Source organism: Streptomyces sp. NPDC008079 (assembly GCF_042957385.1).
Taxonomy (GTDB): Bacteria; Actinomycetota; Actinomycetes; order Streptomycetales; family Streptomycetaceae; genus Actinacidiphila.
Genome location: NZ_JBIBIC010000001.1, coordinates 1,545,882 through 1,602,967, shown reverse-complemented (window position 1 = coordinate 1,602,967; position 57,086 = coordinate 1,545,882). Strand labels below are relative to the sequence as shown.

Annotated in this window: 50 protein-coding genes, 1 tRNA gene and 1 riboswitch; of the genes, 19 read left to right on the top strand and 32 right to left on the bottom strand. The window is 70.9% G+C overall.

What is annotated here, in order from left to right; translation table 11 throughout:
* Positions 1-107: 107 nt before the first annotated feature.
* The 3 genes from ACFZAM_RS07080 to ACFZAM_RS07070 all read left to right on the top strand — a co-directional run bounded on the left by ACFZAM_RS07080 (position 108) and on the right by ACFZAM_RS07070 (position 4,635).
* Positions 108-1,832: a phospholipid carrier-dependent glycosyltransferase gene (locus ACFZAM_RS07080; RefSeq protein WP_391043451.1), complete on the top strand. Its 1,725-nt coding sequence runs from the start codon at positions 108-110 to the stop codon at positions 1,830-1,832.
* Positions 1,833-2,064: 232 nt separating this feature from the next.
* Entirely contained in the window at positions 2,065-3,699 is a 1,635-nt protein-coding gene (locus ACFZAM_RS07075; RefSeq protein WP_355337948.1) for a penicillin-binding transpeptidase domain-containing protein, read from the top strand.
* 90 nt (positions 3,700-3,789) lie between these two features.
* Positions 3,790-4,635, top strand: a complete 846-nt coding sequence (locus ACFZAM_RS07070; protein WP_355337945.1) for a DMT family transporter — start codon at positions 3,790-3,792, stop codon at positions 4,633-4,635.
* Positions 4,636-4,638: 3 nt separating this feature from the next.
* Here the strand turns inward: ACFZAM_RS07070 and ACFZAM_RS07065 are convergent, their stop codons facing one another.
* The 6 genes from ACFZAM_RS07065 to ACFZAM_RS07040 all read right to left on the bottom strand — a co-directional run bounded on the left by ACFZAM_RS07065 (position 4,639) and on the right by ACFZAM_RS07040 (position 12,839).
* Positions 4,639-5,571, bottom strand: coding sequence for an RNA polymerase sigma-70 factor (locus tag ACFZAM_RS07065; RefSeq protein ID WP_391043447.1), 933 nt, complete (start codon positions 5,569-5,571; stop codon positions 4,639-4,641).
* Between the two features lie 4 nt (positions 5,572-5,575).
* Complete coding sequence (locus ACFZAM_RS07060) at positions 5,576-6,565, bottom strand: NAD-dependent epimerase/dehydratase family protein (RefSeq protein ID WP_391043444.1); 990 nt, start codon at positions 6,563-6,565, stop codon at positions 5,576-5,578.
* A 158-nt stretch (positions 6,566-6,723) separates the two neighbouring features.
* Complete coding sequence (locus tag ACFZAM_RS07055; protein ID WP_391043442.1) at positions 6,724-7,569, bottom strand: SDR family oxidoreductase; 846 nt, start codon at positions 7,567-7,569, stop codon at positions 6,724-6,726.
* A gap of 4 nt (positions 7,570-7,573) precedes the next feature.
* Positions 7,574-8,758 (bottom strand): serine hydrolase, encoded by a 1,185-nt coding sequence (locus ACFZAM_RS07050; RefSeq protein ID WP_391043439.1) that lies wholly within the window; start codon positions 8,756-8,758, stop codon positions 7,574-7,576.
* A gap of 294 nt (positions 8,759-9,052) precedes the next feature.
* Positions 9,053-10,849: a glycoside hydrolase family 6 protein gene (locus ACFZAM_RS07045; protein ID WP_355337930.1), complete on the bottom strand. Its 1,797-nt coding sequence runs from the start codon at positions 10,847-10,849 to the stop codon at positions 9,053-9,055.
* A gap of 298 nt (positions 10,850-11,147) precedes the next feature.
* Positions 11,148-12,839: an FAD-binding dehydrogenase gene (locus tag ACFZAM_RS07040; protein ID WP_391043436.1), complete on the bottom strand. Its 1,692-nt coding sequence runs from the start codon at positions 12,837-12,839 to the stop codon at positions 11,148-11,150.
* Between the two features lie 183 nt (positions 12,840-13,022).
* Between ACFZAM_RS07040 and gltX the strand changes: the two genes are divergently transcribed.
* Complete coding sequence (gene gltX / locus ACFZAM_RS07035; RefSeq protein WP_391043596.1) at positions 13,023-14,408, top strand: glutamate--tRNA ligase; 1,386 nt, start codon at positions 13,023-13,025, stop codon at positions 14,406-14,408.
* 87 nt (positions 14,409-14,495) lie between these two features.
* Positions 14,496-15,164 carry a hypothetical protein gene (locus ACFZAM_RS07030; protein WP_355337924.1) on the top strand — a complete coding sequence of 223 codons (669 nt, stop codon included), beginning with the start codon at positions 14,496-14,498 and terminating at the stop codon, positions 15,162-15,164.
* A gap of 128 nt (positions 15,165-15,292) precedes the next feature.
* On the opposite strand, the gene ACFZAM_RS07025 is transcribed toward ACFZAM_RS07030, so the two are convergent.
* Both ACFZAM_RS07025 and ACFZAM_RS07020 read right to left on the bottom strand, forming a co-directional pair.
* The gene (locus tag ACFZAM_RS07025; RefSeq protein ID WP_391043434.1) at positions 15,293-15,754 is read right to left on the bottom strand and encodes an ATP-binding protein; all 462 of its coding nucleotides are present in this window, start codon (positions 15,752-15,754) and stop codon (positions 15,293-15,295) included.
* Positions 15,755-15,920: 166 nt separating this feature from the next.
* Positions 15,921-16,646: a GntR family transcriptional regulator gene (locus ACFZAM_RS07020; RefSeq protein ID WP_391043432.1), complete on the bottom strand. Its 726-nt coding sequence runs from the start codon at positions 16,644-16,646 to the stop codon at positions 15,921-15,923.
* Positions 16,647-16,703: 57 nt separating this feature from the next.
* On the opposite strand from ACFZAM_RS07020, the gene ACFZAM_RS07015 reads away from it, so the two are divergent.
* Positions 16,704-17,522: a methyltransferase domain-containing protein gene (locus tag ACFZAM_RS07015; RefSeq protein WP_391043429.1), complete on the top strand. Its 819-nt coding sequence runs from the start codon at positions 16,704-16,706 to the stop codon at positions 17,520-17,522.
* Between the two features lie 134 nt (positions 17,523-17,656).
* Positions 17,657-21,505, top strand: a complete 3,849-nt coding sequence (locus tag ACFZAM_RS07010; protein WP_391043425.1) for a S41 family peptidase — start codon at positions 17,657-17,659, stop codon at positions 21,503-21,505.
* A 126-nt stretch (positions 21,506-21,631) separates the two neighbouring features.
* On the opposite strand, the gene ACFZAM_RS07005 is transcribed toward ACFZAM_RS07010, so the two are convergent.
* From ACFZAM_RS07005 to ACFZAM_RS06990, 4 genes are all read right to left on the bottom strand, one after another.
* The gene (locus ACFZAM_RS07005) at positions 21,632-21,868 is read right to left on the bottom strand and encodes a hypothetical protein (protein ID WP_355337909.1); all 237 of its coding nucleotides are present in this window, start codon (positions 21,866-21,868) and stop codon (positions 21,632-21,634) included.
* Between the two features lie 123 nt (positions 21,869-21,991).
* A complete protein-coding gene (locus tag ACFZAM_RS07000; RefSeq protein WP_391043422.1) occupies positions 21,992-22,912 on the bottom strand; it encodes a short-chain dehydrogenase/reductase in 921 nt (306 codons plus the stop codon).
* Entirely contained in the window at positions 22,909-24,033 is a 1,125-nt protein-coding gene (locus tag ACFZAM_RS06995) for an alpha/beta fold hydrolase (RefSeq protein ID WP_391043419.1), read from the bottom strand. Before ACFZAM_RS06995 ends, ACFZAM_RS07000 begins: the two co-directional genes overlap by 4 nt.
* On the bottom strand, positions 24,030-25,532 hold the full coding sequence (locus ACFZAM_RS06990; RefSeq protein ID WP_391043417.1) for an NAD(P)-binding domain-containing protein: 1,503 nt from the start codon (positions 25,530-25,532) through the stop codon (positions 24,030-24,032). The genes ACFZAM_RS06995 and ACFZAM_RS06990 overlap by 4 nt, the downstream gene beginning before the upstream one ends.
* A 461-nt stretch (positions 25,533-25,993) precedes the next feature.
* On the opposite strand from ACFZAM_RS06990, the gene ACFZAM_RS06985 reads away from it, so the two are divergent.
* The 5 genes from ACFZAM_RS06985 to ACFZAM_RS06965 all read left to right on the top strand — a co-directional run bounded on the left by ACFZAM_RS06985 (position 25,994) and on the right by ACFZAM_RS06965 (position 29,895).
* Positions 25,994-26,872, top strand: a complete 879-nt coding sequence (locus ACFZAM_RS06985) for a MerR family transcriptional regulator (protein WP_391043594.1) — start codon at positions 25,994-25,996, stop codon at positions 26,870-26,872.
* 182 nt (positions 26,873-27,054) lie between these two features.
* Positions 27,055-27,264 (top strand): DUF2630 family protein, encoded by a 210-nt coding sequence (locus ACFZAM_RS06980; RefSeq protein ID WP_391043593.1) that lies wholly within the window; start codon positions 27,055-27,057, stop codon positions 27,262-27,264.
* A complete protein-coding gene (locus tag ACFZAM_RS06975; RefSeq protein ID WP_355337894.1) occupies positions 27,261-27,590 on the top strand; it encodes a GNAT family N-acetyltransferase in 330 nt (109 codons plus the stop codon). Before ACFZAM_RS06980 ends, ACFZAM_RS06975 begins: the two co-directional genes overlap by 4 nt.
* 149 nt (positions 27,591-27,739) lie before the next feature.
* Positions 27,740-29,371: an AlkA N-terminal domain-containing protein gene (locus ACFZAM_RS06970; protein ID WP_391043413.1), complete on the top strand. Its 1,632-nt coding sequence runs from the start codon at positions 27,740-27,742 to the stop codon at positions 29,369-29,371.
* Positions 29,368-29,895: a methylated-DNA--[protein]-cysteine S-methyltransferase gene (locus ACFZAM_RS06965; RefSeq protein WP_391043410.1), complete on the top strand. Its 528-nt coding sequence runs from the start codon at positions 29,368-29,370 to the stop codon at positions 29,893-29,895. The genes ACFZAM_RS06970 and ACFZAM_RS06965 overlap by 4 nt, the downstream gene beginning before the upstream one ends.
* Before the next feature lie 43 nt (positions 29,896-29,938).
* Here ACFZAM_RS06965 and ACFZAM_RS06960 read toward each other — a convergent pair whose 3' ends face one another.
* The 4 genes from ACFZAM_RS06960 to ribA form a co-directional block, all read right to left on the bottom strand.
* The gene (locus ACFZAM_RS06960; RefSeq protein WP_391043407.1) at positions 29,939-32,773 is read right to left on the bottom strand and encodes a YfhO family protein; all 2,835 of its coding nucleotides are present in this window, start codon (positions 32,771-32,773) and stop codon (positions 29,939-29,941) included.
* Between the two features lie 210 nt (positions 32,774-32,983).
* Positions 32,984-35,218 (bottom strand): MMPL family transporter, encoded by a 2,235-nt coding sequence (locus ACFZAM_RS06955; protein ID WP_355337882.1) that lies wholly within the window; start codon positions 35,216-35,218, stop codon positions 32,984-32,986.
* 182 nt (positions 35,219-35,400) lie between these two features.
* Positions 35,401-35,997, bottom strand: a complete 597-nt coding sequence (locus tag ACFZAM_RS06950) for a TetR/AcrR family transcriptional regulator (protein WP_188282412.1) — start codon at positions 35,995-35,997, stop codon at positions 35,401-35,403.
* A gap of 182 nt (positions 35,998-36,179) precedes the next feature.
* A complete protein-coding gene (gene ribA / locus ACFZAM_RS06945; RefSeq protein WP_355337878.1) occupies positions 36,180-36,860 on the bottom strand; it encodes a GTP cyclohydrolase II in 681 nt (226 codons plus the stop codon).
* Between the two features lie 598 nt (positions 36,861-37,458).
* Here ribA and ACFZAM_RS06940 point away from each other — a divergent pair.
* Positions 37,459-37,701, top strand: coding sequence for an AEC family transporter (locus tag ACFZAM_RS06940; protein WP_391043592.1), 243 nt, complete (start codon positions 37,459-37,461; stop codon positions 37,699-37,701).
* On the opposite strand, the gene ACFZAM_RS06935 is transcribed toward ACFZAM_RS06940, so the two are convergent.
* The 7 genes from ACFZAM_RS06935 to ACFZAM_RS06905 all read right to left on the bottom strand — a co-directional run bounded on the left by ACFZAM_RS06935 (position 37,686) and on the right by ACFZAM_RS06905 (position 42,403).
* Positions 37,686-38,315, bottom strand: coding sequence for a dihydrofolate reductase family protein (locus ACFZAM_RS06935; protein WP_391043403.1), 630 nt, complete (start codon positions 38,313-38,315; stop codon positions 37,686-37,688). The genes ACFZAM_RS06940 and ACFZAM_RS06935 overlap by 16 nt on opposite strands.
* Positions 38,316-38,423: 108 nt before the next feature.
* Positions 38,424-39,254, bottom strand: coding sequence for a tetrahydrofolate dehydrogenase/cyclohydrolase catalytic domain-containing protein (locus ACFZAM_RS06930; protein WP_391043590.1), 831 nt, complete (start codon positions 39,252-39,254; stop codon positions 38,424-38,426).
* A 49-nt stretch (positions 39,255-39,303) separates the two neighbouring features.
* Positions 39,304-39,390: riboswitch (ZMP/ZTP riboswitch) on the bottom strand.
* Positions 39,391-39,686: 296 nt separating this feature from the next.
* Positions 39,687-40,364, bottom strand: coding sequence for a DUF4253 domain-containing protein (locus ACFZAM_RS06925; protein ID WP_391043401.1), 678 nt, complete (start codon positions 40,362-40,364; stop codon positions 39,687-39,689).
* A 98-nt stretch (positions 40,365-40,462) separates the two neighbouring features.
* On the bottom strand, positions 40,463-40,867 hold the full coding sequence (locus ACFZAM_RS06920; protein ID WP_391043398.1) for a hypothetical protein: 405 nt from the start codon (positions 40,865-40,867) through the stop codon (positions 40,463-40,465).
* A gap of 41 nt (positions 40,868-40,908) precedes the next feature.
* Positions 40,909-41,334 carry a DUF4259 domain-containing protein gene (locus ACFZAM_RS06915; RefSeq protein WP_391043396.1) on the bottom strand — a complete coding sequence of 142 codons (426 nt, stop codon included), beginning with the start codon at positions 41,332-41,334 and terminating at the stop codon, positions 40,909-40,911.
* Between the two features lie 192 nt (positions 41,335-41,526).
* Positions 41,527-42,030 (bottom strand): hypothetical protein, encoded by a 504-nt coding sequence (locus ACFZAM_RS06910; protein ID WP_391043395.1) that lies wholly within the window; start codon positions 42,028-42,030, stop codon positions 41,527-41,529.
* Entirely contained in the window at positions 42,023-42,403 is a 381-nt protein-coding gene (locus tag ACFZAM_RS06905) for a hypothetical protein (RefSeq protein ID WP_391043393.1), read from the bottom strand. Before ACFZAM_RS06905 ends, ACFZAM_RS06910 begins: the two co-directional genes overlap by 8 nt.
* A 190-nt stretch (positions 42,404-42,593) precedes the next feature.
* On the opposite strand from ACFZAM_RS06905, the gene ACFZAM_RS06900 reads away from it, so the two are divergent.
* The 3 genes from ACFZAM_RS06900 to ACFZAM_RS06890 all read left to right on the top strand — a co-directional run bounded on the left by ACFZAM_RS06900 (position 42,594) and on the right by ACFZAM_RS06890 (position 44,651).
* A complete protein-coding gene (locus ACFZAM_RS06900) occupies positions 42,594-43,130 on the top strand; it encodes a hypothetical protein (RefSeq protein WP_391043390.1) in 537 nt (178 codons plus the stop codon).
* Positions 43,131-43,383: 253 nt separating this feature from the next.
* Positions 43,384-44,508, top strand: coding sequence for a hypothetical protein (locus ACFZAM_RS06895; RefSeq protein ID WP_391043388.1), 1,125 nt, complete (start codon positions 43,384-43,386; stop codon positions 44,506-44,508).
* On the top strand, positions 44,508-44,651 hold the full coding sequence (locus tag ACFZAM_RS06890) for a hypothetical protein (protein WP_391043386.1): 144 nt from the start codon (positions 44,508-44,510) through the stop codon (positions 44,649-44,651). Before ACFZAM_RS06895 ends, ACFZAM_RS06890 begins: the two co-directional genes overlap by 1 nt.
* 223 nt (positions 44,652-44,874) lie before the next feature.
* Here the strand turns inward: ACFZAM_RS06890 and ACFZAM_RS06885 are convergent, their stop codons facing one another.
* Complete coding sequence (locus tag ACFZAM_RS06885; RefSeq protein WP_391043383.1) at positions 44,875-45,774, bottom strand: hypothetical protein; 900 nt, start codon at positions 45,772-45,774, stop codon at positions 44,875-44,877.
* 82 nt (positions 45,775-45,856) lie between these two features.
* Here ACFZAM_RS06885 and ACFZAM_RS06880 point away from each other — a divergent pair, with 82 nt between their 5' ends.
* On the top strand, positions 45,857-46,276 hold the full coding sequence (locus ACFZAM_RS06880) for a hypothetical protein (protein WP_391043380.1): 420 nt from the start codon (positions 45,857-45,859) through the stop codon (positions 46,274-46,276).
* A gap of 230 nt (positions 46,277-46,506) precedes the next feature.
* On the opposite strand, the gene ACFZAM_RS06875 is transcribed toward ACFZAM_RS06880, so the two are convergent.
* The 7 genes from ACFZAM_RS06875 to galU all read right to left on the bottom strand — a co-directional run bounded on the left by ACFZAM_RS06875 (position 46,507) and on the right by galU (position 51,864).
* Positions 46,507-46,580, bottom strand: a tRNA-Ala gene (locus ACFZAM_RS06875).
* 87 nt (positions 46,581-46,667) lie between these two features.
* On the bottom strand, positions 46,668-47,732 hold the full coding sequence (glpR, locus tag ACFZAM_RS06870) for a gephyrin-like molybdotransferase receptor GlpR (protein WP_391043377.1): 1,065 nt from the start codon (positions 47,730-47,732) through the stop codon (positions 46,668-46,670).
* Between the two features lie 117 nt (positions 47,733-47,849).
* Positions 47,850-48,470 (bottom strand): GNAT family N-acetyltransferase, encoded by a 621-nt coding sequence (locus ACFZAM_RS06865; RefSeq protein WP_188279753.1) that lies wholly within the window; start codon positions 48,468-48,470, stop codon positions 47,850-47,852.
* Positions 48,467-49,015: a molybdenum cofactor synthesis domain-containing protein gene (locus ACFZAM_RS06860; protein ID WP_391043373.1), complete on the bottom strand. Its 549-nt coding sequence runs from the start codon at positions 49,013-49,015 to the stop codon at positions 48,467-48,469. Before ACFZAM_RS06860 ends, ACFZAM_RS06865 begins: the two co-directional genes overlap by 4 nt.
* Positions 49,012-49,494 carry a cyclic pyranopterin monophosphate synthase MoaC gene (gene moaC, locus ACFZAM_RS06855; RefSeq protein ID WP_355337867.1) on the bottom strand — a complete coding sequence of 161 codons (483 nt, stop codon included), beginning with the start codon at positions 49,492-49,494 and terminating at the stop codon, positions 49,012-49,014. The genes ACFZAM_RS06860 and moaC overlap by 4 nt, the downstream gene beginning before the upstream one ends.
* Positions 49,495-49,600: 106 nt before the next feature.
* Positions 49,601-50,953: a gephyrin-like molybdotransferase Glp gene (gene glp / locus ACFZAM_RS06850; protein WP_391043369.1), complete on the bottom strand. Its 1,353-nt coding sequence runs from the start codon at positions 50,951-50,953 to the stop codon at positions 49,601-49,603.
* Positions 50,950-51,864: a UTP--glucose-1-phosphate uridylyltransferase GalU gene (gene galU / locus ACFZAM_RS06845; RefSeq protein ID WP_355337861.1), complete on the bottom strand. Its 915-nt coding sequence runs from the start codon at positions 51,862-51,864 to the stop codon at positions 50,950-50,952. The genes glp and galU overlap by 4 nt, the downstream gene beginning before the upstream one ends.
* 82 nt (positions 51,865-51,946) lie before the next feature.
* On the opposite strand from galU, the gene ACFZAM_RS06840 reads away from it, so the two are divergent.
* Positions 51,947-52,540, top strand: coding sequence for a 5-formyltetrahydrofolate cyclo-ligase (locus ACFZAM_RS06840; protein ID WP_391043365.1), 594 nt, complete (start codon positions 51,947-51,949; stop codon positions 52,538-52,540).
* A gap of 53 nt (positions 52,541-52,593) precedes the next feature.
* Here ACFZAM_RS06840 and ACFZAM_RS06835 read toward each other — a convergent pair whose 3' ends face one another.
* Positions 52,594-55,308, bottom strand: a complete 2,715-nt coding sequence (locus ACFZAM_RS06835) for a penicillin acylase family protein (protein ID WP_391043362.1) — start codon at positions 55,306-55,308, stop codon at positions 52,594-52,596.
* Positions 55,309-55,465: 157 nt separating this feature from the next.
* On the opposite strand from ACFZAM_RS06835, the gene ACFZAM_RS06830 reads away from it, so the two are divergent.
* Entirely contained in the window at positions 55,466-56,995 is a 1,530-nt protein-coding gene (locus ACFZAM_RS06830; protein WP_391043588.1) for a potassium/proton antiporter, read from the top strand.
* Positions 56,996-57,086: the final 91 nt, after the last annotated feature.

The following is a 57,086-nucleotide window of genomic DNA, read 5'->3' as shown; positions in this document are numbered from 1 at the left end:
CCGGACACGGCCCGCGCACCCCTGGTTACCGGCCGGGATTGCGGACAAACCCGGGCGGTGAGCCCGGACCTCATCGCTTTCTCAGGGGGTTTCCCTACGATGGGCCGGTGACAAGTGAGACCGCGACGCAGGACCGGGCCGACGAGGGCTTTCGGGTGGAGGCGGAGTCGAGCGCGTGGGCGCGACGACTGCGCCGGTTCGGCTATGCGGAACGGACTCGGATCGACACCCGCGACCGCCTCGTACCGCCGTTCCCCGAGCCGGGCACCCGGATGTGGGAGGCGCTCGGCCTCGGCCCCGTCGCGGCCCACCGGGTGGCGAAGTGGAGCGGCTGGCTCGGCCCGCTGCTGGTCGCCGTCTTCGCCGGGGCGATCCGCTTCTGGCACCTGGGCAACCCGCGTGACGTCGTCTTCGACGAGACGTACTACGCCAAGGACGCCTGGTCGCTGCTGAAGCTCGGCTACGAGGGCACCTGGCCCGACGGCAAGGTCTCCAACCCGCAGATCCTGGCCCACCCCCAGGTGATCCCGCTCTCGGACGCGCCCGGCTATGTCGTGCACCCGCCGATGGGCAAGTGGGTGATCGCGGTCGGCGAGTGGATGTTCGGGCTCAACCCCTTCGGCTGGCGCTTCATGATGGCGCTGATCGGCACGCTGTCCGTGCTGATGCTGTGCCGGATAGGGCGACGGCTGTTCCGCTCCACGGCGCTCGGCTGCGTGGCGGGCACCCTGCTCGCGGTCGACGGACTGCACTTCGTGATGAGCCGGATCGCGCTGCTCGACCTCGTCATCTCCTTCTTCGCGCTCGCCGCGTTCGGCTGCCTGCTGATCGACCGCGACTGGTCGCGGGCCCGCCTCGCGCGCGCCCTGCCCGTCGACGAGAGCGGTTACGCGGGACCCGACCGGCAGGTCGGCGACCGGACGGGCATGGGCTGGCGGCCCTGGCGGATCGCCGCCGCCGTCTGCCTCGGCCTGGCCTGCGCCAGCAAGTGGAACGGCCTGTACTTCCTGGCGGTCTTCGGCATCATGACCGTCGTCTGGGACATCGGCTCACGCCGCCTGGCCGGCGCCCGCCGCCCGTACCTGGCCGTCCTGCGCAAGGACCTGGGCTGGGCCGCGCTGACGATCCTGCCGGTCGCCCTGGTGACGTATCTGCTCTCCTGGTCCGGCTGGTTCCTGTCCGACAACGCCTACGGACGGCACTGGGCGGACGCCCGCGGCGGCACCTGGTCGTGGATCCCGGCCCCGATCCGCAGCCTGTGGCACTACGAGGTGCAGGTCTACGACTTCAACGTCAATCTCCAGACCCCGCACCCCTACCAGTCCAACCCCTGGAGCTGGCTCGTACTCGGCCGCCCGGTCTCGTACTTCTTCCAGTCCCCCAAGAACGGCGAGGACGGCTGCCACGCGGCGGCCGGCTGCTCCCGCGAGATCATCGCGCTGGGCACGCCCCTGCTGTGGTGGTCCGCCTGCTTCGCCCTCATCTACCTCGTCTACCGCTGGGCGATGCGCCGCGACTGGCGCGCGGGCGCCATCCTGTGCGCGGCGGGCGCCGGTTACCTCCCCTGGTTCCTCTACCAGGACCGTACGATCTTCTTCTTCTACGCCGTCGCCTTCGTCCCCTACCTCTGCCTCGCGGTCGCCATGATGATCGGCGCCTTCCTCGGCCCACCGAGTGCGAGTGAGGGCAGACGTATGTGGGGCGCGGTCGGCGCGGGCACGCTTGTCCTATTGATCATCTGGAATTTCATCTACTTCTTCCCGATCTATACCGGTATGACGATTCCGTACAGCAGTTGGCAGGCCAGGATGTGGTTCGACTCCTGGGTCTGACCGGGGTCCGGGGCCGGGGCCCGAGCGCGGGGGCCGAGCGCCGAGCGCCGGGGGGCCGGACAGCGCTACGGGGCCGGGCTGAGTTTTCCTGGGACGGGTGAGGGTCCCGGGAGGGCTGTTTCCGTACGAACCCGTGCCCGGACTGAGACCTTCCTCCGCACAGGGGTCCCGTAGGGTGCTACAGCGCGCGTTCCTTGAACGCGTTCAAAGGGGAGGGGGAGGTCTCGTGCCCATGTCACGGGGTGTCAAGTCGGGGATCATCGGCACGGTGTTCGTCGGAATGCTCGTGGTCGCCGGGTACGGCGCCTACAACGTCTACGACTCGCTGGAGGGCGGCGGCGGGGGCGGCGGCAAGTCCGCGCGGCCCAAGCCGACGCCGGTCAACACCGCGCCGCCGAGCGCCGCCGAAGTCACCGACGTCGGGGACGACTTCCTGACCGCGTGGTCGTCGGGCGACATCACGCGGGCGGCGGCCCTGACCGACTCCGTGCGGACGACGACGGCCGCGCTCACCGCGTACAAGACGCAGGCCCATGTGACGTCCGTGCAGCTCACCCCCGGCACACCGGCGGCGACGACCACCACGACCATGCCGTTCACGGTGACCGCGCAGGTCACGTACGACGGCGTCACCACCCCCTGGAGCTACCGCTCGTCGCTGACCGTCGTGCGCGGCGCGAGCGGGAAGCCGGTCGTGCGGTGGAAGCCGTCCGTGATCAGCCCGGAGCTGGGCGACGGCGACCAGCTCGTCACCGGTCAGGCCAAGGTGCCCGAGGTCGATGTCGTGGACCGCAAGGGACGGGTGATGGACCCGGCCGACTATCCGTCGCTGAGCCGCATCATCCCCGACCTGCGCACGCGGTACGCGGACAAGCTGGGCGACGGCACCCCCGGCATCGAGACGTACGTCCAGAAGGCGGACGACTCGGCCGGCAAGACGCTGAACGTGCTCAAGAAGGGCAAGCCCGTACGGCTGGACACCACGCTCGACGCCACGATCCAGAAGGCGGCCGAGAAGGCGGTGGCGGGCAAGGACAAGTCCGGGGTGACCGCCGTCGACACCACGAACGGCGCCATCCTGGCGGTCGCCTACGGCCCGGCGTCCGGCACCGACTACGCGTTGCAGGACAAGGCCGCGCCCGGCTCGACGTTCAAGATCGTCACGGCGGCGGCACTGCTCCAGCGCGGTCTGACGCCGTCCTCGCCCGCGAAGTGCATCAATGGTGCGAACTACGGTTACGGCAAGGCGTACAAGAACGACGGCGGCATGAACAACCCCGGCGCCTCGCTGCAATGGGACTTCATGAAGTCCTGCAACACCGGCTTCATCCTCCAGGCGAAGACGCTCGGCGCGACCGGACTCGTGGACACGGCCGAGCAGTTCGGCCTGACGCAGGGGTGGAACATCGGCACCGTGTCCCAGGACCCGGTGGTGCCGGGCGGCACGGGGGACGAGCTGACGTCGGAGATGATCGGACAGGGCACTCTTCAGATGAGCCCGCTCATCATGGCGTCCGTCGCCGCGACCGCCAGCACCGGTGACTTCCACCAGCCGCGGATCGTCGCCAAGAGCCTCATCGAGGGACCCATCGCCACCGCCTCCGGCATCCCGTCGAAGACGACGCAGTATCTGCGGCAGATGATGCGCGCGACCATCACCAGCGGCACGGCCAGCGGTGTGATGAGCGGATTCGGCCCCAACTCCGGTGCCAAGACCGGCTCCGCCGAGACCGACACCTCCGCGGAGGCCAACGGCTGGTTCACCGCGTACGCGGGCCATGTCGCCGCCGCCGCCGTCGTCCACAGCGGCGGTCACGGCAACCAGTCCGCCGGCCCCATCGTGGCGGCCGTGCTGCGCGCCTCCTGACCCGCCGATGCGTCCGTCGCACCGCCCGAACCGCCCCAGCCGTCTGAGCGGTCCGCACCGTACGAGCAGCCCCGGCCGTTCGAGCCGCGGATGACGCCGCTGGTCGTCGCCGTCGTCCTCACCGCCGCGATCACGCACGCCGCGTGGAACGCCATCGCGCACGGCATCAAGGACCAGGTCCTCGCCTTCACCCTCGTGGGCGGCGGCGGGGCCCTGTGCGCCCTGGCCCTGCTGCCCTTCGCGGCGGTGCCGCACGCGGGCGCGTGGCCGTATCTGATCGCGTCGGTGGTCATCCACCTCGCCTACCAGTACCTGTTGATGCGGTCCTTCCAGCTCGGCGAGTTCGGGCAGGTCTATCCGATAGCCCGCGGCATCGCGCCGCTCGCCGTCACCGTGCTGGCGGCCGTCTTCGTCGCCGAGCGGCCGGGGCCCTGGCAGACCGCGGGCGTCATCACCTCCTGCGCCGGGCTCGGCGGCGTCGCCCTGTGGGGCCTGCGCGGCAAGCGCCCCAACTGGCCCGCGCTGACGGCAGCCGCCGGTACGGGACTGACCATCGCCGGGTACACGGTCGTGGACGGCGTCGGCGTGCGCGCCTCCGGCAGCTCGCTCGGCTACATCGCCTGGCTGCTGCTGTTCCAGGGCCTGGTGATCCCGGCCGTGGCATTCTCTGCGCGCCGCAGAGAATTGGCCGCGCAGCTAAGACCCGTCGCCCTGCGCGGCCTCCTCGGCGGCGCCCTGTCCATCACCGCCTACGGCCTCGTCCTGTGGGCCCAGACCCGCGCGCCGCTGGCCCCGGTCGCCGCCCTGCGCGAGTCCTCGATCATCGCGGGCGCCGCCATAGGCGCGCTGTTCTTCAAGGAGCACTTCGGCCGTCCCCGTATGGTCGCCGCCGTGGTGGTCGTGACCGGCATAGGTCTGATGCTGCACGCGAGTTGACGCTCACCCGGACAGGCCGCGCAGCTTGTCGGGGTTGACCTGGAAGCGCAGTTCGTGGATGCGGCCGCCGGCGGCGAGTTCGAAGGTGAGGGCGCCGGCGGGCGCGCCATGCAGGGTGAAAAGCACACCCGACCGGCCGTTGACGGCGGCCGGTGCGGCGGTGATCGCGGCCAGTTCGGGCTTTCCCAGGACGCCGAGGACCCACCGGGCCACATGGTCGGTGCCGCGCAGCGGGCGGGTGGCGGCCGTCACCTTGCCGCCGCCGTCGGACCATGCGGTCACGTCCGGGGCGAGCAGCGCCAGCACGGCGTTGAGGTCGCCGCCCGCGCAGGCCGCGAGGAACTTCTCGGTCACCGCCGCGCGGGTGGCGTCGTCGGCGTCGTAACGGGAGCGGCGCGCCTGGATGTGCGCGCGGGCGCGGTGCGCGGTCTGCCGTACGGTCGGCTCCGCGCGCTCCACGGCCGCGGCGATCTCCGCGTACTCGTAGCCGAAGACCTCGCGCAGCACGAACACCGCGCGCTCCAGCGGGCTGAGCGTCTCCAGGACGACGAGCATGGCCATGGACACCGAGTGCGCCGTGTCGGTGCGGTCGGCGGTGTCGGGCCCGGTCAGCAGCGGTTCCGGCAGCCACGGGCCGATGTACGTCTCACGGGTGGCGCGCGCCGAGGTGAGCCGGTTCAGGCAGAGCCGCGAGACCGTACGCACCAGGTAGGCGGTGGGGTGGCGGACGTCGGCGCGGTCGACGCGCGCCCACCGCAGCCAGGTGTCCTGGAGTACGTCCTCGGCGTCGGCGACGCTGCCCAGGAGGTGGTAGGCGGTGGAGAACAGCAGCCGCCGGTCGCGCAGGAAGGCGTCGTCCTCGCGCGCGCCGCCGAGGTCGCCCTGTGGGCGCTCGTACGTGCCGCCCGTGCGCCGTTCCCCCGTGTCGTCCGTCATCCGCTCAGGCTGGCAGCAGCGGCCCGGCCCCGGCAACCGGCCCGGCGGCGATCGCCCGCACGCCCTGCGCGCTGTCGCGGTACGACGGCCGCCAGCCCAGTTCTGCCGCCGCCTTCGCGCTGTCCAGTTTCAGCCGGGTCCCCATGATCGCGCGCATCAGCGGGGTGGCGCGCAGCACCCAGGCCGGTACGGTCAGCGGGCGCGCCACTCCGTACGCGTCCGCGACCGCGCGGATGTGGGTGGCGAAGCCGAGCGGCCGGTCGTCGGCGATGTTGTACGCCTGCCCCGGCCGCCCCGAGGTGACGGCGAGCGCGACCGCGCGGGCGGCGTCGCCGGCCGCCACCCACGACACCTGGCGGTGGGTGTCGTCGACGACCGGCATGGTGCGCTTGCGGAGCAGTGGCAGCATCAGGGTGTCGGTGACGCCGGCGCCGTAGAAGAGGCCGAAGCGCAGGGCGACGCCCTCGACGCCGTCCGCGCCCAGGACCAGCTCCTCGTTGACGCGCATGGCGGCGACGTGCCGCTCCAGGTGCTTGTCGTCGCTGTGCGGCCCGAAGGGTGTGCCCGCCTCGGTGACCGGACCCTCACCGTGGTCGCCGTACCCGTAGCCGAACATCATCGACTCCGTGACGCAGCGCCACGCGCCGGTCGTGCGGGCCGCCTCCAAGAGGTGCCGGGATCCGGCCGTACGCAGCGTATTGGTGCCGTCCATGTCCCGGTGCCTGGTCATGGACTTGCCGGACAGCTCGGTCGCCGCGTGCACGACGACGTCGAAGCGGAGCCCGTCGACCGCGCGCAGCAGCGCGTCACGGTCGAGGAGGTCGGCGCGGATGTCGTGGGACGCGCCCCTGCCGAGCTGTACCACCTGGTGCCCGGCGGCTGTCAACTCCTTCGCGGCGGAACGTCCCAGGACGCCGCTGCCGCCCGCCAGCAGAATCCGCAGGCCCCCGCCGCCCGTGCGCCGGTCGCTTCCCGTGTCCTTCGCAGCGTCCATGCCGTCCGTCCCTCGTCCCGTGCCGGGGCCGGACCCACACAGGCCGGCCGCCTCGTCGATGCCCATAGGACAAACGGCCCGGCGCCTGCGTGACAGAAGCGGAGGTGACCTGCGTCACTCTTTCCCGGCGGCGCCGACGGCGGCTCCCGCCGCGGCTCCTACGGCGCCTCGTCGTCGTCGGCGGTCCCGGCCGACAGCGCGTGGGTGAACCCCGGATTCGCGGAGAGGATGCCGCCTTCGACCGGCAGCGTGACACCGGTGATCCAGGACGCGTCGGCCGAGGCCAGGAAGGTGACGGCGGCGGCGATGTCGGCGGGTTCGCCGACGCGGCCGAGCGGGTACAGCCCCGCGGCGGTCTCCAGCATGGACTCGCGGCCCGCCCACGCGGGCGTGCGGATGGTGCCGGGCGCGACGAGGTTGACGCGGACGCCGCTGGCCGCCGCGTGCACGGCGAGCGTGCGGGTCAGGGAGATCAGTCCCGCCTTGGCCGCGCTGTAGGAGTGGTTGCCGAAGTACGACATGCCGTTGACCGAGCCGATGTTGACGATCGCGCCGCGCCCGCCGGTCGCGGCGGCCAGGTGCGGCAGCGCGGCGCGGGAACAGCGCATGGCGCCGGTCAGGGTGACGTCGAGGTCGCGCAGCCAGTTCTCGTCCGGCTCCTCGGTGAAGTCCTCGGAGTGATCGCTGCACGAATAGGCGTTGTTGACGAGGACGTCGAGGCCGCCGAAGGCCGCCACCGCGTGTCCGACCGCCGCGTCCACGGCCGTACGGTCGGCGACGTCGCACCCGACCGCCTCCGCCCGTCCGCCGTCCTCGCGGATCGAGGCGGCGGTGCGCTCGGCCGCTTCACCGTTGAGGTCCGCGAGGAGTACGGCGGCGCCTTCCGCGGCGAATCTGCGGGCCGTCGCCTCGCCGATGCCCCGCGCGCCGCCGGTCACCATGACGGTGTAGGTCGCGAATCGTTGCCCTGAATACGCCGCCGCAGCTGTCCCGTTACGCACCATCGGGTCAGCGTAGGCACTCCCGTACCGCCCTGACCAGGGCTTGGGCACGGGGATCCGCAGTGACGTTCTTCTGCATGCCGTTGGTGACGTAGCCGAAGCCGATTCCGCTCGCGGGGTCCGCGAAACCGAGGCAGCCGCCGCGGCCGGGATGCCCGAAGGAGCCGGGCGCCAGCAGCGGGGACGCCGGGCCGTGCAGCATGTATCCCAGGCCGAATCGAGTGTTGACGATCAATACTCGATCCGGCCCCTCGGACTCCACGGTCCGGGCGGCGGTGAGCGTGGCGGGCACGAACAGCCGCGGCCCGTCGGTCAGTTCCCCGATCAGGGCCGCGTAGAAGCGGGCCAGCGAGCGCGCGTCGGTGATGCCGTTGGCGGCGGGCAGCTCACCCGCGCGATAGGCGGGGTCGTTCTCGTCGGGCCGCGGCGAGATCGCCCCGAAGGCGCGCATGGTCAGCGACTCGGGGTCGGCGTACGCGTCCTGCACGGACCGCTTGGGCCGGGCCCGCAGCGCGCCGGAGACGGCCGGTTCCGGCGTGACGGTCTCGGCGGTCCCGCCCACCCGGTGCGCCTGCCCCGGCGGCAGCCCCACCCACAGGTCGAGGCCGAGCGGCCGGGCGATCTCCTCCGCGACGAAGCGGCCGACCGTCCGCCCCGACGCGCGCAGCACCAGCTCCGCGACCAGCCAGCCGTAGGTGTGCGCGTGGTACCCGTGCGCCGCGCCCGGCGGGAACTGCGGCTTCTGCGCGGCCACCGCGCGCGGCCCCGTCGTGCCGTCGAGCGCCTGCTCCGGCGTCAACGGCGTGTCCAGCGCGGGCACTCCTGCCCGGTGCGCCAGCACGTCCCTGACGGTCACCCGCTCCTTGCCGTGCGCCTTGAACTCCGACCAGTACGCGCCCACCGGCGCGTCCAGATCCAACTGACCGCGCTGGTGGAGCAGCAGCAGACAGGCCGCGACCACGCCCTTGGTGGCCGACCGGACGATCTGCACGGTGTCCTCGGCCCACGGCTTCCCCGAGGGCTCCCCGGCCGCCGCGGCACCGCCCCACAGGTCGACCACCTTGCGACCGTGCCTATAGAGCGCGAAAGCGGCGCCGACATCCCCCCGGCGGGTGAAATTCTGCGCGAAAGCGGTACGTACCGGCTCCCAGCCGTCCTCCGCCGTGCCGTGGACGTCCGTGAACGCGTCCATGAATGCCGCCTCCGCCTGCCGCTCCGCCGGTCCACCCGCTGCACCGAACTCTGCGGCACCCATGGTGCACGACGAAGATGCGCGTTCTGTAAACAGGCGGTGGGACGGGCCGTATACGCGGCCGAGCGCGGGCGGCGGCGGGGCGGCACCCGTTCCCCACGATCGGCGGCGGGGCGGCACCCATTCCCCGCGGCAGGAGCCGGAAAACCACCCGGCCCGCGGCGGGCCCGCGGCCCCGGCCGGAGAGTGTCCGGCCGGAGCGCGGGACCCGTCACGGGCCCGGTGGGGGGTCCGCTACGGGAGCGGCGGGTACGCGTTCTGCACGAGCTGGTGGAACTGCGCCGAGAACCAGGCACCCGCGAGCGGGGCGTTGGCCAGGGCACCGGTCGGGTTGTTGCCGTTGCGGGCGTTACCGGTGTAGGTCGGGTCGCACATCCGGTCGAAGCCCTTGCCCTGGTCGTTCGGGATCTGGGTGCTCGAACCGTCGGACTCACCCGGAGGCTTCACCCACACGTAGGCGTCGATACCGGCGGCGGGCGCCGCGGTCGGGCGCTCACCGATGCCGGCCCCGGACTGGTTGCACCAGTTGCCGGCGTGGATGCGGCGGTCGATACGGCCACCGTCGACGTAGGTGTCAACGGTCGTGGTCGCCCCGGGACCGGCGGGACGCGAGGCGCCGCCCCAGCCGTTGCGGGAGGTGTCGATCAGCATGCCGATGTTGGAGTTGAAGCCGTCCGACACCAGGAGGTTGCGCAGGGCCTGCGCGTAGCTCTGCTCATCGACGTATTGATTCCAGTCAACCCACTTGGACTGGCGAATGGTGGTGCCGTTCACGCTGTCCGTGACCTTGAAGTTCGGCTCCACGGTGGCGCTGTAGTTGGCCGTGTTGACGATGAAGCCCTGGACGTCGTTGACGGTGGCGCCACCGGTCTTCGCGGCCTTCAGGAACTCCTGCGCGGCGGGCGCCAGGTTGGTGTCCCAGCCGAGCCAGGCGTGGTGTCCGGCGTCGATGTAGTTGTACGTGTTGCCGATCGCGCCGAGCTTGGCGAGCGCGTAACCGACGCCGTTCTCGTAGTTGCCGTTGGCCTTCATCGTGGCGCAGGCGTCCGTCGAACCGGCGGTGCCGCCCGCGTTGGTGACCAGGTTGGGCAGCGAGTCGGGCTCGATGATGTTGACGATCCGCAGGCCCGCGTACTTCGGGTCCGACATGATCGCGGCGATCGGGTCGATGTACTCGGTCTTGTAGCGGCCGATCTCCGTCGCGCCCAGTTCGCCGTTGGAGGCGAGCGCGGCGCAGTCACGGCCGGGCAGGTCGTAGATGACCAGTTCGATGGTGAGCGGCTGGCCTGCGGCCTGCTGCACCGCCGCGTCCAGGTGGGCCTTGAGCCCCATGGCACCGTTGGTGCCCGCGATCGCCGCGATCCGGTCCAGCCACACCGCGGTGGACTGGTTGGCGATCTTCGATCCCCCGTCGGCCGCGGCCTTCGCGGACCAGTCCGGGTTCACGTAGCCCTTGGCGCCCGCGTACGGGTTGTCGACCCTGGTGCCGGGCGGCGGCGAGGTGGGCGGGGTGGTCGGCGGCGTCGTGGGGGGCGTCGTCGGCGGAGTGGTGGGGGGTGTGGTCGGGGGCGTCGTGGGGGGCGTCGTCGGCGGGGTCGTACCGGTGCCGCCGCCGCACACGACGCCGTTCAGGGTGAACGACGACGGCTTGGTGTTGGTGCCGCTGTACGAGCCGTTGAAGCCGAAGGTCGCCGTACCGCCGGTCGCCACAGCGCCGTTGTACGACAGGCTCGCCGCGGTCACGGCCGCGCCCGTCTGGCTCACGGTGGCGTTCCAGCCCTGGGTGACCTTCTGATTGCCGGGGAAGTTCCAGCCGAGTTGCCAACTCGTGATGGCCGGGCCGGTGTTGGTGATCGTCACCTGCGCGGTGAAGCCGGAATCCCACTGGCTCACGTCGTAGGCGACCGAGCAACCGGCGGTGGCCGCCGAGGCGGATGTCGTACTCATCGCGGCGACCACGCCGCCTGAGGCGACGACCATCAGGCCGGCCGCGAGCGCGGCGGTTCTGCGTCGGACTGTCGGGACTGCCATGTGCGAACAACCTCCATAGGGGGGATGGACCCCTCGAAACGACTTCGCGGGGTCATGGGAGGTGGTGCGGTGAAGCATGGTTCGGTTACACGCTCTTAACGTGGGAGCGCTCCCATAGTGGGCAGGCGGTCCGCTCCTGTCAATGCTTGGCGCTACGTCCATGGAGTTGGTCCCGGACGGGGGCCGGGCGCCAACACCTCTGAAACGCATGACGGTTGGCGGACCCGCCCGGACGGGCGGCCGGGCACCGGGCACGGAGGGAGCGCCGGGGGCGGAACCCCCGGCGCCCGCTCGCGCGTTATGCCGTCGCGGCCGCGGCGGCCCGCCCCGCCGCGCGCCCGGAGAAGATGCAGCCGCCGAGGAACGTCCCTTCCAGCGACCGGTATCCGTGCATCCCGCCGCCGCCGAATCCCGCGGCCTCGCCCGCCGCGTAGAGCCCGCTGAGCACCTCGCCGCGACCGGCCGCGCCGCCGTCCTCCGCGCCTTCCGACCCGCCGCGCAGGACGCGCCCTTCGAGGTCGGTCTCCAGGCCGCCGAGCGACTTCCGGGTCAGGATGTTGAGCCGCACGGCGATCAGCGGCCCCGCCTTCGGGTCGAGCAGCCGGTGCGGCGACGCGGTGCGAATGAGCTTGTCGCCGAGGTAGTTGCGGGCCCCGCGAATGGCGGTGACCTGCAAGTCCTTGGTGTAGGTGTTCGCGATTTCGCGGTCGCGCGCCTCGACTTCGCGCCGTACGACCGCCTCGTCGACCAGCCCCTCGCCCGTCACGGCGTTCATCCCCCGCACCAGGGCGCCGAGGTCCTTCTCCACCACGAAGTCGACGCCGTGCTGCTTGAACGCCTCGACCGGCCCCGGCGCCCCCGGCAGCGCGCGCTTGAGCACGTCGCGCACGCTCTTCCCGGTCAGGTCCGGATTCTGCTCGGAGCCCGACAGCGCGAATTCCTTCTCGATGATCTTCTGGGTGAGGACGAACCAGGTGTACTCGTGGCCCGTCCCCATGATGTGCTCCAGGGTGCCGAGCGTGTCGAAACCGGGGAAGTACGGGACCGGCAGCCGCTTGCCGGTGGCGTCCAGCCACAGCGACGAAGGGCCGGGCAGGATACGGATGCCGTGGCGGGCCCAGATCGGGTTCCAGTTCTCGATGCCCTCGGTGTAGTGCCACATCCGGTCACCATTGATCAACCTTCCGCCCGCCGCCTCTGTGATGCCGAGCATCAGGCCGTCCACGTGCGCGGGAACGCCGGAGAGCAGTTTGCCGGGCGGGGTGCCGAGCCGCTTGGGCCAGGCGGCCCGTACGAGATCGTGGTTGCCGCCGATGCCTCCGCTTGTGACGACCACGGCCTGCGCGCGCAGTTCGAACGCGCCCGCCGTCTCCCGCGAACTGGCCTCGCCGCGCGCCACGTCGCTGGCCACCAGGACCTCGCCGGTCACACCGTCCACGGTGTCGCCGGTACGGGTCAGGCCGGTCACCCGGTGCCGGAAGCGCAGTTCGACCCGCCCGCGCGCGACCTCGTCGCGCACCCGCTGCGCGAAGGGCGCGACGACGCCGGGCCCCGTGCCCCAGGTGATGTGGAAGCGCGGCACGGAGTTGCCGGGGCCGGTGGCCAGGAAGCCGCCGCGCTCGGCCCAGCCGACCACCGGGAAGAAGCGCATGCCGCGCTGGTGCAGCCAGGCCCGCTTCTCACCCGCGGCGAAGTGCACGTACGCCTCGGCCCAGCGGCGCGGCCAGTAGTCCTCGGGCCGGTCGAAGCCGGCCGTGCCGAGCCAGTCCTGGAGCGCGAGGTCGGGCGTGTCCTTGATCCGCATCCGGCGCTGCTCGGGCGAGTCGACGAAGAAGAGCCCGCCGAAGGACCAGAACGCCTGGCCCCCGAGGGACGCCTCGGGCTCCTGGTCGACCAGGATCACCTTCCGTCCGGCCTCCGCCAGCTCGACCGTGGCCACCAGACCGGCCAGCCCCGCGCCCACCACCACGACATCCGCGTCCAGCGCCATCCGACCGCTCCTTACTCGCCAGTAGTCAACGTAGTGACGAGCACGTTACGCGAGCGGCGGGCGCGGGTCAGCGGCATCGGGACCCCGCATAATCCGAGGCGCGGGGCGCCGACCCGGCTCGGTAGGATTCACGCCATGTCTGATGCCCCGCTCCGCGTCCGTTTCGCCCCCTCCCCGACCGGTATGTTCCACGTCGGCGGCGCCCGTTCCGCCCTCTACAACTGGGCGGTCGCCCGACAGTCGGGCGGCACCTTCGTCCTGCGCATCGAGGACACCGACGCGGCGCGCAACAAGCCCGAATGGATCGACGGCATCATCAGCGCGCTCGCCGCCATCGGCATCAGCGGCGCCGACCCCGCCTTCGAGGGCCCGTACTTCCAGTCGCACAACGCCGACCGGCACCGCGAGGCCGCCTCCCGGCTCCAGATCGAGGGGCGCGCGTACTACTGCGACTGCACGCGCGACATGCTCAAGGAGCGCACCGGCTCCGAACACCTCGGCTACGACGGCTTCTGCCGCGAGCGCGGGCTGGCGTACGAGCCGGGGCGGGCGATGCGCTTCCGCACGCCGGACGAGGGCGAGACGGTCGTGGTCGACCTGATCCGCGGCGAACCGGCCTTCCCCAACAGCTCCATCGAGGACTTCGTCATCGCCCGCGGCGACGGCTCCCCGGTCTTCCTGCTCGCCAACGTCGTGGACGACCTCGACGAGCGCGTCACGCAGGTCATCCGCGGCGAAGAGCACCTGTCCAACACGCCCAAGCAGCAGCTCCTCTGGGAGGCGCTGGGCGCCACCCCGCCCACCTGGGCGCACCTGCCGGTGATCGTCAACGAGAAGCGGCAGAAGCTCTCCAAGCGCCGCGACAAGGTCGCCCTCGAGGACTACCTCGCCGAGGGCTACCTGCCCGAGGCCATGGTCAACTACCTGATGCTGCTGGGCTGGGGCCCCGGCGACGACCGCGAGATCCTGCCCTACGAGGAGCTGGAGCGGCTCTTCCGCATCGAGGACGTCATCGGCTCCTCGGCCTTCTTCGACGTCAAGAAGCTCACCGCCTTCAACGGCGAGTACATCCGCGCCTTGTCCCCCGCCGCCTTCGTCAGCGCCTGCGCGCCGTGGCTGACCGCCCCGCACGCCACCTGGGACCCGCTGTCGTACGACGAGGCCGTCTTCGAGACCGTCGCGCCGCTCGCCCAGACCCGGATCGCCCTGCTGTCCGAGATCACGTCGTACGTCGACTTCCTCTTCCTCGACGAGCCGGTGCGCGACGACGCGTCGTGGTCCAAGGCGATGAAGGCGGGCGCGGCGGATCTTCTGCGCGACGCAGCCAATGAACTGGGCGCGCTTCCCGACTGGTCGGCCGAGCCCCTGAAGGCGGCCCTGGAGTCCATCGCCGCCGCCCACGGCCTCAAGCTCGGCAAGGCCCAGGCGCCCATCCGCGTCGCCGTCATGGGCCGCACCGTCGGGCTGCCGCTCTTCGAGTCGCTCGAAGCCCTCGGCCGCGAGCGCGCGCTGGCCCGCCTGGAGGCCGCCCGCGCCCGGCTGGAGTCGGAGACGCCCGCCGAGTCGTAAGACCCGCCACCCTGGCGCGGCGGGTCTTACACCGCCGCGCCGGACCCGGCATCGGGACCGGCCGCCGGACGGCGTACGGTCGCCGCCGTGACCGTTTACGACACCGCCCGACGGCTCCCCGCCATCCCCGTGCTCCGTGACCACTGCCGCGCGCTGGCCATGCTGGAGGCGATACTCAGCCCGTCGTGGGAGAGCCGCTTCTACTCCTTCGACGCGCACTGGTCGGACGTCGAGGAGATGGCCTCCATGAGCAACGGCTCGGGCGACGAGTACTCCATCGTCTTCTCCCCCCTCGGTGCCTACGTCCGCGGCTTCGCCCACGAGTCCCGGATGAGCCCCTACGTCGAGGACGGGCCGTGGCCCGGTGTCCTCGACGACGTGCCCGCCGTCTTCCGCCCCTGCGTCGAGGAGCCCGCCTTCAGCGACGAGGACGGCATGCCCGTCGTCACCGCCTGCCTCTGGCGGCAGGCCGCCGACACCGCGTGGCGGACCGGCGGCGCCATCGAGTTCCCCGACGCGCCCGACGGCGACCCCGACGGCGCCGGGCTCCTCTTCCCGCTGCTCACTGACCGCGACGCCGACGCCTACCGCGCCTTCGCCGAGGACTACTACGAGGTCCCGGTCGCCCCCGCTCCCGTCCACCACGTCCTCGCCCTGCGCCCGCTGACCGCCGAGGTCGTCACCACGCTCAACCCCGACCTCACGCTCCCCGAACTGGCCGACGACATCGCGGCCATCGGCTACCCGCGGCCGTAGCCGTAGCCGTAGCCCCACCACCTGACCACGTACGGCCGTCCGCGCCGCTCTCCGGGGCGGCGTGGGCCACGCCCGCGCGGTAGGCGATGACGACGAACTGCGCCCGGTCTCGACCAGGTCCCCCCGCATCACCCCTCCCCGCCCGCGGGCCCGGAAGCCACCCCCTTGAACCGCGCCCACACCACCTTCCCGAACGGCTCCCGCCCCTCGACCCCCCACCCGTCCGCGACCGCCGCGACGATCAACAGCCCCCGCCCCCGTACATCCGCCGCACCGGGCTCGCACACCCGCGGCCTCCGCTCCCCCTCCTCGTCACGACTGTCATGCACCTCCAGCCGTACGCACCCGTCCCCCACCACCACCCGCACCAAAAACCCGTGCCCCCGCCGCGTCCCGTGCGCCAACGCGTTCGACGCCAACTCCGATACGCACAACCGCACGTCGTCAACGACAGGCGACAACCCCCATGCCCTCAGAGCCCCTGCGGCGAATTCGCGCGCCAGCCCGACCGATTCGCGTTTCGCGTCGAAGAATCTCGATACGGCCGCGGGTAAGACTCCGGCCTTGAGCGCAGCGCTGTCATCAGTCACGAACGGTTCCCTTCGTGTAGCACAGCGAAGTCATACGCAGACGTGCCGCATGTGCGGCGATCCCGGCCTGGACCCCGCGCGGCACGCCAACGACGAACAAGGGGTGCGAGGAAATCGCCCCCCTTGAGATTGGACCGGTTGACCGGTCCAGTCAAGTGATTGTCAACTATCCGTGACTCATCGGGTAGTTGTCCGTCAGCTCCCACAGGTCGGAAGGAGTGACGCCCTCTTCTGCGACGAGAACCCGGCCGTCCTCGTCGTGCGCGACATGGAGCACGACCGCGACTGCGAGCGGTAGTTCACGTCGCAACTGCTCCGCCTCCGCTGACGTCGCCAGGCGCACTTTCGTGAGGTCGGTACCCCGCGCCGGTGAACGCCCGGTCTGGCGGGCCACGTAATGGGTCGTCCCTTCGGCGATCGGACCCGCCTGAGTCAGCTTCGGACAGGCCGCCGCGATGTCCGCCGGAAACCACGCCGTGACCAGCGACAGCGGAGCACCGTCGTCAAGCAGCACCAAGCGGTCACGCCGCAGAGCGGACACGCCCGCGGCAAGGTCCAAAATCCTTGCGACACGGTCGGGCGGCGTTTCGTGAACAGGCTTGCCCAACCGTCGGAAGGGGTGACCACCGGTCACGCGCGTGGCGTCTGCCCGGCGCCGACCGGCGGGACGCGCCAACGGCGTTGCGAGTACGTGGAATCCCTGCCCCTGGCGAGCCGCCACGAGGCCGTCTCCCCTCAGTACATCCATCGCCTTGATGACCGTCGCCCGCGACACGGACCACTGCTCGCACAGATCCCGCCCCGACGGCAGGACATCTCCCGAACCGAACTCACCGTCGGCGATCCGGGCCCGCAACGAATCCGCGATCTCTTCGTACTTGAGCTTGGGCATGGCGGGGCACTCCCGTTCGGTGGACAGGTTGACCGGTCAGGGTAGACCATCACAACCATGGCGACCGCACCCCATGTAGCGTCCGAGATCCTGGACTTCTACGGCTCGGTATTCGACGAGTCGACGCGTCTGACCTCCTCTGCCGACGGCGCGCTGGAGTTGGCGCGGACCCGGGAGATCCTGCGGCGTCATCTGCCGCCCGCGCCCGCCGCTGTGCTCGATGTCGGCGGCGGGGCCGGGGTGCATGCGAAGTGGCTGGTCGAGGACGGCTACCGGGTGCACTTGGTGGACCCGGTCGAACGGCATGTGGAGCACGCGAAGTCGGTCGGCTGCACCACGGAGTTGGGCGACGCGCGAGCGTTGAGCGCGGGGGCCGGGACGTACGACGCCGTCCTCCTGCTCGGACCGCTCTACCACCTGCTGGAGCGTGCCGACCGCGATCAGGCGCTAGCGGAAGCCCGGCGGGTGGTACGGCCTGGCGGCATGGTCGCCGCCGCCGCGATCGGACGGTACGCCTCGCTCTTCGAGCACACCGCGACGACGCTGCTGACGAAGGACCGCGTCCGGGACGCCGTCGGTGACATCCTGGCGACGGGCCGCCACGACCCCGGACGCAAGGGCTTCACAGCCGCTTACTTCCATACGGCGGCGGAGCTGGCGGATGAGCTGACCTGCGCGGGCGGCCTCACCGACGTGACCGTCCTCGGCGTCGAGGGCCCGGCCTGGGCACTGCTGAAGGCCACCGAGCAGCACACGGGCGAGTCTCTGACCGACTCACCGATGTTCGCCGCGGCGCTGACCGCCGCCCGGCTGGCGGAGCCCTACCCGGAGCTGCTGTCCGCCGCATCGCACCTGCTGGCGGTGGGGACCGCCTGACGTCGGCCGTCTGGCCAAGGTCTGTGGGACGGGGTCCCCCGGGGCTCCCGGGGCGGGGCGCATGGGCGGCGGACGGGGGCGAGGCGGGGGCGCAAGGTGGCGAAAAGTTGCCGGGGGTTTCCGGGGGCCGAACCATGGGAGGGGTGAGCGACGGCGCGTACCTCCGATTCCCGCATCTCCACGGCGACCTGCTCAGCTTCGCCGCCGAGGACGACATCTGGGTGGCCCCGCTGGGGGCGGCCGGGGGGTCGCCCGGGCGGGCGTGGCGGGTGACGGCGGACCGGACGCGGGTGGGGCCGCCGCGGCTGTCGCCCGACGGTTCGACCATCGCGTTCACGACCTGGCGGAGCCTGGACCCCGAGGTGTATCTGGTCCCGACGGACGGCGGGGAGTCGCGGCGGCTGACGTATTGGGGCAGCTCCGACACGCGGGTGTGCTCGTGGACGCCGGACGGCCAGGTGCTGGCGGTGTCGTCGCACGGGCAGCCGTTCGCGTACCACACGTGGGCGCACAGCGTGCCGGTGGACGGCGGGCCCGGCGGGCCGCTGCCGTGGGGGCCGGTGTCGGACATCGCGGTGTGCGACGAGAACGGGGAGCCGGGTGAGCGCCGCACCCTGCTGTTGACGGGGACGCCGCCGCACGAGCCGCACGCGTGGAAGCGGTACCGCGGCGGCGCGACGGGGCGGCTGTGGCTGCACGGCGAGCGGCTGGTTCCGGACATCGACGGTCACCTGGCGTCGCCGATGTTCGTGTCGGGCCGGATCGCCTTCCTCTCCGACCACGAGGGCATCGGCAATCTGTACTCGTGCCGCCCGGACGGTACGGATCTGCGGCGGCACACCGACCACGCCGAGTTCTACGCCCGCAGCGCCGCCACCGACGGCCGGCGGGTGGTGTACCAGTGCGCGGGCGAGCTGTGGCTGGTGGAGGACCTGGCGGCGCCCGACGCCCGGCCGCGCCGCCTGGACATCCGGCTGGGCGGTGCGAGGAGCGGGCAGCGCCCGTACCAGGTGCCCGCGGCCTCGAATCTGGACAGCCTGGCCATGGACGGTACGGGCCGGGCCAGCGCCGTCTGCGTACGCGGCAGCCTCTACTGGCTCACGCACCGCGACGGCCCCGCCCGGACGATCGCCGACGAGCCCGGCGCGCGGGTCCGGCTGCCGGAGATGCTCGGCGACACCGGTCTGGTCGCCTTCGTCACGGACGCGGAGGGCGAGGACGGGATCGAGCTGGCGCACCTGCCGGGGCGGGCGTCGCGGACGGCGATCCGCGGCGGCGCGCGGGATTCCGCGGCGGCGGACGCGAAGGCGCAGGTGACGGAGGCGGAGGACGTCACCGAGGTGACGGAGGAGCTGACCGATGTGGTGCCGGTCGCGGGTGGCGACAAGGCGGACGGCGGGGCAGGCGGCGGGGCAGGCGGTGGGGCAGGCGACGGCGGCACAGCAGGCGGAGGCAAGGCCGGTGGCGGGGTGGGCGGCGGGAGCAAGGCCGGTGGCGGCAAGGGCGACGCGGACGTCAGCCGTTCGAGCACGGTCTACACGGACCCCGCGGACGCCCGCGGCAAGGGCGAAGGCCCCACCCGTACCCCCGGCTCGGACGGCCAATCGCCCGACACCGATGTGTACACGGACGACGACGTCACCGGCGGCGGCCACGAGCCGGACCGCCCCACCCGCCTCGCCGTCGGCAAGCTCGGCCGCGTCCTGGAGCTGGTCTCCTCCCCCGACGGCGGCACGCTGGCCGTCGCCACGAACGACGGCCGCCTGCTGCTGGTGACGACCGGCGAGGCGGAGGACGACTCGGACGGTGACGAGGGCGATGACCCGTACGGCCTAGGCGACGACGTACGGGCCGACGTACGCGACGTGCGCGAGATGGGCGATGCGGGCGACGAGCCCGGCGGCGCGGGTGACGGCACGCGAAACGGCGTACGCCGCGTACCGCTGGACGATCACACAACCGACGGCCGCACCATGGCGGGCGCTGTCGACGAGCTGATCCGTTCCACCAACGGCCCCGTCCGCGACCTGGCCTTCTCCCCCGACTCGGCGTGGCTGACCTGGTCGCACCCCGGTATCGGCCGCAGTCTGCGCTCGGTGAAGATCGCCCGCTTGTCGGACCAGTCGATCATCGACGTCACCAACGGCCGCTTCGAGGACGAGCAGCCCGTCTTCACCCGCGACGGCCGCTACCTCGCGTTCCTGTCGTGGCGCGGCTTCGACCCGGTGTACGACGTTCATACCGGCGACCTGTCGTTCCCGCTCGGCTGCCGCCCGTATCTGGTGCCGCTGAACTCGGCGACGCCGTCACCCTTCGCGCTGCCGGTCGACGGCCGTCCCATCGGCGGCGGTCTCGACCCGGGCGAGAGCGGCGGCGGCGACGGCCCGGTGGTCGTCGAGGTGGAGGGCCTGGCGAACCGGGTGACGCCCTTCCCCGTCCCCGCGTCGAAGTACTCGGCGCTGGAGCCCGTGCACAACGGCCTGGTCTGGCTGCGCTGGCCGATCTCCGGCGCGCTCGGCGAGACCTTCGCCAACCCCACCGACCCCTCCGCCCGCCCGACGCTGGAGTACTACAACCTGACCAAGTCCAAGCGGACCGAGCTGGTCCACCACATGGACTGGTACGCGGTCAGCGGCGACGGCCAGCGCCTGGCGGTCTTCGACGAGGGCGAGTTGGCCGTCCTGCCCGCCACCGAACGCGGCGACGACGACTCGACGGTCTATGTCGACATGCGCCGCATCCTGCACGAGGTGGACCCGACGGCCGAGTGGCGGCAGTCGTACGCGGAGGCCGGGCGGCTGATCCGCGACTACTTCTGGGCGCCCGACATGTGCGGCGTCGACTGGCCCGCGATCCTCGACCAGTACCGCCCGCTGGTCGAACGCGTCGCCACGCCCGACGAGTTCGCCGACCTGCTGCGCGAAGTCCTCGGCGAACTGGGCACGTCGCACGCGTACGTCGCCCCCGCCCGCCGCAACGAGGGCCCGCCGCACTACCAGCGCCCCATCGGCCTGCTCGGCGCCGACTTCCAGCACGGCAAGGACGGTACGTGGTCGGTCGTACGGATCCTGCCGGGCGAGTCGTCGGACTCCAAGGCCCGTTCGCCGCTGGCCGGTACGGGCATCCGCGAGGGCGCGGTGCTCACCCACATCGACGGGCGGCCGGTCGACCCGGACGCGGGACCGTATCCGCTGCTGGCGGGCGCGGGCGGCACCACCGTCGAGCTGACCTTCGTCGGACCGGGCCGCCGCGGCGCGCCCCGCCGCGTCGCCGTCGTCCCGCTGATCGACGAACGCCCGCTGCGCTACCAGCACTGGGTGGCCAAACGCCGTTCGGTCGTACGGCAGTTGAGCGGCGGCCGGTGCGGTTATCTGCACATCCCCGACATGGGCGGCTCCGGCTGGGCGCAGTTCAACCGCGACCTGCGGATGGAAGTCGCCTATGACGCCCTGCTCGTGGACGTCCGCGGCAACGCGGGCGGTCACATCAGCGAACTGGTCATCGAGAAGCTGACCCGCACCATCCTCGGCTGGGACCTCACCCGCAACGCGCAGCCGGTCTCCTACACCGGCAACGCCCCGCGCGGCCCGGTCGTCGCCATCGCCGACGAAGCGACGTCGTCCGACGGCGACATGATCACCGCCGCCTTCAAACTCCTCGGCATAGGGCCGGTCGTCGGCTCCCGCACCTGGGGCGGCGTCGTCGGCATGACCGGCCGCCACCGCCTCGGCGACGGCACCGTCATCACCGTCCCCATGAACGCCGCCTGGTTCGACGCGTACGGCTGGTCCGTCGAGAACCACGGCGTCGACCCCGACATCGACGCCCTCCGCACCCCGCTGGACTGGGCCGAGGGCCGCCACGGCCAGATGGACGTCGCGGTCCGCACCGCCCTCGCCCTCCTGGCCGAACACCCCGCCGCCACCCCGCCCGACCTCACCACCCGCCCCAACCGCCAGCGCCCCCCACTCCCCCCGCGCTGAACACACCGCGAAACGGGCGGGGCGGACAGAAACGGGCGCGGCGGACAGGAGAACGGGCCGCGGGCACAAGGGAGAAGGGGCACCCCCGAGGGGGTGCCCCTTCTTTGTCACGGTGTTCGCGTGACGTCAGGCCCAGTCGTCCTGGTCCGCGTCGCTCGACTCGGAGCCGAGGCGGTCCTGCGACGGGTCCTCGACGTCGGAGCGACGGTCCCGCTGCCCCTGGTCCTGCTGGGTGCCGCGCTGCATGTTGTCGCGCGCGTCGTCCGCGGACTCGGCCGCCTTGTCGCGCTGGTCGCCGGCCGCGCCCTTGGCCTTGTCGGCGAACTCGCTGGCCTTGTCCTTGAACTGGTCGAAAGCGCCCATGATCACTCCTCCTGGAGTCTGTGGGGATGGGGCCTCGACCAGACTTACACGGGTGCGCGAAGTGCGCATCTCGGGACGAAAAGCCCAGCGCGGCAAGGACTTTGGGATCACGGAGCGTGAGGCTCAGGCGTTCGGTCCCGTGGTCGCGCCGGCCGAGCGGGCCGTCTCGTCGGCGGCGCCGCCCCGACCGACGAGGCCGCGGTGGATACCGGCCGCGCGGGCGAGGGCGGGTTCGACCTGCCGCATCTGCCGCTGCCCGAGGGCGCCGCCGATGACGGACGGGAGGTAGCCGCGGATGGACTGCATGCCGCGCAGCCACGCCTGCCCGTAGACGTGCGGGGAGCGGCGCACGATCCCGGCGGCGATACGGTCGACGGCGGGTTCGAGCGGATAGGTGCGGTTGGTGGGCCACGGCAGTTTGGAGCGCAGGCCGCGCAGGACGTCGTCCTCGTCGGCGCCGCGCACCATGTCGGTGTCGGTCCAGCTCAGGTAGCCGACGCCGACCTTGACACCCTTGTGGCCCACCTCCCCGCGCAGGCAGTGCGCGAAGGCCTCGACACCCGACTTGCTCGCGCAGTACGCGGCCATCAGCGGCGCCGGGGTCAGCGCGGCCAGCGAGGCGATCTGGAGCAGATAGCCGCGCGACCGCAGCAGCGCGGGCAGGAAGGCGCGGGCGGTGGTGATGCTGCCCAGCAGATTGACCTGGATGACGCGGTCGAACGCCTCGGGGTCGGAGTCGAGGAAGGGGCCGCCGGTGGCCACCCCGGCGTTGGCGACGACGACGTCGACCCGGCCGAAGCGCTCGGCGACCTCCTCGGCCACCGCCGCCATCGCGGCCCGGTCGGTGACGTCGGCGGTCCACCAGCCCGCCCGCGCCCCGATCGACTCGGCGACCTTCTTCAGCTCGTCCGGCTCCAGGCCGACCAGCGCCAGCGTCGCCCCGCGCGCGGCGAGCTTGCGCGCCAGCAGCGCCCCCACCCCGCGCGCGGCCCCCGTGACCACCACGACCTGCCCGTCGAGCGAGCTGTCCGTACGGCTGCTCATGCGCTCTTCTCCTCTGTCCGTGTGTCGGTGAGCGGGTCAGTAAGTGTGCCGGTACCTGTGCCGGTACGCGGGTCGGTGCGCGGGTCGTCCACCGCGCGCGCGTCGCCGGACGCGGCGCCCACCCGCAGATGGGCCGCGGCCAGCTTCCGTACCGCCGCGACCACCGCGTCCGCGTCCTCGATCGGGGTCATGTGGCCGAGCCCGGGCAGCTCGATCAGGTCGGTGCAGTTCGGCAGGGCGGCGGCCATGCCGCGCGCGTGCACCGGAGGGGTGAGCTTGTCGGCGGTGCCGACCAGCACGGCCGTGGGCGCGGTGAGCGCGGCCAGTTCCGCGTCGAGGTCGAGCGCGGCGAGCACCCGTCCCCACTCGGAGCGCTGCCGCGCACCGCAGGCGTGCACGATACGGGCGGAGAAGGCCACCTGCTCGCGGGTCGAACCGGACGCCAGCACGCCGTACTTGAGCGCCGCGCGCGAGACCGGGGTGACCGGTCCGAGCGGCAGCCGGGACACGAGGAGCTGCCGGTGGAAGGCCCGCCGGACGCGCCGGGAGCTGAAGCGGGGCGGCAGCACCTGGGTCGAGCCGAGCAGCCGGGCGCTGCCGGTGCTGGTCATGAGGACGGCGGCCGTACGCTCCTGGACGGCGGTACGCCCGGAGGCCGCCATGATCGTCATACTGCCCATGGAGTGGCCGACCAGCACGGCCTTCTCACCGTCGTAGCCGTCACCGGTGCCGTCACCAGCGCCGCCGCCGTCTCCGTCGCCGGAAGCACCCTCTCCGGAAGCACCGGCCCCCGAAGCACCGGCTCCCGAAGCGCCCCCCGGCAGCACAGCCCTCACCACCGCCTCCAGATCGTCGGCGAGCTGCGTCGTACCGTACCCCGCCCGCGACCGCGGCGACGCGCTGCGCCCGTGCCCGCGCTGGTCGTACGCGATGACCCGAAAGTCGGCGGCGAGCGCACGGACGACCGGGGCCCAGAAGAGGGTGGAGCAGGTCCAGCCGTGGGCGAGGACGAGCGGCGGGCCGTCCGCGCGGCCGTACTCCTCGACGTGGATCCGGGTGCCGTCGGCGGAGACGACGGTCAGCTCGCGGCGGGCGCGTACCGCCTCGTAGGGCACCGTCATGACACGGCCTCCACAGCCTCGCGCCGACCCGCGACCGGGGCCAGCACCTCGTATTCGGAAAGCTTCAACTGCCGGGTGGCACGCCGGAATTCGGCGGTGGTGCCGGGCCAGGCGGTGGTGTTGCGCCCGTTCGCGTCGAGATACCAGCTCTCGCAGCCGCCGGTGTTCCAGACCGTACGGGCGGCACGGCGCTGCATCTCCTCGTTCCAGGCGGTGACGGCCTCGGGCCTGGCCTGGAGGGCGGCGGCGCCGGTGGCGTCGAGGGTGCGCATGAAGTCGGCGACGTAGTTCAGCGACGACTCGATCATCAGGATCATCGAGCTGTTACCGAGGCCGGTGTTGGGGCCGATGATGAACAGGAGGTTGGGGAAGCCGTCGACCGCGCAGCCGCGCAGCGCGGCCATGCCGTCCTTCCAGTGCTCGGCGAGCGTGCGGCCGTCCGCGCCGATCACCCGGTCGCCGATCGGCATGTCGGTGACGTGGAAGCCGGTGCCGAAGACGATCGCGTCCACCTCGCGCTCGGTGCCGTCGGCGGTGACGATCGTCGAGCCGCGGACCTCGCTGAGCGCGGAGGTGACGACCTCGGTGTTGGGCTGCGCGAGCGCCGGATAGTAGGTGTTGGACAGCAGGATGCGCTTGCAGCCGATGGTGTAGTCGGGGGTGAGGCGGGCGCGCAGCTCCGGGTCCTTCACCGACCGCTTCAGGTGGTTGGCCGCGATCCGCTCGGCGGCCTTGAGCAGCTTCGGGTGCCGTACGAAGGCGCCGACCTGGAACTCCCTGATCAGCCAGAGCAGGCCGCGGCGCGCCTTGGCGGTGGCCGGGACCTTGCCGTGCAGCCAGCGCTCGGCGGCGCTGACCCCGCGGTCGACGCGCGGCATCACCCACGGCGGGGTGCGCTGCACGACGGTCAGCCGCGCGACCTCCGGCTGGATGGACGGCACGATCTGGATCGCGGACGCGCCCGTGCCGACCATGGCGACGCGCTTGCCCTTGAGGTCGAAGTCGTGGTCCCAGCGCGAGGAGTGGAAGACGCGCCCGGGGAAGTCCTCGATCCCGGGGATGTCGGGGATCTTCGGGTCGGACAGCGGCCCGGTCGCGGAGACGACGACATCGGCGGTCAGCTCGCCCGTCGCGGTCGTCAGGTGCCAGCGGTTCGCCTCGCCGTCCCAGCGGGCCTGCCGCACCTCGGCGCCGAACCGCAGGTGCGGGCGGAGCCCGAAGGTGTCGGTGACCCGCTCCAGATACGCCCGGATGTGCTCCTGCCCGGAGAAGGCGCGCGGCCAGTCGGGGTTGGGCGCGAAGGAGAACGAGTACAGGTGCGACGGCACGTCGCAGGCGCAGCCCGGATAGCTGTTGTCGCGCCAGGTCCCGCCGACCGAGTCCGCGCGCTCCAGAATCACGAAGTCCGTGATGCCCTCGCGCCGCAGCCGTACCGCGGCCCCCAGCCCGCCGAACCCGGACCCGATCACCGCCACCCGCACGTGTTCGAGCTCGTCCATGGCACCGCCTTCCGCCGAATTGTGCCCCCGTCGATCATGCCAGCAATCACTGGCACGGTTCGGACTGTAGACCATGCCGGGTTACCTCCGGTAGGGGTAGGGGCGGAAGTCGTCCGTCCGTGGGGCGCGGGGTGGGGCGCGGGGTCCCGGACGACGGGGCGCGCGGTGGCGGACGACGGGCGCGCGGTGGGGCGTACGGGCCAGGACACGGGGCGTACGGCGGGGGCGTACGCGTCCGGGCGGCGGGGCGCGCGACGGAGCGTACGGGTCCGGACACGGGGGCGTACGGCCAGGCGCGCGGCGGCGGATGTCACGATGGAATACCTGCCCAGGGGCGGGGTCGGACAGCCCCGAACAGCACATAGGCTGGCCGCGTGGACGACAACGGAAGCGGCGGCGCGGGGGACCACGGCGCGGGCGACGGCTCCGGCAGCGGCTCGGCGGCCGAGCGCGAGTACCGCGTGGAGGAGCTGGCCAAGGCGGCCGGTATCCCCGTCAGGACGCTGCGGTTCTACCGTGAGCGGCGGCTGCTCCCGCCACCGCGCCGGGAGGGCCGGATCGCCTGGTACTCCGAGGCCCACCTCGCCCGGCTGCGGACCATCGCGGGGCTGCTGGAGCGCGGCCACACCCTCGGCGGCATCGCCGAACTGATCGGCGCGTGGGAGAACGGCCGCACGCTCGGCGGCGTCGCCGAACTGCTCGGCCTGGAGGGCGCGCTCACCGCGCCCTGGTCGGAGGAGACCCCGGTCCGCCTCACCCCCGAGGAGCTGGCCGACTACTTCGGCGAGGACGTCACCCCGGAGAATCTGACGACGGCCCTCGACATCGGCTACATCGGCGTCGACGGCGAGAACGTCATCCACATCAGCCGCCGCCTGCTCGACGCCTCCGCCGCCCTCGTCCACGAGGGCGTGCCGCTGGCCGCCGTCCTCGCCGCCGGACGCGGCGTACGCGCCCACACCGACGCGCTCGCCGACCTCTTCACCCAGGTCATCCGCACCCACGTCATCGGGCCCATGGACGACCTCCCGCCCGCCGAGGCCCACCGCATAGCCGAGTCCCTGCAACGCCTGCGGCCCCTCGCCAAGAACATCGTCGACGCCGAGATGGGGCTCGCGATGGAGCGGCGGGTGCGGGCCGAGATCGACGCCTGGCTGCGGCAGCAGGCGGAGCGGGCGGAGGGCGGCGCGGACTGCGGTACGGACGGCGGTACGGAAGCCAGGACGGACGGCGGCGCGGAGGCCGGTGTGGACGGCGGCGCGGAAGCCGATGTGGACGGCAGTACGGACGGCGGTACGAAAATCGGTACGGACCCGGCCGAACCCACCGCCGGCGCCTGACGTACGCACCGCGCCCGACGTACCGGCCGCGTCTGACCCGTCACATCACCCCGCGCATCGCGAGCGCGCCGCCGCACGACCTGCGAGAGTGGACCACAAGGCCGTACCGACCCGGGAGGTGCCCCGTGCAACAGCCCAACGACTCCTCGGCAGACCAGGCCATTCTGGGCCGGATCAGCGCGATGGTCGCGGACGAGAAGGCGCTGCGCGACCTGCTCGCCGCAGGCAGCATCGACGGCGCGACGGAACAGGAGCGGCTCGCCGCCCTGGAGCGCGAGCTCGACCAGTGCTGGGACCTGCTGCGGCAGCGCCGCGCCCTGACCGACGCGGGCGAGGACCCCGGCGACGCGAAGGTCCGCCCGGCCTCCACCGTCGAGAACTACCGCTCATGAGCGACGGCGCCGCCTCCGTCCACGGTGACGTCACGGTCACCGACGCGCCCGAGAGCAAGCGGTACGAGGCACGTATCGGCGACGACATCGCCGGGGTGGCCGCGTATCTGCGCACCCCGGACATGATCGCGTTCATCCACACCGAGGTGAAGGACGCCTACGAGGGCCGCGGCGTCGGCTCCGCGCTCGCCCGCACCGCCCTGGACGCCGCCCGCGCGCAGGGCCTGCGGGTCCTGGCGATCTGCCCGTTCTTCGAGGGCTGGCTCGGCAAGCACCCGGAGTACGCGGATCTGCTCTACGTACCGGCGAGCAACGTCTCCGACTGAGCCCCCGTACGTACGGGCGTCCCCAACCCGCCCGCACCGACCCGCCCGCACCGCCGCGCCCGGACCGCCGCGCCCGCACCGCACGCGCCCCGACGTCCATGTCGGATTTCCGCCAGACCGGAAGCCTGACGACGGGCGATGCTGGTGGTGTGGACACGGATACGGATACGGACAGGGCTACGGCTGGGGCTGCGGCTGGGGCTGCGGTCGCGGCTGCGGGCAGGGCCGCGAGCGGGAACGCCGCCGGGGGAACGGTCCGGGACTCCGGGTCGGCCGCGGCCGTCCCGGACTTCGACACCTGCGTACGCGCCGTCCGGTCGAAGGACGCCCGCTTCGACGGATGGTTCTACACCGCGGTGCTGACCACCGGCATCTACTGCCGCCCGAGCTGCCCCGTGGTGCCGCCGAAGGCCGAGAACATGACCTTCCACCCGAGCGCCGCCGCCGCGCAGCAGGCCGGTTTCCGGGCCTGCAAGCGGTGCCGCCCGGACGCCAGCCCCGGCTCGCCGCAGTGGAACGAGCGGGCCGACCTGGTGGCGCGCGCGATGCGGCTGATCGCCGACGGGGTGGTGGACCGCGACGGGGTGCCGGGCCTCGCGGCGCGGCTCGGCTACAGCGCCCGGCAGGTCGAGCGGCAACTGCTGGCGGAGCTGGGCGCCGGGCCGCTGGCCCTGGCGCGTGCCCAGCGCGCGCAGACCGCGCGGCTGCTGATCGAGACGAGCGCGATGCCGATGGGCGAGGTGGCCTTCGCGGCGGGCTTCGCCAGCATCCGCGCTTTCAACGACACCGTGCGCGAGGTCTTCGCGCTGTCGCCGAGCGAGCTGCGGGCGCGGGTCGCCAAGGGGCGTCCGGCCGCGGGGACCGGCACCTTGTCACTGCGGCTGCCGTTCCGCCGCCCGCTCACCCCGGACAATCTCTTCGGGCACCTCGCCGCGACCGCGGTACCGGGCGTCGAGGAGTGGCGGGCGGGCGCGTACCGGCGCACGCTGCGGCTGCCGCACGGCACCGGGATCGTGGCGCTGCGGCCCCAACCCGACCACATCGCCTGCCAGTTGTGGCTCACCGACTGGCGTGACCTGGCGCAGGCGATCAGCCGCTGCCGCCGGTTGCTCGACTTGGACGCGGACCCGCAAGCGGTGGACGCGCTGCTGTCCGCGGACCCGGTGCTCGCGCCGCTGGTGGCGAAGGCGCCGGGGCGGCGGGTGCCGCGAGTCACGGACGGGCCGGAGTTCGCGGTCCGCGCCGTCCTCGGGCAGCAGATCTCGACGGCGGCGGCCCGTACGCACGCCGCCCGTCTGGTGCTCGCGCACGGCGAGCCGGTCACCGACCCCGGCGGCGGCCTCACCCACCTCTTCCCCGCTCCCGCCGCGCTCGCCGGACTCGACCCCGCCGCCCTCGCGATGCCGCAGACCCGCAGGAACACCCTCGCCGCGCTCGTACGGGCCCTGGAGAGCGGCGAGTTGGACCTCGACGTCGGCAGCGACTGGGTACGGACCCGCGCCCAGCTCTCGGCGCTGCCCGGATTCGGGCCGTGGACGGTCGAGACGATCGCGATGCGGGCGCTCGGCGACCCCGACGCCTTCCTGGCCACCGACCTCGGCGTGCGGTACGCCGCCCGCGACCTCGGCCTGCCGACGACTCCGGCGGCGCTGGTACGGCACTCCGCCGCCTGGTCGCCGTGGCGGGCCTACGCCACGCAGTACTTGTGGGCGACGGGTGACCACCCGATCAACGTCCTGCCCCCCAACACCACCGATGAGAAAGGGACTTCACCCTCATGACCGCCACCCGCCCCGCCCCCTCGGCGGAGCACCCGGTCCACACCGTCGTGGACAGCCCCTGCGGCGAACTGACCCTCGTCGCCCGCGGCTGCGCCCTCACCGGCCTCTACATGACCGAGCAGCGGCACCGCCCCGCGCAGGAGACCTTCGGCCCGCGCGCCGACAGCCCCGTCTTCGCCGCCGCCCGCGCCCAGCTCGACGCCTACTTCGCGGGCGAACTCACCCGCTTCGACCTGCCGTTGGCGATGTCGGGCACGCCCTTCCAGCAGCGCGTCTGGTCGGCGCTGCGCGACATCCCGTACGGCGAGACCGTCTCGTACGGCGAACTCGCCGCGATCCTCGGCCATCCCACCGCCTCCCGCGCGGTGGGCCTGGCCAACGGCAGGAATCCGATCGGCGTCATCGTGCCGTGCCACCGCGTCGTCGGCGCGGGCGGCGACCTGACGGGCTACGGCGGCGGGCTGCCGCGCAAGCGGTGGCTGCTGGCGATGGAGAACGGCGTCCAGCAGCCGGTGCTGCTCTGAGGTGCGGAAGTCTCCGGTGCCGCTCTGAGGCGCGGGAGCCGCCTCAGCTCTCGACCAGTGCCGCGGGCACCGGCCGTACCGGTTCGCTGTCGCCGTCCTCCTCGGGGCGGCGGCGCCCGCGCCACCAGCCGAACGCCGCGAGGGCCGCGACGCCGAGCAATGAGGCGCCGCCGATCGCCTCGCCGAGGTGCAGGCCGGGCGGGGTGAAGGAGCAGGAGACCGAGGTGGCGCCCGCGGTGACGGGCACGGAGATCAGCCCGAGGTAGGAGCGCGCGGGGTGCCTGGAGCCGTTGTCGGTGGCGCAACTCCAGCCCGTGATGGCCGGGGCCGCGACGACCGCGAATCCGTGCGCGCCGGAGGGGAGTTGGGCGCTGATGCCGTCGTCGGTCACCTGGACGCGGGTGGCGGCGCCCGCCGCCAGCTTCCGCTCGGCGGCGGCGAGCCTGCCCCGGTCGAGGCAGCCGACGCCGTCCGAGGAGAGGGTGCCGGGCTCCAGGGCCCGTACCTTCAGGGCGAACTTCCCGCCGCCGCGCGGCACATCGCCCAGGCGCTCGACGGCGGCGCGGTGGGTGGGCATCCGGCCGAGGAAGTCGACCGGCGCGGCGCCCGGGAGCGTGACCTGACCCTTGAAGTCCGGTGACCAGAAGTACACTTCGCTGCCCGCGGGGCAGGACGTCCGCAGCGAGTACGTACTGGTCCGCGGATGCCGCACGTACCCGGTGACCCGGTACCCCTTCGGGGTGCGCGGCATCAACCGGCCCTTGCTGTCGCGCAGTTCGGCGCTGGTCGGGGTGTAGACGGCGGAGCCGAGCAGCAACTCCTGGTTCCGGTACGGCGAGAGGCCGTAGCGCCCTGCCGGTGCGGCGTCGCGCATCGTCACCAGCGGCGGCACCTCCTGCCGGGTGACGGTCGGCGGCACGTTCGGCGGCACGTTCGGCGGCGGGTTCACATGCACCTGGTGCGGGTCGCGGCGCGAGTGGACGCGCGCGCCGACCGAGAAGATGACGTCGGTGACGGGGTTGTCGAGGCTCTGCAACGACCGGCCGCGCGAGGTCCAGCCGCCGCCGAGCGCCATCAGGGTCTTCGTCCACACATCGGCGGTGAGGCTGCTGTAGTACTGCGCGCCCTGGCCGTCGACCATCAACGGGTCGTTCCCGACGGTCTGTTCGCGTCCGGGATCGGTGCGGTAGTCCGGCCAGCCGTCGGCCTTCGCGACGGCGTCGTACTGGTACGTCTCGCGCTGGCCCCACTGCCCGTAGTCGTCCATGGTCGCCAGCCGCTTCCTGACGTCCCAGGCGTTGGTGAACGCCGACTGCCCGATCTGGGCGCCGATCAGCAGCGTCGCGGCCAGCACCACGGGCAGCGTGGCGTTCGCGGAAGCCTTGGCGGGCGCGGAAGCACTGGTGGCCGCCGAAGCCCTGGTGGGTGCGGTGCCGGTTCCCGCCGCCCCGCCGTGCGACCGTTCCGCCGCCCAGCGCAGCAGCAACAGGGCGCCGATCGTGGCCACCAGGCCGAGCGCGAGCAGCGGATACGTGCCCTGCCCGGTGACGCCCTTCTCCGCACCGAAGCGCGTGATGGCCACCAGCGCCGCCATCACGCCCGTGGCCCACGCGAGTTGACGCCGGCCGGGCAGACCGTGCGCGAAGGCGAACCACCCGGCGATCACCATCATCCCGCTGAGCACGAACGTCTCGCGGTACGCGCTGCCGTTGGGCGTGGTGAAGGCGTGCCACAGCAGATGCGTCGGCTTCCACTGGAACGACGCGGTGACCACCAGCACCAGCACCGTCCACACCGTGCGCGTGCGGCGCGGCACCGCCGGGTGGAAGGGCAGCGCGAAGGCCAGCAGCAGCGCCGCGGTGTCGATGTACGTGGACGGCGTCGTGAAGCCGTACGTGCCGGGGAGCATCCGGCCGAGCAGGTCCGACCACGGCTTGGGCTCGAACTCCTGCACCAGGCCGGGGTAGGCGAGCTTCGTCCCCTTGAAGATGGTCAGCACCAGCGGCGCGGACAGGCCGATGCCGAACACCATGCTGCGCGCGGCCCTGCCGAGCGCGCGCAGCCACTCGCGCGGCGCACGCGTACCGCCGGGGCCGCTGACGCCCGGTGCGGTCCCGTCCTGTGCGGTCCCGTCCTGTGCGCCCGCGTCCGGCGCGGTCGTGTCGCCGCGGTCGGGCTCGGTCAGCAGCCGGGCGATGAGGACGAGCCCGGCGCCGATCGTCGCCATATACGCGGTGTAGAAATTCGCGATCCAGCACAGGGCGACCACGAGGACGCTCAGATACGGCCGCCGCGCGGTCCGCGCCCACTCCCCCACCAGGCACAGCAGCGGGAACGCGATCAGGCCGTCCAGCCACATCGGGTTGTACGACGCGAGCATCACCGTCCAGCCGCACAGCGCGTACGACGCGCCGAGCGCGCCCGCCGCCCACCACCGGCCGGGGCGCAGCGCCAGCAGCAGTACGGCCATCGCCGCGGCGGCGGCGCCGATCTTCAGCACGGTCACGGCGTAGACGGCGAGGTCGATCCGGTCGCGCGGGAAGAAGGCGACCAGCAGCGCGAAGGGGCTGGAGACATACGTGCCGAGGTCCGGCAGGAAGCTGCTGCCGTAGCCGGACTGCCAGTTGAGTAGGAGCCCGCCGTCGGCCCTGCCGTGCAGCAGGTCCCACAGGTGCGCGTGGTACGGGACGAACTGATTGCCCAGGTCATTGACGCTGCGCGTGCGCGAGCCGAACGGGTAGCTGCCCGCGACCGCGTCCCCGATACAGAAGGCGACCGCCGCGACGCCCGCGGCGAGCAGCGCCGCCTGTGTGCGCGCGGCGAGGAACCATGACCTCACGCGCCCGACCGCTCCCGGAGGGACTTCTTGAGGTGCCATCGGTTCCCCCGGTACGCATGTTCTGTGAATGTCGCCAGATATTAGGCATCCCCGACAGACAGGAACGCGACATTCCACCGACTCCGAGGTGAACGTCAAACACCCGCCCGGTGCCCGAAGGCAACCGGACGGGTGGAGGATCACACAACGGACGGCGTCACCTGGTGCCGCGTCCGACTGGACGAAGCCACAACCGACGGCGTCACATGATCAGACGCGTACGGGTTCGTGCTCCTCCTCCGAAGCACCGGTCCCCGAGGCGCCGCCGCCGGTAGTCACCGTGTCACCGAGGCTCTTGCGGAGCTGCTCACCCTCGACGTCCACATTGGGCAGCGCGCGGTCGAGCCAGCGCGGCAACCACCAGGCGGAACGCCCGAGCAGCGCCAGCACGGCGGGGACGATGGTCATACGAACGATGAACGCGTCGAAGGCGACCGCGATCGCGAGGCCGAAGCCCATCATCTTGATCATCGACTCGGAGGAGCCGATGAAGCCCGCGAAGACGCTGATCATGATGACCGCCGCGGCGGACACCACCCGCGCACCGTGGTTGAAGCCGGTGACGACGGCCTGGCTCGGCGACTCCCCGTGGACGTACGCCTCCCGCATCCGGGTGACGAGGAAGACCTCGTAGTCCATCGCGAGACCGAACACCACACCGATCATGAAGATCGGCATCATGCTCATGATCGGCCCGGTCTGCTCCACGCCCATCAGGCCGGACAGCCAGCCCCACTGGAAGACCGCCACGACCGCGCCCAGTGCCGCGAGCACCGACAGCAGGAAGCCGAGCGCCGCCTTGAGCGGCACCAGCACCGACCGGAACACGAGCATCAGCAGCAGGAACGCCAGGCCCACGACCAGCGCCAGATACGGCACCAGCGCGTCGTTCAGCTTCTGCGACACGTCGATGTTCATCGCCGTGGTGCCGGTGACCAGGACGTGCGCGCCGGTCGTACCGGTGAACTCACCCTGATGCCCGCGGATCGCGTGCACCAGGTCCTCGGTCTGCGCGCTGCTCGGCTTGGAGTCCGGCACCACCGAAAGGGTGGCCGTGTCGCCCTTGGTGTTGAAGGCGGGCGCGTTGACCGTCTTCACATCGGGGAAGCCGGTGATGGTCGTCTTGATCCGGTCGACCGCCGCCTTCGGGTCGTCGCTCGCCGCGGCGTCGACCACCACCATCAGCGGCCCGTTGAAGCCCGGCCCGTAACCGTCGGACAGCAGGTCGTACGCCTTGCGCTGGGTCGTGCTGACCGGCTGCGAACCGTCGTCGGGCAGGCCCAGTTGCATGCTCGTCATCGGGATCGCGGCCAGGCCCAGCGCCACGACGCCCGCGACCAGGATCGGCACCCGGCGGCGTACCACCATGCGCGCCCAGCGGGTGCCCATGTTCGGCTTGCCGGTGTCGACCGCGCGCCCCTTGCGGACCTTGCGGCTGAGCGCCTTCGGTCCCGCGAAGCCGAGCAGCGCGGGAATCAGGGTGAGCGCGATCAGCACGGCGATGGCGACGGTGGCCGCCGCGGCCAGCCCCATCTTGGTCAGCATCGGGATGTTGACCACGGCCAGGCCCGCCAGCGCGATCAGCACGGTCAGACCTGCGAAGACCACCGCGGAGCCCGCCGTGCCGACCGCCCGGCCGGCCGCGTCCTCACCCTCTCGGCCCTCCATCAGTTCATGCCGGTGCCGCGACACGATGAACAGCGCGTAGTCGATACCGACCGCCAGTCCGATCATCGACGCGAGCGTGGACGACGTGCTGGACAGACCGAGCGTGCTGGCCAGCGCGGTGATCGACGCGATACCGATACCCACACCCATGATCGCGGTCAGCAGCGGGAGCCCCGCCGCGACCAGCGAACTGAACGTGATCAGCAGCACGACCGCCGCGATGCCGACACCGATGATCTCGCTGTTCCCGGTCTCCACCGACGCCTGGAGCGCCGTACCGCCGGTCTCCACCGTCAGCCCGGCGTCCCTGCCGTGCTGCGCCGCGTCCTCCAGCGCCGTGTGCGTGGCGTCGGTGATGTCGGAGGACTTGGCCGTGTAACTGACCGACGCGTAAGCGGTGGTGCCGTCCTTGCTGATCGCGTCACCGCCGGCGGCGAACGGATCGGCGACCGTCGCCTTCTGCGGTGTGCTCTTCAGCTCGTCGACGACCTTCTCGACCGCCGCCTTGTTCGGTCCCGCGGTGATCTTCTGACCGTCGGGTGCCTGGAAGACCATGCGCGCGCTCGCGCCGTCGGCGTTCGTGCCGGGGAAACGCTCATGCAGCAGGTCGAACGCCTGCTGCGCCTCGGTGCCGGGCACCGTGAAGTTGTCGCTCGGCGCGGACGGCGCGGTCGCCGCGCCGACACCGGCGAGCGCCAGCAGCGCCACCCATATCAGTACGACGAACCGCCGTCGCCGGAAAGCGAGCCGGCCCAGCTTGTAGAGGAATGTGGCCATGGGGGCATGGGCTCCCGTCAGGAGGATGGAAATGTGGGCGTGAGGAACCAGCCCGACGACGAGAGCGGCGTGTCAGGTGGAGCGGTGGTGCGGGGAATGTCGTGCTGAGTCGTGCCGGGGCGCCGAGTCGTGCTGAGTGGCGCGGGGAAAGGTCAGATCACATCAGTGGTCACTGCGCTTCGTCACGACAGACGCAGGGCGGGGACGACCACCGCGTCGATGTATCTGTGTGAGAAGTCGGGGTCGGGGTCGAGACCTTCGATGATGGGCCGCGCCAATGCGGCCCCGAACAGCAGGTGCGGGACGAAGTCGCGTGCCGGATTGTCGGCGGCCAGCTCACCGCGGTCCACGGCGCGCTGCACAAGAGCCCGGAAGCTGACCAGCTCCGGCTCGATGAGCAGCTCCCGCAGGGCGCGGAACAGGTCCTCGTTCCTGAAGGCCGCGTGAGCGAGCCCGCGCATGAGTTCCTGGTCCCGCTTGGTCTCGTCCTGGTCGTGACAGCGGATGAGTTCGTGCAGGTCACCGCTGAGCGAGCCCGTGTCGATGTCCGCCGTGGACACCGACTTGGAGTGCCGCAGCGCGGTGGCCACGAGTTCCGGCTTGCCCTTCCACTGGCGGTAGAGGGTCGCCTTGCTGGAACGCGTACGGGACGCGACCGCGTCCATCGTCAGCGCCTCGTAGCCGACCTCACGCAGCAGCTCGACCACCGCCGCGTAGAGCTCGTGCTCGCGCTCGGGGGTCAGGCGCGTACGACGCGTGGCGGAAACCTCAGCCGTCATGTCGCCCTGCCCTCCGAGTCGAAACGATGTCGTACACATAACCATAGACGGCCCGCGATCGAAACGCCACCGTTTCGATCGTGGGTCGAATCACGTTCACGACGCTCAACCGTGCCCGCGCCCTCGCGCGTACGGATTCACCCCGCCCAGGCGCGGCGCCGCGGTCGACCTCGCGTCCGGGCTCAGGCGGGAAGCGCCAGCGTGTGACCGGTGTGCTCGACCTTCGCCCGCAGGTAGCTGACATTCGCCGCCGACACGTGGACGGCGGTCGGAATCCGCTCGACCACGGCCGTCCCGAGCGCGGTGAGCTGCCGCGCCTTGTCCGGGTTGTTGCTCAGCAGCCGTATGCCGTCGACCCCGAGCGCCGCCAGCATCTGGGCCGCCGCGGTGTAGTCCCGCTCGTCCTCGCCGCGCCCGAGCGCGCGATTCGCCTCGTACGTGTCGAGGCCGTCGTCCTGGAGCGCGTACGCGTCGAGCTTCGCGTACAGACCGATCCCCCGGCCCTCCTGCCGCAGATACAGCAGATACCCGCCGGTCTCCGCGATCCGCTCGACCGCCTCGCGCAACTGCGGCCCGCAGTCGCACCGCTGCGACCCGAACACGTCCCCCGTCAGGCACTCCGAATGCGGTCTGACCAACGGCGACTCGGCGCCCTCGTAGTCCCCGAGTCCCAGCGCCAGGTGCTCCTTGCCGTCCACCAGACCGGTGAACGTGAACACGTCCGCCGTCGTCCCCCACCCGTCCGAGAACCGCAGCGGCACCCGCACCTTCGTCCGTATCCCGGCGGCCGGCAGCGGATTCTCCCCGCCCCGCGCCGCGTTGACCGCCGTGCCCGACGCACTGGTCGACACCTTCGACGCCATGCTGACCCCCCTCATAAGATCTTGAAACATCAAGCTCTTTCGGCGGTCGGATTATTTCCCCCGCCCCGAGATGTGACCCAGGCCACACGCCCGGGTCGGCGTCTCCGCTCCCCCCGACCCGCCCGATACGGCCGCCCCCGGGTCCGCCATGCGCACTGACCGTCAGCCGCAAGCTGTTCCGGCACCGCCAGGCCGACCAGGCGATCGGCGCGATGTGCGCGTCCTACGTCAACTCCGCCAACCTCGGCATCCCGGTCGCCGCACACGTCCTGCACGACACGTTCTTCATCGTGTCGTGCAGGGCTCTTCCAGATGCTCTTCGTCACCCCGCTGATCCTCGTCCTGATCGACCTCGACACCTACCGCGGCGTCGGCGCACTGTGGCGGCGCATGCTCCGACTCCCCTTCCGCAACCCGGTGATCGCCGCCTCCGCCACGGGCCTGGCGGTGGCCGCCACCGGACTGGCCCTGCCCGCCGAAGTGGTCTCCCCCGTCCAACTGCTCGGCGGCGCGGGCGTTCCCTCCGCGCTCTTCGCCCTCGGCATGTCGCTGCACGCCCGTTCCCGCCCCACCCCGGCCGCGCGCACCGAACGCCGCCCTGGTCGGTCTCAAGACCGTCGTCCACCCCCTCCTGGCCTATCTGCTGGCCCGCTACGCCTTCACCCTCTCCGGCCACGCCCTCTTCGCCGTCGTCCTGTGCGCCGGACTTCCCACCGCGCAGAACGCCTTCATCTTCGCCTCCGAATACCGGCTCCCCACCGACCTCCCCCGCGACACCGTCCTGCTCACCACCCTGCTCTCGATGGTCACCCTCACCCTGATCGCCTACGCGCTCGGCTGACCCCCGCCCCCACCGGCGGACGGCGTCACCGGCTGCCCCACCTCGTACGTGAGATAGGCGAATTGGCCGACCCGCTCCACGTCCGTCAACCGCAGCCGCCCCCCGTCCAGCCGTCGGGGCAGCAGCGGCGCCCCCGCTCCCAGCGTCACCGGCGCGACGCCGAGGATGATGTCGTCCAGCAGCCCGGCGTCGGCGAAGTTCCCGACCAACTCGCCGCCGCCGAGCAGCCACACGTTCTCCCCGTAGCCGCGGCTGCCACCGCTCCCCTCCAGCGCCGCGGCCACCATCTCCGCGTGCACCGGCCGTACGTCACCCTGGACGAAGCGGATGTCCGCCCCCGGCACGGCGGGCAGATCGTCCCGGTGCGTGAAGACCCAGCACGGCCGGTCCCCGTACCAGCGCCGCCACTCCTCCGGCCGGTCCACCACCTTCTCGTGCTCCAGCACCCAGCGGTACGTCGTCGCACCCATCGCCAGCACCCCGACGCCCGCTATGAAGCGCTCGAACGGCTCTCCGGGTTCGGTGTCCACCTCGAAGAGCCAGTCGAGCGAATTCGCCTCATCGGCGAGGAATCCGTCGAGCGTGGTCGCTGTGTAGTACTGAGTCCTGGTCACGGTCACAGCCTGCCACCCACCACTGACAATTGCCCCTCAAGCGGACATCGGCGCAGGTCGGCCGCGCTCAACGCCGCGGCAACGGCGGCCCGTCCCGGTCCCGGGCCCTCACACCCCGAGCTGGCGTGCGGCGGCGTCCACCGTCTGCGCCAGCAGCACGGCGATCGTCATCGGCCCGACCCCGCCCGGCACCGGCGTGATCAGCCGCGCACGACCGCGGGCCGTCTCGAAGTCCACGTCGCCGACATTGCCCGCGTTGTACCCGGCGTCGATCACCACCGCGCCCGGCTTGATGTCCTGACCCCGGATCAGCCGGGCCCGCCCCACCGCCGCCACCACGACGTCCGCCTCCGCGACCACCGCGGCCAGGTCCTCGGTACGCGAGTGGCAGTACGTCACCGTCGCGTCCTTCGCCAGCAGCAGCATCCCGACCGGCTTGCCCAGGATCGCGCTGCGGCCCACCACGACCGCGCGCTTCCCCGCGAGCCCGACCTCGTACTCCTCCAGCAGCCGCATGATGCCGCCCGGCGTGCACGACACGAATCCCGGCAGGCCGAAACTCATCGCGCCGAACGAGCTGACCGTGACGCCGTCGACGTCCTTCTCCGGCGCGATGGCCTCGAACGCCGCCCGCTCGTCGATGTGCGGGCCCACCGGATGCTGCAACAAGATGCCGTGCACCTCGGGGTCGGCCGACAGCGCGCCGAGCGTCTCCACGAGTTCCGCCGTACTGGTCCGCGCGGGAAGCGCCACATGGCGCGACAGGATTCCGGCCTTCGCGCTGCGCGACTGCTTCATCCGCACATACGTCACCGACGCGGGATCCTCACCCACCAGCACCGTCGCCAGGCACGGCGCGAATCCTGTGCGCCGCGCAAGGATCGACGCCCTGGCGGCGGTCTCCCCCATGATGCGCCGGGCAAGACCGGCCCCGTCCATGAGCCGCGCGGTATGTGTCGATGCCACCGTTGCCTCCAGGCGTGTTCAGTCCACTCGCCCAGGCGCACGGCACCGACGTATGCGTCAGGCCGCTCCCCGGTGGTACTCCACCTCAGCGCCAGTCACGGCCCACCCGCACTCTATCCGCCCCCGCCGCCCCCGCCCCGTGTCGCCGGTGGCGGTCCGGGGCCGCAAGCCGCCCTGAAAAGCTCCGCCGCCCTGAACCGTCGCGAACGGACCCCGTAAAACGACAGAAATCCCGTCCGATCATGAAGACCGGCGGGATTCCGTCAAACGTTCCCGAAATCGCCCAGGAACGGCCCTGTTGTGGGGTGTTGACGGATACCTCTGATCAGGCACACGTGGCGCCCGTGAAGATCGCTTCCCGCGGCAAGGTTGATCGTTTCCCGCGCGAGGTGTCAGCGAGGGGCCTCAGTCCCACCAGAAGTCCCAGTTGTGGACACCGGTGAGCCGCTCAGCGTACGCGCCCAGTGTGTACGGGCGTCTGCCCTGCCAGATGTTGTCAGGGCAGAAGGCGAAGTGCTCCGCAGCGACCAGGAGGGCGTCCTCCTCAGTTGTGGGTGGGGCTGCGACGCTGAGATGCAGGGTGGAGAAGCCGACAGCGACGACACGGGCGCCGAACCGGTTCTCCCAGTCGCCGACGATCGCGGAGAACTTCGCCGTGTCGTTGTCGTAGTTGGCGGGACCGGACCATCCTGCCGTTGCGAGGGCTTCTGCGCCGGATGCGGCGGTGACCAGCCCGAGACGCGACTTGGGGTGGTCGGAAAGGAACACCTCGGCGTACTCGGCGGCCAGTTGGTCAGCGCTCAACACGGCTTCTCGGCTGGGTGCGCGTCCAGGCCAGCTTTGCTCGAAGGGGGCGGTGACGGCGAGGCGCCGATCGGCCGACAGCATGTCGTCGTCTTCATCGACGGCGGTATACGTCGCCCACCACTTCGCGAGAAGGGCGGTTGGGTCGTGGCCCGTGGCAGCGGACATCTGCTCTGGAAAAACCTCGCCCGATCCCCAGGGGCGGAATTCGGCATCCTCGGGGTCGAGCGCGTCCAGCAGCAGGGGCCACTGGCCGGAGCCTCTGTGTTCGGCGTGCATCCGAGCCCACAGCCCGGCTGCGGCCGGCTCGTCGCTGAGCCATAGGGGTTGGGAATCCCCATCGCCTTCACTGGACGTGATCATCCGGCCGGGCGGCATCACTGAGCGGATCCGAGCACACCGTCACGGAACTGTTGGAAGGTGTGCCAGCCCGACGTCTGTCCCGGATTGATCAGGTCCCCTTCGGCGAGATCGAGCACCTTGCACCGCAAAGCCTCTGCAAGGCGGAAGACGGGTGCCAACACGTCGTCGCCGGAGCCCCGAATGTGAAGCATGATCGAGTCCACCGGGTCTTCCGAGCCGATGCTGAGTTCGATGGACCAAGTGGGGCCGGACAGGTCGCCCCACGTGGGGTCCGAGAGATCAGCTTCGGGAACGGCCCGGGTGACAGCCGCGAGCACGTCGCATTGCCGGCCGAGCGGTTCCGACGAGTAGTCGTCGGGAAGCTCGTGCATCGAGGTGACCTCGTCGGGCAAGCGGAGGAGGAGCACATCCCAGCTCATGGTGGCCTTTCAGGCAGGACTCAAGTAGCGGTCGCGGTCGGTCAGATCAGGCTGAACTGCTCTCCAGGAGGCTGTGGCAGGAGCACGTTCTGCAACTGGCGGACGTTCGCGCGCCAGGAGGCGCCACTCGGCTCGGCCCACAGCTCCATCAGATCGGACGGCTCGGTCATGACACGGCCGAGGGCCTGACGTGCCAGATCGCGCAGGCCGGGGAGATCAGGAAGGAGCTCTTCCGGCCCATAAACGGGATCAGCAGGCTCACCCCCGGGACACTGCGCCGCGACGAGGGCGGCCGCGGCCACGACTACCTCTGATTCTGGCGCTTCGTGGTAGTCCACGGTGTCGATCACACGGGTGAGAGCGCCGCGGACGAGGCCCTCGCGTTCGCCTGCGGCAGCCTCGTCAAGGTCGCCACAGAAGTCCGCTGCGGTGTCGTTGCCAAAGGGGCCGACGTCCCAAGTGCCCATAAGTCTCTTCCCATCACGGTGCTGATCGAGGAATCCTGACAGAGGCCACTGACAGCGGCCGCACGGACCGGACCAGCGTGAAGTACGCCGGGGTCGGGAACGGCTGCCAGACGTGGGTCTGACCAGCACGTCCAACGCCTTTGGAGATCGCTTCCCGAGTGGTGATCGCTTCCCGGGAGAAGCGTGGGCCGCCTATGGGGCGGAAATGTCATGCAGGTTGCCGCATGCGTCCTCTCGGATGTGCAGCCGACGCAGGTCTTGCAGTGCTGCGGCTGGGAAGGGGTGTTGCACCCACTTTGCTCGGTAGCCCTCTTCGCCGTGAAGCCGCAACACTGACTGCGCGGCCTCGATGACAGCGTGACTCAGGGCGCTACGGCTTTGCGTCGAGGTCCATACGAGCGTGCCGGCCTCGTCGTTCGCGTCGAAGCTCGCGGACATGTCTGGGAAGCGGTAGATCGTTATGTCCACGTCCGGCCCCAGACGTCGGAGGACCCACCTGACTTCGGCCGGTTCGAGGTCGAAGGAAAACCGGTGGACGGAGTTCAGGCTGTAGAGGCCGGCAACGCTGTGAAGCAGGTCGGCAAGGGCATCGGTGAGGTAGCTGACGATGTCCTTGCGCTCCGACGACCCGTCTGCGATGCGGCAGGTTGCCCAGCCGGACCCGCTGAGTTCCCAGCTGAACTGGAGATCAGGCACCGGCCTCGTCCTCCCACCTTCGGCGTCCGACTTGGCGAAATTGGGCCAACAGCCGGAAGAACTCCTCGACCGGTGTGGAGTCCGCTGGTGTCGCACGCTCGATGCCTGCTGCCCAGCTGAGGGAACCGGAGATGCCCTGCTGCTCACGAAGCCAGTAGGTGAAGTCCCCGTCGGGCCAGAAATCGAAGGGTTCGTTGATGTCGTGCACGCCCAGTGCGACTCGGTAGCCGATGAGGATGGAGTGCAGGTGCTGGAGTGAGCCGCCGGGAAGCCACATGCCAGGTCGCAGACGGACCTGCTCCAGGAAGTCGTAGACGCTGGTGCACTCCTGCCAGTGCTTGACGCTGTTCTGGGGGCTGTCCTCTGCCGGCACGAGATGAGCTTACGGCGCGGACGGGAGTTGTCGTGGGGCGACGCGGTGCGGGCGGAAGGCAGGCGTGTGTGGTTGTTTGGGGGCATGAGCGGTCACCTTCTGCGATCTTGGTGCGCTCCCTTCTACGGTTGCCTGGAGCTTCGGAGGCCGTGGAAGCCGGCTGTCGGCTGCGGGCGACTGGCGGGACGAGATGACATCGCTGTTTCAGCGTCTGGATGAGGAAGAAGCCATCGTGCGCGGCGAGTTGTCCGCGTTGCGGGAGAAGATCACCGTCGCCGAGGAACGGCTGGCGCGGTTGACCATCACCCGGGAGACGGCGGAATCGCTTCTGGGCGGCGGTGCTTCCACCGAGGGTCCTCAGGCAGCGTCGGAAGAGGCCGGGCAGGCGCCGCCCGCCAGCAGTTCGCCCCGCGGTTCGGCCGAGGTCTCAGCTTCGGCTGATGGCGATAGCTCGGGTGCTTCTGCTGCGTCCGGGACCCAGTTGGACTGGGAGGTGGCACGCGAGCAGATGCTGGTGCTTCTGGCTGGGGCTGGGCGGGCGATGAAGGTGCAGGACATCTGCGCGGCGATCGGCGAGGACGTCACGAGCACGCGGCGGGTGGAGACGACCCGTTCCCGGCTGAAGCGGATGGCGAAAGAGGGCCGGGTGGTTGAAGGCCCGACGGCGTATTTCGCGATCGCGCCCACGGCTGGCGGACACCGTCAGGAAGGAGTGGGCATGAGGTGACGCGACGGCCGCCGGTGCGGCCGGGGAGGGTGGCACCGCCGAGGGTTCAGCTCGGCGGTGCCGAATGTGCGTGAGCGCCCAAGTGAACGGTGGCTCCCGCGTTTTCGAGCGTAGTAGATGCCTTTCCCCCTCAAAGCGTGGAGCCGCGAAGTCGTCATGCCCGGTCGCCGTTGTGCGGTTCCGGGCGCGAATCGAGGCTCAATGCGTCCCAGTTCGATCGGTCGTGGAATCTCGCGGCCACAGCCGCCCTCCGGTGAACGCGCCCAGTCGGGCGACAGTGGCCACGTCGGGCCAGGACCGGCCCGGCGAGCAGATCCGCGATGGCCTGCCGGTTGACTCCGGAACCGGCCGCCGCCGCCCGCAGGCTCAGTCCCTGATCGGCCAGCGCCCGGGTGAGGGCGTCAGCGATCTGTCGAACCGCCTCGGCCGCGGGGTCGGGGCTGGTCTGTTCGGGCCAGGCTTCCGGATCGCGGGTCATCTGCCGGGGGGAGCGTGCGCGGGCGCGTCCGCCGACCATGCGCGCACCATCCTGTCAGTCGAAGTCGATCACGCTTGGAATGGCTGCTTGTCCAGCCGGTATGTATGGACCGTAGTCGTTGATCCCGATACGTCTGCGAAGATCGCCCGCTACCGCCCCCGGCAGGCTCCACCGCTCTGGGACGAGGTCGCGCCACTCGTCAGCTCGGTGGCCGCTGCCACGGTGAGCTCGGTTCCCTACGAGGTGGAGAGGCTGCTGCACGTCCTCGGGCGCCTGGCGTTGTGGGCCGAGTCGGCGGGGCTGGAACGCGATCCGGATACGTGGTTGCGCAATGAGGTGATCGACGCGTTCGTCCTGTCGCGGGCAGGAGACATCGAAACGTCGTCGGTGCGGACCTACCGGACGTGGCTCCTGCGGGTGCGGGATGCTCTGGCCTTCAGCGAGCGCGGAGAGGCAGCCCCGTCGCGGATGCACGCGGAAGCGTCTCCGCACCCGCCCTACACGGCAGCCGAGTTGGCGGGTCTGCGGCACTGGGCCGATCACCTGCCGGGCCAGCAGCGGACCGATGCCCTGGCACTTCTGGGCCTGGGCGCGGGGCTGGGGCTCACGCCCGGGGAGGTGGCGGCCAGTCGCGGCGTCGATCTGCGGCGTCCTCGCCAAGGCGGGCCGCTGCTGCACAAGGGCGTCAAGCGTCTGGTCCCGCTCGTCGCCCGAGCCGGCTGGGATGCCCGGCTGGGCGAACTGGCGGAACGGGCGGGCAGCGGGTACGTGTTCCGGCCCGGGCGGACCGTCGAATACTCCAAGAACCTGATCGGCTCCTGGTCCCTGATGCACCGGCCGCCGGGGAATACGCCCGCGGTGTCCGTGGGCCGGCTGCGAGCGACGTGGATCGTCGAGTGATGCGCGCGCATATTGATCACCACCTGATCGCCCAAGCGGCCGGACTGGCTTCCGCCGCCTCCCTGGCCCGCTGGCAGCATCTGGTGCCGCCCGTGGACGAGGCGACCGCAGCCCGGCTGTTGCGGGGCCCGGAGCAGCGGTGACCAAGCCCCGGGCCTGGCGGAACCCGGAGAAGATCAAGCACTGCCGACCCCGGCCGGTGACCGACGCCCCCTTCGAGATCCCCGATTCCAAGGTCGGCCAGCTCGATGCCGTCCTGCACCAGTCCGGGGTGCTGGAGCTGATTGACGCCGAGTTGGCGGGCCGCCCGGGACCGAAGGGGCTGCCAGTCCGGACCGTGCTGGTGGGATTGCTGCTGGCGCTGCCCTACCACCGCAGCGCGAGCCTCGCGGACATCTGCCGGTTCTGCTCGATGAGCTGCGGGCCCCTACCCGCTCCTGGCTCGGCATCCCGGACAACAGCAGGGCTGACGGCCACGCCAGGATCGCGTTCTCCCGCCGCGTCTACCGGTCCTTCGACCGCCTGACCACCGCCCTGGACCCGCAGCGCTGCGACCGGCGCCGCCGGCTTCCCGCCGAAGAGGCCGGGATCGTGGCCGACGCCTGGGAGGACACGGACGCCGAGCACAAACGGCGCCTGGAGCTGCTGCAGGAGATCAGCGATCGTCTGATCCTGATCACCGTCCGCCTCGCTCACCGCCGGGGCCTGCTCAAGGGCTGGCGGGGCGACATCGGCGCCGACACCACACCGATTCCCGACTGGCACCGTCCGCACCGTGAACGGCGGGGCCTGGCCTCCGTCGAGCTGACCGCGGGCTCGCATTACTGCGGAGGCTCCGAGGAAGGAATCTTCGGGCACTCCGCCAGCCTCCTGGTCGCCGCCAGCCGACGGCACCCCGCAGGTCACCCGCAGGCCGGTGAACGTGTCAGCCGGCATCCGCAACTCGCCCTCGGCCTGGACACCCCGGGCAAGCGCATCGGCCCGAACGCCGTCCACTCCCTGGCCCAGCTCGCCCCGTTCGGTTTCCCGACGGGACTGCTGGCAGCCGACCGCGCCTACACCGACCAGACCACCGAGAACTTCGCACAGCCGGTCCGCACCATGGGCTACCAGTTGGTCCTCGACTACAAACAGCAGTACCGCGGCGTCCAGGGCACCTACCAGGGCGCCCTCCTCGTCGGCGGGTCCCTCGCCTGCCGTAACCTGCCCCCGCTTCAACCACTCCCACCGCGTCCCCGCGCCGCAGTCGGCCGTCGTCGACCTCACCAACAAGCGAGCCACCGCCGCACACACCGCTGCCAAGCCCACCGTCCCGATCCCGCAAGGCGAACGGCTGCGGCCCTTGCCCATGAACGAACTGCCGCGGATCTGCCAGAAGCCGACGATCACCGTCCGGCCAGGTGGCCTCGGCAAACTCGACAAATTCCGCCAGGACCGCCATTACCTCCACCCCACCTGGCAGGACATCTACCGGCCCGAGCGGGCGAACATCGAAGGTCTCAAAGGCAGAGCCAAGAGCCACGGCCTCGACATCTCCGACCCCGCCAAACGGCTCGCCCACGGGCGAGTCGCGCAGACCATCCTGCTCGCGCTGATGATCTGCAGCATCAACCTGCACATCCTGTTCACCTGGCAGCAGACCACCGGCACCGAGCGAGCCCTCACCACCCTCTGCGAAGCCGGCGCACCCAGCGGTCCTGCCCTCTCGCCTCCCGCCGCGACCAGGATTCCTCCGCCCGCACGACCGCAGATCCGCACCGTCACCTGAGAGCTCAGCACCACACGCGATCACGCACGCCCGGCTAAGGCCCCGGAACACCCTCCGCACCCGACCCGCCCCGGCCCCACAGGCTGACGACACCGGACAGATGTCACGACGCCTGCCGCGTTCGGACAGCACATCGAACAGACACCAGAAACGACGAGATCCCGCCCGATCAATCAGATCGGACGGGATCTCGTCAACCGCTCACCAGACAACTCGTAAACAGTTGGTTGTGGACCTGAGGGGATTCGAACCCCTGACCCCCTCGATGCGAACGAGGTGCGCTACCGGACTGCGCCACAGGCCCTTGCAACGAGGAAAACTCTAGCATCCCGAGACGGGTGGTCGTGAACGCGATTCACGCTGGTCCGGATGTCCGGGAAGCCTGGCGGCACTACTCGTTGGCGGCGCGGGGGCGGTCGGAGGGGTCGGCGTACTGGTCGAAGAGCGGGGTGCGGGGGGTGCGCGGGCGCGGGCGGCGCGGCTGGGGGGCGGCCGGGGCGGACTCCTGCGCGGCAGCCGCCGGGGCGGATTCCGCGGCGGCGGTGCCGGACCTGGCGGCGCTCCACGTGTCGGGCGCGCCGGGGTCGACGCCGCCCGGCGTACGGGGGGCGACCGGAGCCGTCACATAGGTGGGCAGCGGGACCGGTACGGGCTCCCAGCCGTCGTCGTTGTTCTGCTGCGCGCGCTGCTGGTCGACCCACTCGGCGTGGTCGGTCTGCTCGACGAGGGCGCGCCGGTCAGCCGTACGCGGCGAGGGCGCGGGGCGTTCGGCGGGCGCCGCCTGGTGCTGGTGCTGGTGCTCCTCGGCGGCCGGTTCGGGGCGGGCGCGCAGGCGTCGGGCGGCCTCGGCGGCGTACCGCTGGTCGATGCGCACCTCGAAGCGACGCCGCTCCTGGCGACGCATCTGGCCGATGTAGACCGTCAGCAGAACGGCCGGGATGGCGGGCGCCCAGAGCAGCGCGACGCCGCCGACGGCCGCCGCGACGGCGCCGACGGTGAAGCCGAGGAAGAGCAGTGTCGTGGTGCGGCGACGGCGCGCGAGCACCTTGGCACGCGGGTTGGGCACGCCGGGACGGGCACCATGCGCGGTGTGCGCACCATGCGCGCCGGCCGCGCCCTGAGTACCGCGTGCTCCGTGGACGCCGTGGGCGCCCTGCGGGATGCCCGGCCGCACCTCGGTCGCGGGTACGGCGAGTCCGCGGACGTCCACCGCTCCGGCGAGGTCGTCCTCGGATACGTCGTCGGCTGCGTCTTCCGCGGGTTCGACGCTCTCACCTCGCGCCTTCGCGACACGCCGCTCCATCGCCGCGCGCCCGGACAGAAGCCGGATGGCGGTGCTGAAGCGTTCCGTCGGACGCGCTTCGTTGAGCTCATCCTGCCTACGGAGCCACATGGGCACCAAGTAGGCAGCCCAGGCCCCGACGATGACTGCGTAGATGAGGCCACTACTGCTCACGCGTTACACGGTAGGGGTGATCGAGACACGCCATACGCAATTTGGCCCGGTGTGTCGCACGATCTGGCTGATATGCCGAGATTTTTTTGCGATTGGCTTCATTTTCGAACAATTGTTTTATTTCTGGTGCGTCCCGGGCCTGGCCTGCCGCCAGCGGTTCAGCAACCCCTCCGGGACTTCCTCCGCCGTCAGCGCGTAGACCAGATGGTCCCGCCATCCACCGTCGATATGCAGATAGCGCGGACGCAGCCCCTCCTCCCGGAAACCGAGCTTTTCGGCCACCCTGCGGCTGGGACCGTTCTCCGGGCGAATGCACACCTCGATGCGGTGCAGTCCGACGCGCCGGAAGCAGTGGTCGACGGCGAGCGCCACCGACGTCGGCATCACACCGCGCCCGGCGACCGCCTCGTCCACCCAGTAACCGACGTGCGCCGAGCACATCGACCCCCAGGTGATGCCCGCGACGGTGAGCTGCCCCGCGAGCCGCCCCTGGTACTCGATCACGAACGGCAGCATCCGGCCCGCGCTCGCCTCCGAGCGCAGGTGCCGCACCATCTGACGGTACGTGGGGCGCTGCGCGACATGGCCGGGCGGGGCGGGCGGCACGGTGGCCTCCCACGGACGCAGCCAGTCGCGGTTGCGCCGGTTGACCTCGCGCCAGGCGCGCTGGTCACGCATCCGGATCGGGCGGAGGGTGATGTCACCGTCCACCAACTCAACCGGCCAGGACCCGTTCAGCTCGGTCTCCCAGGGACTGAAGTCGTTTGGTCATTCAAGTGATCGCCGCCATGGATCTGGTCGACGGCGTGCACCAGGAGCGGGGCGAGTACGGCGAGGCCGTCCTTGACCCCGCCGCTCGAACCGGGAAGGTTCACCACCAGCGTGCGCCCGCACACCCCCGCCACGCCACGGGAGAGCACGGCGGTCGGCACCTTCTCCCGGCCCGCCGCGCGGATCGCCTCGGCGATACCGGGGATCTCGTAGTCGAGCAGTTCCCGGGTGACCTCGGGGGTACGGTCCGTCGGCGAGATACCGGTGCCGCCGGTGGTCACCACCACGTCGTACGCGGCCTCGGCCGCCTCGCGCAGCGCCTCGCCGACGGGCGCGCCGTCGGGTACGACCCGCGGGCCGTCCACGGTGAAACCCCACTCCTGGAGCGCGGCGACGATCAGCGGGCCGCCGCGGTCCTCGTACACCCCCGCGGAGGCGCGGTTGGACGCGGTGACGGCGAGCGCGCGCAGGGTGCGGCCCGGCGCGGCCTGCGGTACGGCGGGCCCGGTCATGCGCGGTGCCAGTCGCCGGACTTGCCGCCGGTCTTCTCCTCGACCCGCACATCGGTGATGACCGCCGCCTTGTCGACGGCCTTCACCATGTCGATGACCGTGAGCGCGGCGACGGTGACCGCGGTCAGCGCCTCCATCTCCACCCCGGTGCGGTCGGTGGTCTTCACGGTGGCGGTGATCTCCACGGCGTCGTCGGCGACCACCAGGTCGACTGTCACACCGGACACCGCCAACGGGTGACAGAGCGGGATCAGGTCAGGGGTGCGCTTGGCGCCCATGATCCCGGCGATCCGCGCGGTGGCGATGGCGTCGCCCTTCGGAACGCCTGCGCCGCGCAGAAGTTTGATGACGCCGGGATCGACCAGGACCCGTCCTGTCGCCCTGGCCGTGCGCGCGGTGACGTCCTTGGCGGAGACGTCGACCATTCGGGCCGCGCCTGCCTCGTCGAGGTGGGTGAGGTGCTGCTGCGCGCTGCTCATCGTTCTCCCGGTGCGGTCTCTTGGGCAGACACCGTACCGGCAGGGACCTCCGCGCGGCCCGCGGGTCCGCGCCGGTGTGCGCGCGGACCACCCGGCGGCCGATCGCCTACGGCTCCAGCACCACCACTTCGACATCCGCCCCGGCCTCGACCGAGGTGTCGGCTTCCGGTACGACAATCAGCGCGTCGGCGTGCGCGAGCGCCCTGACCAGGTGCGACCCGGAACCGCCGACCGCCGTGACCGTACCGGACGCCCGGTCGTAGTGACCGCGCAGGAACTGCCGCCTGCCTTCCGGCGACCTCTCGATCGCGGTGACGCACACCGCGCGCACGACCTCCCGGTGCACCGACCCGGCACCCATCAGCGTGCGGATCGCGGGGCGGACGAACAGCTCGAAGGACACGTACGCGCTCACCGGATTGCCGGGCAGCGCAAGCAGCGGCGTGCGGTCGGGGCCGATCCGCCCGAAGCCCTGCGGCTTGCCCGGTTGCATCGCGAGCTTGCGGAAGTCGACATGTCCACTTGGCGCGGAGATGTCACCCTCACCGTCGTCGTCGTTGGCGTTCATCTCACTGCCGTCCGCGATCGACGACAGTGCTTCTTTGACGACGTCATACGCGCCGACGCTCACACCGCCGCTGGTGACGATGATGTCGGCGCGGATGAGCTGGTCCTCGATAGTGGCGCGAAGCGTCTCGACCTCGTCGGCGACGGCGCCGACGCGATACGCGATGGCGCCCGCCGCCCGCGCGGCGGCGGTGAGCGCGAAACTGTTGGAGTCGTAAATCTGACCGGGTCCGAGGTCCTCACCCGGCTGCACCAACTCGCTGCCGGTGGACACCACGACCACCCGCGGCCGGGGCCGCACCTTGACGGCGCCGCGCCCGATCGCCGCGAGCAGCCCGATCTGCGCCGGGCCGAGAATCGTACCGGCGGCCAACGCCAACTCCCCCGCGGCGACATCACTGCCGCGAGCCCGCACGAACTGCCCGTGCTCCACCGGCCGGTGCACCCGCACCTCACCCGCCGCGCCGGCCGGATCGGTGCTGTGCGCGCTCATGCTCGCCGCCGGGCCGCCACCGGTGCCGCCGTCGGTCCACTCCACCGGCACGACACCCTCAGCGCCGGGCGGCAGCGGGGCGCCTGTCATGATCCTGGCGGCTTGGCCCGGTCCCACCGTGGGCAGTTCACCGCTTCCCGCCGCCACATCGCCGACCACGTCGAGCACCGCCGGGTGCTCCTCGGTCGCCGCCTTGGTGTCGGCGACCCGCACCGCGTAGCCGTCCATGGAACTGTTCTCGAACGGCGGCAGCGCCACCGGCACCGTGACGTCCTCGACCAGCACACACCCCTGCGCGTCGAGGATCTGCAACTCGATCGGTTCCAGCGGGGTCAGTTGACCCAGGATGCTGTCGAGATGTTCGGAGACGGACCACACCCGGTCGGCGTCATGACTCACTCTTGCATCTCCTCGGTGACGTACGAACGCAGCCAGGTCCGGAAATCTGGCCCCAGGTCATCACGTTCGCATGCCAGTCGGACAATCGCACGCAGATAGTCACCGCGGTCACCGGTGTCGTAACGCCGCCCGGTGAACACCACACCGTGCACCGGCCCGCCGGTGTGGTCCCGGTGCGACAACTCACGCAACGCGTCGGTGAGCTGGATCTCGCCACCACGCCCCGGCTCGGTCTTCTTCAGCACGTCGAAGACGGCGGCGTCGAGCACATAGCGGCCGATGACCGCATACGACGACGGTGCCTGGTCGGGGCTCGGCTTCTCCACCATGTCGGTGACGCGCACGACATCGTCGTCGCTCGTCGGCACCACGGCGGCTGCACCATAGAGGTGGATCTGCGAGCGATCGACCCGCATCAAGGCGACGACACTGCCGCCGTGCCGTTCCTGCACCTCCACCATGCGCGCCAGCAACGGGTCGCGGGGGTCGATGAGGTCGTCACCGAGCAGCACGGCGAACGGCTGGTCACCGACGTGCGGTTCAGCGCACAGCACCGCGTGACCGAGGCCCTTCGGGTCACCCTGGCGCACATAGTGCATGGTCGCCAGACCGCTGGATTCGCGTACCCGCGCGAGCCGGGACTCGTCACCCTTGCGGGTGAGTGCTTCCTCCAGCTCGTAGTTGCGGTCGAAATGGTCCTCCAGGGCGCGCTTGTTGCGACCTGTGATCATGAGCACATCGGAGAGCTGTGCGGACACGGCTTCCTCGACCACGTATTGAATGGCCGGCTTGTCGACCACGGGAAGCATTTCCTTGGGCGTCGCCTTGGTCGCCGGCAGGAAGCGGGTACCAAGACCGGCGGCAGGGATCACAGCCTTGCTGATCCGGGTACGAGGATGTGATTGCGTCATGCCGTGCACCATAGCGGGCAAGTATTTGCCCGAAGACGAAGGTACGACTGGTTGTGACGGATTGGTGACGGATGTGTGTGGTATGAGCGACGCCCGCGAGCGAAAAGCAGCACTGCGGACCCGGCTCCTGCGCACCCGACGCGACCTTACCGCCGCCGAGCGTGCCGCCGCAGCGACAGCGCTCTCGCAGACCGTACGCGGCCTGCCCGAACTGGCCGCCCCCGGACCGGTGGCCGCCTATGTGTCGATCGGCGCGGAGCCCGGCACCCGGGAGTTGATCGACACCCTGCGGAACGCCGGTACGCGCGTCCTACTGCCCGTCCTGCTCCCCGACAACGACTTGGACTGGGCCGCATACGACGGCCCCGACGCCCTGCACCGCACCGGACGCGGCCTGTTCGAGCCGACCGGCGAACGCCTCGGCCCCCAAGCCGTCACCACGGCGCGAGCCATTCTGCTCCCCGGCCTCGCCGTGGACGCGCGCGGCGTACGCCTTGGCCGCGGCGGCGGCTCGTACGACCGGGTCCTCGGCCGGCTGAGGGAGGCCGCGGTCGATCCGCTTCTCATGGTGCTGCTCTACGCGCACGAGGTGGTCGAACGGGTCCCGCAGGAACCGCACGACCACCTCGTAGACCTGGCGGTGACACCGGAAGGAGTGCACCGCTTCACCAGGTGATGTCATTCGCGCGTGACGTTTTCCGTCACCAGGTGCGCGATTACCGGTGTGGTTTACGGAGTGAGTGCCATCTTCGCCTTGGTGGACTTGTCCACCTGCTCGGCGGAGAACACCCAGGGGAGGAGTTCGCCGTTCGCCCACATATTGGTCTGGTCGGTGTAATGCGCGTTGTAGACGTGACCTGACGCGCCCGTCAGATTGATCCACCGGGACTTGTCGAGGTCCTGGAGATTGACGATCATCCGCATGGACGGGACCCAGACGACGTCGTAACCGCCCGCCGCGTTCCAGCCGGTCGCGTTCACGGCCGCCTCACCGCCGCCGAGCTGCCAGGGGCCGCGGTTGAGCAGCCACTTGAGCACGGCGGGGCCTTCGGTTCCCAGCGTCTGGTTCTTCAGCTCCAGCTTGTGGAGGCGGCCCCAGCTCCAGGTGTCGATGTCCTTGCCGAGCTTGGCGGTCAGTTCGTAGCGTGCGTCCTTCATGGCCTGCCCAAGGAGCTGGTCACGGTCACTGTGGTGCTTCTTGTCGGGGTCTCCGCTGAAGAACGCCGTTGTCGACATCGTCCACCAGGGGCTGTTCTGCTGCGGCAGCATCTTGCGAACGACCTCGAACCACCGGTCGCCGCCGTCCGGCTGCGCCTCGTCGGCATCCCGCTCGCCGCACTCGTGGACCGTGCCGCTGCTGCCGTCGAGATTGTCGACCGGCCCGGTCTGCCCGGCCGGGGGCACCCGCAGGCACTGACCCTCGGGACGCAATTCCTTGGGCAGCTTGTTGCCGAAGGCCAGCTTCAGGACATTGCGCCACACCGCGTTGAAGTACGCGGCGGCGGCGGAATCGGCGTCCTGGTTGAAGTCCCAGCCCTCCAGCAGTTGCTGCGCCTTGCGTACGTAGTCGCCCTTGTCGTTCGTGATGTTGATCTTCAGAAGATATGGAACGAGAAGCTTGGCGATCTCACTGCTGCTGTCGCCCTGCATCGACTGCATGTCGTCCATGGAGACCTTGCCGCCGTCCTTGATCTTGGACGCGATGAGGTCGTTGATGCGCTGGCTCCTGGTGCCGTATCCCCAATCCTCGGTCAGCAGGTACGGGTACTTGCTCTGATCGATGACGGCCTGGTTGGCGGTCACGATGTATCCGCGGGAGGGGTTGTACTCGTACGGCATCGACTTGAACGGGATCGTGCCCGTCCAGTCGTAGTGCGAGTCCCAGCCGGGCACCGGGTACGTACCGTCCACACCGTCGGCGCGCGTCGGCACCTGACCCGGCGCCTGGTAGCCGATGTTGCCCTTGGTGTCGGCGTAGATCAGATTCTGCGACGGGACCGCGAAGTCGGCGGCGGCGGCCCGGAACTGGTCGAAGTCCGTCGCCTTGTCGAGTTCGAAGACGGCGTCCATGGTCTTCGAGGGCTCGAGCGCCGTCCATCGCAGAGCGACGGCATAACCACTGTTGACGCCGCCCGGTGGATCGGTGACGGGTGCGGTCTGTCCGACGGTGCGGATCTCGTCGCTGCGGTCGGAGATCACGGGGCCGTTGTTGGTTTCGCGCACCGTAATAGTGCGGCTTTTACCACCCGCGACCTTGATGGTCTCCTGGCGCGTCTTGAAGGGCAGTTGCTTGCCGTCGTAAAGGTAGGTGCCCGCCGTGACCTTCTCCAGGTAGAGGTCGGTGACGTCCGCACCCAGGTTGGTCATTCCCCAGGCGATGCTCTGGTTGTGGCCGATGACGACCCCTGGCATTCCTGAGAAGGTGTAACCGGCGACGTCGTACGGGCAGGCGGCGTTCACCACCCGGCAGTGCAGGCCCATCTGGTACCAGAGGGAGGGAAGCTGCGGCGCCAGGTGAGGGTCATTGGCCAGCAGCGGCTTGCCGGTGGTGGTGTAGGTGCCGGACACCACCCATGAGTTGGAGCCGATGCCGTCACCCGACGGACCGAGCAGCGCGGGCATCTGGTCGATGATCTGCGAGATACCCGAAAGCTGTGTGTTGACCGAGCTGCTGAGTCCCTGCGGGCCGCCGGACGACGCGGGCTCGTACGCGCCGGTGATCTTGTTGACGGAACCGCCGTCCACGATCGGCCGGTTGCGGTCGTACGGATACGCCGGGTAGAGCTGCTTGATCTGCGCCTGGCTGAGGCGGCTGGTCATCAGGGCGCGGTCGATCTCGTCCTGCATGTTGCCGCGCAGGTCCCAAGCCATCGCTTTGAGCCAGGCGACGGAGTCGACCGGCGTCCAGGGTGCGGGTTTGTAGTCGTTGCTGAACGACAGCGCCGCGTACTCGACCGACAGTCCGGCGCCGCTGTGGTCCTTGAGGTAGGCGTTGACACCGTCGGAGTACGCCTGGAGGTACTTCTTGGTGGTGGCGTCGAGCTTGGTGTCGTATTCCTTCTGCGCGACGCCGCGCCAGTTCAGGGTGCGCAGGAAGGCGTCGGTCTCGACCTGGCCCTTGCCGAACATCTCGGACAGCCGTCCCGAGGTGAGATGGCGGCGTACGTCCATCTCGTAGAACCGATCCTGCGCCTGGACGAAGCCCTGGGCGCGGAAAAGGTCCTCGGGGCTGTCGGCGTAGACCTGGGGGATCCCGTTCGCGTCGCGCATGACGTCGACGGGCCCTGACAGGCCCTTGAGCTTCAGCGAGCCCGATGTCTGCGGGAAGGAGGCGCGGACGGTGCTCACGCTCCAGTAGGACCCGAATCCGATGCCCGCTACGAGCAGCAGCACGAACGCGATCACGATGAAGCGTACGCGGCGGGATTTCTTCCGTGCGGGCATCGCTGTCCTTCGAGGGGCAGGGCGGACCGGTGATCAAGGTGCTCGTTGTGCAAGGGCAACCATAGGGGCAGCCCAGCGGTCGGCGGCCGGTGGGCCGTGGAATGTCAAGAGAGCGTAAAATGTTAGGTAAGGCAACGAAGTTGAAAGGACCGGCACCCTGACTGTCCACCATCTCAACGAGATCCTGCTGGTCGGCGCCTCAGTACTGCTGGTCGCGGTCGTGGCCGTGCGCCTCGCCTCACGCAGTGGCCTTCCCACCCTGCTCATCTACCTGGGCATTGGCGTCATCATGGGCCAGGACGGCGTCTTCGGCTTCACCTTCAACGACGTCCAGCTCACCCAAGTCCTGGGTTATGCCGCACTGGTGGTGATCCTCGCCGAAGGCGGACTTGGTACGAAATGGCAGGAAATCAAACCGGTACTGCCCGCCGCTGCGGTGTTGTCGACATTCGGCCTGATGCTGAGCGTCTTCGTCACCGCCGGCGCCGCGCACTATCTGGTGGGCCTCGACTGGCGGCAGGCGCTGATCATCGGCGCGGTGGTGTCGTCGACGGACGCGGCCGCCGTCTTCTCCGTGCTGCGCAATGTGGCGCTTCCCAAGCGCGTGACCGGCGTCCTGGAGGCCGAGTCCGGCTTCAACGACGCCCCTGTCGTGATCCTGGTGGTCGCCTTCTCGGCGGCGGGTCCCGTCGACCACTGGTACCACCTGGTGGGCGAGATCGCGCTGGAGCTGGTCATCGGTGCCGCGATCGGTCTCGCGGTCGGCTGGTGCGGCGCCTACGGCCTCAGACACGTCGCCCTGCCTGCCTCCGGCCTCTACCCGATCGCCGTCATGGCGATCGCCGTCACCGCCTACGCGGCAGGTGCCATGGCGCACGGCTCCGGCTTCCTCGCCGTCTACATCGCCTCGCTCATCCTCGGCAACGCCAAACTTCCACACCGGCCCGCGACTCGCGGTTTCGCCGAAGGGCTCGGCTGGATCGCTCAGATCGGTCTGTTCGTCCTGCTCGGTCTGCTCATCACACCGCATGAACTGGGTGACGATGTCGTCCCCGCGCTGATCATCGGACTGTTCTTGACCGCGGTCGCCCGGCCCGCCTCCGTGATCGCGAGCCTGCTCCCCTTCCGCATCCCCTGGCGCGAACAGGCGCTGATGTCCTGGGCGGGGCTGCGCGGCGCGGTGCCGATCGTGCTCGCCACCATCCCCATGGTGGCGGGAATCACCGACAGCAAGCGGATCTTCAACATCGTCTTCGTCCTGGTGATCGTCTACACCGTGGTGCAGGGCCCGACCCTGCCATGGGTCGCCCGCCGACTGCGGCTGTCCGGCGACAGCAACGGCGACGCCGCCGACCTCGGCATCGAATCCGCGCCGCTGGAACGGCTCCAGGGCCACCTGCTGTCCGTCGCCATCCCCAACGGCTCACGCATGCACGGCGTCGAGGTGGACGAGCTGCGGCTGCCCACCGGCGCCGCCGTCACCCTGGTGGTACGCGAGGGCGCCAGTTTCGTACCGCTGCCGTCGACCGTGCTGCGGCGCGGCGACGAACTGCTCGTGGTGACCACCGATCCGGTACGGGACGCGGCCGAGGCGCGGCTGCGGGCCGTCGGGCGCGGCGGCAAGCTCGCCGGGTGGCTCGGAGAGAAGCCGCCTGGTCGGCAACGCGGCCGACCAGGCGACCGATAAATCCGATCAACGTCCGGACCGCACCAGGTGCGCGAAAACGGCTCCGGTCTCCGCGTATCATGGTGAGGTATTTGTCGAGTTCAACCTCTGT

Bases quoted from the DNA above. Each gene is read 5' to 3' on its own strand.
- ACFZAM_RS07075 (WP_355337948.1), top strand. From the start codon at position 2,065: ATGTCACGGGGTGTCAAGTCGGGGATCATCGGCACGGTGTTCGTCGGA.
- ACFZAM_RS07070 (WP_355337945.1), top strand. From the start codon at position 3,790: ATGACGCCGCTGGTCGTCGCCGTCGTCCTCACCGCCGCGATCACGCAC.
- ACFZAM_RS07065 (WP_391043447.1), bottom strand. From the start codon at position 5,571: ATGACGGACGACACGGGGGAACGGCGCACGGGCGGCACGTACGAGCGC.
- ACFZAM_RS07060 (WP_391043444.1), bottom strand. From the start codon at position 6,565: ATGGACGCTGCGAAGGACACGGGAAGCGACCGGCGCACGGGCGGCGGG.
- ACFZAM_RS07055 (WP_391043442.1), bottom strand. From the start codon at position 7,569: ATGGTGCGTAACGGGACAGCTGCGGCGGCGTATTCAGGGCAACGATTC.
- ACFZAM_RS07050 (WP_391043439.1), bottom strand. From the start codon at position 8,758: ATGGACGCGTTCACGGACGTCCACGGCACGGCGGAGGACGGCTGGGAG.
- ACFZAM_RS07045 (WP_355337930.1), bottom strand. From the start codon at position 10,849: ATGGCAGTCCCGACAGTCCGACGCAGAACCGCCGCGCTCGCGGCCGGC.
- ACFZAM_RS07040 (WP_391043436.1), bottom strand. From the start codon at position 12,839: ATGGCGCTGGACGCGGATGTCGTGGTGGTGGGCGCGGGGCTGGCCGGT.
- gltX (WP_391043596.1), top strand. From the start codon at position 13,023: ATGTTCCACGTCGGCGGCGCCCGTTCCGCCCTCTACAACTGGGCGGTC.
- ACFZAM_RS07020 (WP_391043432.1), bottom strand. From the start codon at position 16,646: ATGCCCAAGCTCAAGTACGAAGAGATCGCGGATTCGTTGCGGGCCCGG.
- ACFZAM_RS07015 (WP_391043429.1), top strand. From the start codon at position 16,704: ATGGCGACCGCACCCCATGTAGCGTCCGAGATCCTGGACTTCTACGGC.
- ACFZAM_RS07010 (WP_391043425.1), top strand. From the start codon at position 17,657: ATGGGAGGGGTGAGCGACGGCGCGTACCTCCGATTCCCGCATCTCCAC.
- ACFZAM_RS07005 (WP_355337909.1), bottom strand. From the start codon at position 21,868: ATGGGCGCTTTCGACCAGTTCAAGGACAAGGCCAGCGAGTTCGCCGAC.
- ACFZAM_RS07000 (WP_391043422.1), bottom strand. From the start codon at position 22,912: ATGAGCAGCCGTACGGACAGCTCGCTCGACGGGCAGGTCGTGGTGGTC.
- ACFZAM_RS06995 (WP_391043419.1), bottom strand. From the start codon at position 24,033: ATGACGGTGCCCTACGAGGCGGTACGCGCCCGCCGCGAGCTGACCGTC.
- ACFZAM_RS06990 (WP_391043417.1), bottom strand. From the start codon at position 25,532: ATGGACGAGCTCGAACACGTGCGGGTGGCGGTGATCGGGTCCGGGTTC.
- ACFZAM_RS06980 (WP_391043593.1), top strand. From the start codon at position 27,055: ATGGTCGCGGACGAGAAGGCGCTGCGCGACCTGCTCGCCGCAGGCAGC.
- ACFZAM_RS06975 (WP_355337894.1), top strand. From the start codon at position 27,261: ATGAGCGACGGCGCCGCCTCCGTCCACGGTGACGTCACGGTCACCGAC.
- ACFZAM_RS06965 (WP_391043410.1), top strand. From the start codon at position 29,368: ATGACCGCCACCCGCCCCGCCCCCTCGGCGGAGCACCCGGTCCACACC.
- ACFZAM_RS06960 (WP_391043407.1), bottom strand. From the start codon at position 32,773: ATGGCACCTCAAGAAGTCCCTCCGGGAGCGGTCGGGCGCGTGAGGTCA.
- ACFZAM_RS06955 (WP_355337882.1), bottom strand. From the start codon at position 35,218: ATGGCCACATTCCTCTACAAGCTGGGCCGGCTCGCTTTCCGGCGACGG.
- ACFZAM_RS06950 (WP_188282412.1), bottom strand. From the start codon at position 35,997: ATGACGGCTGAGGTTTCCGCCACGCGTCGTACGCGCCTGACCCCCGAG.
- ribA (WP_355337878.1), bottom strand. From the start codon at position 36,860: ATGGCGTCGAAGGTGTCGACCAGTGCGTCGGGCACGGCGGTCAACGCG.
- ACFZAM_RS06930 (WP_391043590.1), bottom strand. From the start codon at position 39,254: ATGGACGGGGCCGGTCTTGCCCGGCGCATCATGGGGGAGACCGCCGCC.
- ACFZAM_RS06925 (WP_391043401.1), bottom strand. From the start codon at position 40,364: ATGCACGCCGAACACAGAGGCTCCGGCCAGTGGCCCCTGCTGCTGGAC.
- ACFZAM_RS06920 (WP_391043398.1), bottom strand. From the start codon at position 40,867: ATGAGCTGGGATGTGCTCCTCCTCCGCTTGCCCGACGAGGTCACCTCG.
- ACFZAM_RS06915 (WP_391043396.1), bottom strand. From the start codon at position 41,334: ATGGGCACTTGGGACGTCGGCCCCTTTGGCAACGACACCGCAGCGGAC.
- ACFZAM_RS06900 (WP_391043390.1), top strand. From the start codon at position 42,594: ATGACATCGCTGTTTCAGCGTCTGGATGAGGAAGAAGCCATCGTGCGC.
- ACFZAM_RS06890 (WP_391043386.1), top strand. From the start codon at position 44,508: ATGCGCGCGCATATTGATCACCACCTGATCGCCCAAGCGGCCGGACTG.
- ACFZAM_RS06880 (WP_391043380.1), top strand. From the start codon at position 45,857: ATGAACGAACTGCCGCGGATCTGCCAGAAGCCGACGATCACCGTCCGG.
- ACFZAM_RS06860 (WP_391043373.1), bottom strand. From the start codon at position 49,015: ATGACCGGGCCCGCCGTACCGCAGGCCGCGCCGGGCCGCACCCTGCGC.
- moaC (WP_355337867.1), bottom strand. From the start codon at position 49,494: ATGAGCAGCGCGCAGCAGCACCTCACCCACCTCGACGAGGCAGGCGCG.
- galU (WP_355337861.1), bottom strand. From the start codon at position 51,864: ATGACGCAATCACATCCTCGTACCCGGATCAGCAAGGCTGTGATCCCT.
- ACFZAM_RS06840 (WP_391043365.1), top strand. From the start codon at position 51,947: ATGAGCGACGCCCGCGAGCGAAAAGCAGCACTGCGGACCCGGCTCCTG.
- ACFZAM_RS06835 (WP_391043362.1), bottom strand. From the start codon at position 55,308: ATGCCCGCACGGAAGAAATCCCGCCGCGTACGCTTCATCGTGATCGCG.